At 67.2% G+C, this 56,964-nt stretch carries 55 protein-coding genes, 1 tRNA gene and 2 pseudogenes (1 of these 58 only partly in view); 18 read left to right on the top strand and 40 right to left on the bottom strand.

From position 1 onward, the window contains the following. Positions 1–222, bottom strand: partial view of a dipeptidase gene (locus ON37_RS02770; protein ID WP_040716178.1) — the 5' end (the start) only. Its footprint begins 1,149 nt before the window's first position; the window shows 222 of its 1,371 coding nt (coding positions 1–222); the start codon lies at positions 220–222; its stop codon lies off the left edge, out of view. A gap of 248 nt (positions 223–470) precedes the next feature. Here ON37_RS02770 and gad point away from each other — a divergent pair, with 248 nt between their 5' ends. Then, on the top strand, positions 471–1,889 hold the full coding sequence (gene gad, locus ON37_RS02765) for a glutamate decarboxylase (protein ID WP_051031071.1): 1,419 nt from the start codon (positions 471–473) through the stop codon (positions 1,887–1,889). Between the two features lie 50 nt (positions 1,890–1,939). Here the strand turns inward: gad and ON37_RS02760 are convergent, their stop codons facing one another. Continuing rightward, positions 1,940–2,659 (bottom strand): DUF2334 domain-containing protein, encoded by a 720-nt coding sequence (locus ON37_RS02760; protein WP_040716274.1) that lies wholly within the window; start codon positions 2,657–2,659, stop codon positions 1,940–1,942. A gap of 96 nt (positions 2,660–2,755) precedes the next feature. Here ON37_RS02760 and ON37_RS02755 point away from each other — a divergent pair, with 96 nt between their 5' ends. Next, complete coding sequence (locus ON37_RS02755; protein WP_040716175.1) at positions 2,756–3,052, top strand: hypothetical protein; 297 nt, start codon at positions 2,756–2,758, stop codon at positions 3,050–3,052. Between the two features lie 38 nt (positions 3,053–3,090). Here ON37_RS02755 and ON37_RS02750 read toward each other — a convergent pair whose 3' ends face one another. Together ON37_RS02750 and ON37_RS32665 are read right to left on the bottom strand one after the other, a co-directional pair. Further along, on the bottom strand, positions 3,091–5,265 hold the full coding sequence (locus ON37_RS02750; RefSeq protein WP_051031077.1) for a S9 family peptidase: 2,175 nt from the start codon (positions 5,263–5,265) through the stop codon (positions 3,091–3,093). A 96-nt stretch (positions 5,266–5,361) separates the two neighbouring features. Then, the gene (locus ON37_RS32665; RefSeq protein ID WP_157171332.1) at positions 5,362–5,574 is read right to left on the bottom strand and encodes a hypothetical protein; all 213 of its coding nucleotides are present in this window, start codon (positions 5,572–5,574) and stop codon (positions 5,362–5,364) included. Positions 5,575–5,874: 300 nt separating this feature from the next. Between ON37_RS32665 and ON37_RS02745 the strand changes: the two genes are divergently transcribed. Beyond that, positions 5,875–6,096, top strand: a complete 222-nt coding sequence (locus ON37_RS02745) for a DUF397 domain-containing protein (RefSeq protein WP_040716172.1) — start codon at positions 5,875–5,877, stop codon at positions 6,094–6,096. A gap of 51 nt (positions 6,097–6,147) precedes the next feature. Here the strand turns inward: ON37_RS02745 and ON37_RS02740 are convergent, their stop codons facing one another. The 5 genes and pseudogenes from ON37_RS02740 to ON37_RS02720 all read right to left on the bottom strand — a co-directional run bounded on the left by ON37_RS02740 (position 6,148) and on the right by ON37_RS02720 (position 11,449). Next, positions 6,148–7,104 carry an alpha/beta hydrolase gene (locus ON37_RS02740; RefSeq protein ID WP_040716169.1) on the bottom strand — a complete coding sequence of 319 codons (957 nt, stop codon included), beginning with the start codon at positions 7,102–7,104 and terminating at the stop codon, positions 6,148–6,150. A gap of 118 nt (positions 7,105–7,222) precedes the next feature. Next, positions 7,223–7,705, bottom strand: coding sequence for an HIT family protein (locus ON37_RS02735; protein ID WP_051031070.1), 483 nt, complete (start codon positions 7,703–7,705; stop codon positions 7,223–7,225). Between the two features lie 91 nt (positions 7,706–7,796). Beyond that, a complete protein-coding gene (purB, locus tag ON37_RS02730) occupies positions 7,797–9,230 on the bottom strand; it encodes an adenylosuccinate lyase (protein ID WP_040716166.1) in 1,434 nt (477 codons plus the stop codon). Positions 9,231–9,401: 171 nt separating this feature from the next. Continuing rightward, positions 9,402–10,010 (bottom strand): annotated as a pseudogene (locus tag ON37_RS02725) (TetR/AcrR family transcriptional regulator); the annotation flags it as partial. Between the two features lie 260 nt (positions 10,011–10,270). After that, positions 10,271–11,449 (bottom strand): pyridoxal phosphate-dependent aminotransferase, encoded by a 1,179-nt coding sequence (locus ON37_RS02720; protein ID WP_040716260.1) that lies wholly within the window; start codon positions 11,447–11,449, stop codon positions 10,271–10,273. 117 nt (positions 11,450–11,566) lie between these two features. Here ON37_RS02720 and ON37_RS02715 point away from each other — a divergent pair, with 117 nt between their 5' ends. Beyond that, a complete protein-coding gene (locus ON37_RS02715; protein WP_040716162.1) occupies positions 11,567–12,571 on the top strand; it encodes a M23 family metallopeptidase in 1,005 nt (334 codons plus the stop codon). A gap of 7 nt (positions 12,572–12,578) precedes the next feature. Here ON37_RS02715 and purD read toward each other — a convergent pair whose 3' ends face one another. Then, positions 12,579–13,865 carry a phosphoribosylamine--glycine ligase gene (gene purD, locus ON37_RS02710; RefSeq protein WP_040716159.1) on the bottom strand — a complete coding sequence of 429 codons (1,287 nt, stop codon included), beginning with the start codon at positions 13,863–13,865 and terminating at the stop codon, positions 12,579–12,581. 146 nt (positions 13,866–14,011) lie between these two features. On the opposite strand from purD, the gene ON37_RS02705 reads away from it, so the two are divergent. Beyond that, positions 14,012–14,437, top strand: coding sequence for an HIT family protein (locus tag ON37_RS02705; RefSeq protein WP_040716156.1), 426 nt, complete (start codon positions 14,012–14,014; stop codon positions 14,435–14,437). Between the two features lies 1 nt (position 14,438). Here ON37_RS02705 and ON37_RS02700 read toward each other — a convergent pair whose 3' ends face one another. The 6 genes from ON37_RS02700 to ON37_RS02675 form a co-directional block, all read right to left on the bottom strand. Then, complete coding sequence (locus ON37_RS02700) at positions 14,439–15,842, bottom strand: sensor histidine kinase (RefSeq protein WP_040716258.1); 1,404 nt, start codon at positions 15,840–15,842, stop codon at positions 14,439–14,441. A gap of 182 nt (positions 15,843–16,024) precedes the next feature. Beyond that, complete coding sequence (locus ON37_RS02695; RefSeq protein ID WP_083892681.1) at positions 16,025–16,762, bottom strand: response regulator transcription factor; 738 nt, start codon at positions 16,760–16,762, stop codon at positions 16,025–16,027. Between the two features lie 198 nt (positions 16,763–16,960). Next, positions 16,961–17,455: a hypothetical protein gene (locus tag ON37_RS02690; protein ID WP_157171331.1), complete on the bottom strand. Its 495-nt coding sequence runs from the start codon at positions 17,453–17,455 to the stop codon at positions 16,961–16,963. Between the two features lie 383 nt (positions 17,456–17,838). Then, positions 17,839–17,910, bottom strand: a tRNA-Thr gene (locus ON37_RS02685). Positions 17,911–18,064: 154 nt separating this feature from the next. Continuing rightward, entirely contained in the window at positions 18,065–18,307 is a 243-nt protein-coding gene (locus ON37_RS02680) for an MbtH family protein (protein WP_011207082.1), read from the bottom strand. Positions 18,308–18,458: 151 nt separating this feature from the next. Beyond that, positions 18,459–19,298: an alpha/beta fold hydrolase gene (locus ON37_RS02675; protein WP_040716147.1), complete on the bottom strand. Its 840-nt coding sequence runs from the start codon at positions 19,296–19,298 to the stop codon at positions 18,459–18,461. Positions 19,299–19,551: 253 nt separating this feature from the next. Here ON37_RS02675 and ON37_RS33395 point away from each other — a divergent pair, with 253 nt between their 5' ends. Together ON37_RS33395 and ON37_RS02665 are read left to right on the top strand one after the other, a co-directional pair. Then, positions 19,552–19,719, top strand: coding sequence for a hypothetical protein (locus ON37_RS33395; protein WP_168441184.1), 168 nt, complete (start codon positions 19,552–19,554; stop codon positions 19,717–19,719). Between the two features lie 163 nt (positions 19,720–19,882). Next, positions 19,883–21,424, top strand: a complete 1,542-nt coding sequence (locus tag ON37_RS02665; protein WP_051031075.1) for an alpha,alpha-trehalose-phosphate synthase (UDP-forming) — start codon at positions 19,883–19,885, stop codon at positions 21,422–21,424. Between the two features lie 344 nt (positions 21,425–21,768). Here ON37_RS02665 and ON37_RS02655 read toward each other — a convergent pair whose 3' ends face one another. The 12 genes from ON37_RS02655 to ON37_RS02600 all read right to left on the bottom strand — a co-directional run bounded on the left by ON37_RS02655 (position 21,769) and on the right by ON37_RS02600 (position 33,663). Continuing rightward, positions 21,769–22,275, bottom strand: a complete 507-nt coding sequence (locus ON37_RS02655) for an Rv1363c family protein (protein ID WP_040716140.1) — start codon at positions 22,273–22,275, stop codon at positions 21,769–21,771. Positions 22,276–22,398: 123 nt separating this feature from the next. Continuing rightward, complete coding sequence (locus ON37_RS30745; protein ID WP_051031069.1) at positions 22,399–23,283, bottom strand: Rv1363c family protein; 885 nt, start codon at positions 23,281–23,283, stop codon at positions 22,399–22,401. Between the two features lie 97 nt (positions 23,284–23,380). Then, positions 23,381–24,805 carry an MCE family protein gene (locus ON37_RS02645; protein WP_040716136.1) on the bottom strand — a complete coding sequence of 475 codons (1,425 nt, stop codon included), beginning with the start codon at positions 24,803–24,805 and terminating at the stop codon, positions 23,381–23,383. Continuing rightward, complete coding sequence (locus ON37_RS02640; RefSeq protein ID WP_040716133.1) at positions 24,802–26,046, bottom strand: MCE family protein; 1,245 nt, start codon at positions 26,044–26,046, stop codon at positions 24,802–24,804. The genes ON37_RS02645 and ON37_RS02640 overlap by 4 nt, the downstream gene beginning before the upstream one ends. Continuing rightward, positions 26,043–27,308: an MCE family protein gene (locus ON37_RS02635; RefSeq protein WP_040716132.1), complete on the bottom strand. Its 1,266-nt coding sequence runs from the start codon at positions 27,306–27,308 to the stop codon at positions 26,043–26,045. The genes ON37_RS02640 and ON37_RS02635 overlap by 4 nt, the downstream gene beginning before the upstream one ends. After that, a complete protein-coding gene (locus ON37_RS02630; protein WP_040716130.1) occupies positions 27,305–28,366 on the bottom strand; it encodes an MCE family protein in 1,062 nt (353 codons plus the stop codon). Before ON37_RS02630 ends, ON37_RS02635 begins: the two co-directional genes overlap by 4 nt. Then, a complete protein-coding gene (locus tag ON37_RS02625; protein WP_040716247.1) occupies positions 28,363–29,388 on the bottom strand; it encodes an MCE family protein in 1,026 nt (341 codons plus the stop codon). Before ON37_RS02625 ends, ON37_RS02630 begins: the two co-directional genes overlap by 4 nt. A gap of 2 nt (positions 29,389–29,390) precedes the next feature. After that, positions 29,391–30,608, bottom strand: a complete 1,218-nt coding sequence (locus tag ON37_RS02620; RefSeq protein WP_051031068.1) for an MCE family protein — start codon at positions 30,606–30,608, stop codon at positions 29,391–29,393. Positions 30,609–30,613: 5 nt separating this feature from the next. Continuing rightward, positions 30,614–31,465 carry an ABC transporter permease gene (locus ON37_RS02615; protein ID WP_030518639.1) on the bottom strand — a complete coding sequence of 284 codons (852 nt, stop codon included), beginning with the start codon at positions 31,463–31,465 and terminating at the stop codon, positions 30,614–30,616. 4 nt (positions 31,466–31,469) lie between these two features. Further along, on the bottom strand, positions 31,470–32,234 hold the full coding sequence (locus tag ON37_RS02610) for an MlaE family ABC transporter permease (RefSeq protein WP_030518640.1): 765 nt from the start codon (positions 32,232–32,234) through the stop codon (positions 31,470–31,472). A 278-nt stretch (positions 32,235–32,512) separates the two neighbouring features. Then, the gene (locus ON37_RS02605) at positions 32,513–33,430 is read right to left on the bottom strand and encodes a 3-oxoacyl-ACP reductase (RefSeq protein WP_040716125.1); all 918 of its coding nucleotides are present in this window, start codon (positions 33,428–33,430) and stop codon (positions 32,513–32,515) included. A gap of 44 nt (positions 33,431–33,474) precedes the next feature. Beyond that, complete coding sequence (locus ON37_RS02600; RefSeq protein WP_040716124.1) at positions 33,475–33,663, bottom strand: ferredoxin; 189 nt, start codon at positions 33,661–33,663, stop codon at positions 33,475–33,477. A gap of 177 nt (positions 33,664–33,840) precedes the next feature. Here ON37_RS02600 and ON37_RS02595 point away from each other — a divergent pair, with 177 nt between their 5' ends. Then, positions 33,841–35,034 carry an acyl-CoA dehydrogenase family protein gene (locus tag ON37_RS02595; RefSeq protein WP_040716123.1) on the top strand — a complete coding sequence of 398 codons (1,194 nt, stop codon included), beginning with the start codon at positions 33,841–33,843 and terminating at the stop codon, positions 35,032–35,034. A 32-nt stretch (positions 35,035–35,066) separates the two neighbouring features. Next, complete coding sequence (locus tag ON37_RS02590) at positions 35,067–36,164, top strand: acyl-CoA dehydrogenase family protein (protein WP_040716122.1); 1,098 nt, start codon at positions 35,067–35,069, stop codon at positions 36,162–36,164. Here ON37_RS02590 and ON37_RS02585 read toward each other — a convergent pair. Further along, entirely contained in the window at positions 36,161–36,763 is a 603-nt protein-coding gene (locus tag ON37_RS02585; RefSeq protein ID WP_051031073.1) for an AAA family ATPase, read from the bottom strand. The genes ON37_RS02590 and ON37_RS02585 overlap by 4 nt on opposite strands. A 155-nt stretch (positions 36,764–36,918) precedes the next feature. Here ON37_RS02585 and ON37_RS02580 point away from each other — a divergent pair, with 155 nt between their 5' ends. Then, complete coding sequence (locus tag ON37_RS02580; protein ID WP_040716121.1) at positions 36,919–37,335, top strand: VOC family protein; 417 nt, start codon at positions 36,919–36,921, stop codon at positions 37,333–37,335. 45 nt (positions 37,336–37,380) lie between these two features. Here the strand turns inward: ON37_RS02580 and ON37_RS02575 are convergent, their stop codons facing one another. Beyond that, complete coding sequence (locus ON37_RS02575; protein WP_040716120.1) at positions 37,381–38,193, bottom strand: alpha/beta fold hydrolase; 813 nt, start codon at positions 38,191–38,193, stop codon at positions 37,381–37,383. Positions 38,194–38,226: 33 nt separating this feature from the next. Then, entirely contained in the window at positions 38,227–39,012 is a 786-nt protein-coding gene (locus ON37_RS02570; RefSeq protein ID WP_040716237.1) for an alpha/beta fold hydrolase, read from the bottom strand. Positions 39,013–39,128: 116 nt separating this feature from the next. On the opposite strand from ON37_RS02570, the gene ON37_RS02565 reads away from it, so the two are divergent. Further along, a complete protein-coding gene (locus tag ON37_RS02565; RefSeq protein ID WP_040716119.1) occupies positions 39,129–40,013 on the top strand; it encodes a LysR family transcriptional regulator in 885 nt (294 codons plus the stop codon). 247 nt (positions 40,014–40,260) lie between these two features. Next, positions 40,261–40,404, top strand: coding sequence for a hypothetical protein (locus tag ON37_RS32660; RefSeq protein ID WP_157171330.1), 144 nt, complete (start codon positions 40,261–40,263; stop codon positions 40,402–40,404). 84 nt (positions 40,405–40,488) lie between these two features. Here the strand turns inward: ON37_RS32660 and ON37_RS02560 are convergent, their stop codons facing one another. The 5 genes from ON37_RS02560 to ON37_RS02540 all read right to left on the bottom strand — a co-directional run bounded on the left by ON37_RS02560 (position 40,489) and on the right by ON37_RS02540 (position 47,324). Beyond that, entirely contained in the window at positions 40,489–41,916 is a 1,428-nt protein-coding gene (locus tag ON37_RS02560) for an MFS transporter (RefSeq protein ID WP_040716234.1), read from the bottom strand. A 245-nt stretch (positions 41,917–42,161) separates the two neighbouring features. Further along, positions 42,162–43,151 carry a sigma-70 family RNA polymerase sigma factor gene (locus ON37_RS02555; protein WP_040716117.1) on the bottom strand — a complete coding sequence of 330 codons (990 nt, stop codon included), beginning with the start codon at positions 43,149–43,151 and terminating at the stop codon, positions 42,162–42,164. A 218-nt stretch (positions 43,152–43,369) separates the two neighbouring features. Next, positions 43,370–45,019 (bottom strand): acyl-CoA synthetase, encoded by a 1,650-nt coding sequence (locus ON37_RS02550; RefSeq protein WP_040716116.1) that lies wholly within the window; start codon positions 45,017–45,019, stop codon positions 43,370–43,372. Between the two features lie 168 nt (positions 45,020–45,187). Next, a complete protein-coding gene (locus tag ON37_RS02545) occupies positions 45,188–46,081 on the bottom strand; it encodes an AMP-binding protein (protein ID WP_245552960.1) in 894 nt (297 codons plus the stop codon). Between the two features lie 205 nt (positions 46,082–46,286). Next, positions 46,287–47,324 carry an LLM class F420-dependent oxidoreductase gene (locus ON37_RS02540; protein WP_040716115.1) on the bottom strand — a complete coding sequence of 346 codons (1,038 nt, stop codon included), beginning with the start codon at positions 47,322–47,324 and terminating at the stop codon, positions 46,287–46,289. A gap of 104 nt (positions 47,325–47,428) precedes the next feature. Here ON37_RS02540 and ON37_RS02535 point away from each other — a divergent pair, with 104 nt between their 5' ends. From ON37_RS02535 to ON37_RS02520, 4 genes are all read left to right on the top strand, one after another. After that, positions 47,429–48,424, top strand: coding sequence for a Zn-ribbon domain-containing OB-fold protein (locus tag ON37_RS02535; RefSeq protein ID WP_051031067.1), 996 nt, complete (start codon positions 47,429–47,431; stop codon positions 48,422–48,424). A gap of 15 nt (positions 48,425–48,439) precedes the next feature. After that, positions 48,440–49,471 carry a thiolase family protein gene (locus ON37_RS02530; RefSeq protein WP_040716113.1) on the top strand — a complete coding sequence of 344 codons (1,032 nt, stop codon included), beginning with the start codon at positions 48,440–48,442 and terminating at the stop codon, positions 49,469–49,471. 67 nt (positions 49,472–49,538) lie between these two features. Next, on the top strand, positions 49,539–50,705 hold the full coding sequence (locus ON37_RS02525) for a thiolase family protein (RefSeq protein WP_040716112.1): 1,167 nt from the start codon (positions 49,539–49,541) through the stop codon (positions 50,703–50,705). 114 nt (positions 50,706–50,819) lie between these two features. Continuing rightward, positions 50,820–51,242 carry a nuclear transport factor 2 family protein gene (locus ON37_RS02520; protein WP_040716109.1) on the top strand — a complete coding sequence of 141 codons (423 nt, stop codon included), beginning with the start codon at positions 50,820–50,822 and terminating at the stop codon, positions 51,240–51,242. A 92-nt stretch (positions 51,243–51,334) separates the two neighbouring features. On the opposite strand, the gene ON37_RS02515 is transcribed toward ON37_RS02520, so the two are convergent. Beyond that, positions 51,335–52,543 (bottom strand): cytochrome P450, encoded by a 1,209-nt coding sequence (locus ON37_RS02515; RefSeq protein WP_051031066.1) that lies wholly within the window; start codon positions 52,541–52,543, stop codon positions 51,335–51,337. Positions 52,544–52,756: 213 nt separating this feature from the next. On the opposite strand from ON37_RS02515, the gene ON37_RS02510 reads away from it, so the two are divergent. Then, positions 52,757–53,923: a steroid 3-ketoacyl-CoA thiolase gene (locus tag ON37_RS02510; protein WP_040716107.1), complete on the top strand. Its 1,167-nt coding sequence runs from the start codon at positions 52,757–52,759 to the stop codon at positions 53,921–53,923. Positions 53,924–54,281: 358 nt separating this feature from the next. After that, positions 54,282–54,698 (top strand): helix-turn-helix domain-containing protein, encoded by a 417-nt coding sequence (locus ON37_RS02505; RefSeq protein WP_014348820.1) that lies wholly within the window; start codon positions 54,282–54,284, stop codon positions 54,696–54,698. Between the two features lie 198 nt (positions 54,699–54,896). Here ON37_RS02505 and ON37_RS02500 read toward each other — a convergent pair whose 3' ends face one another. The 3 genes and pseudogenes from ON37_RS02500 to ON37_RS02490 all read right to left on the bottom strand — a co-directional run. Further along, on the bottom strand, positions 54,897–55,922 hold the full coding sequence (locus tag ON37_RS02500; protein WP_040716106.1) for a hypothetical protein: 1,026 nt from the start codon (positions 55,920–55,922) through the stop codon (positions 54,897–54,899). Positions 55,923–56,115: 193 nt separating this feature from the next. Continuing rightward, a complete protein-coding gene (locus tag ON37_RS02495; protein WP_040716105.1) occupies positions 56,116–56,628 on the bottom strand; it encodes an ImmA/IrrE family metallo-endopeptidase in 513 nt (170 codons plus the stop codon). A gap of 11 nt (positions 56,629–56,639) precedes the next feature. Further along, a pseudogene (locus ON37_RS02490) lies at positions 56,640–56,964 on the bottom strand (cell surface protein); the annotation flags it as partial.

Here is a 56,964-nt window from a genome sequence, read left to right as displayed (position 1 = left end):
CTGACTTCCGTCCGGTGTGTCGTACAGTCCGACGTCATCGAGCCCCAGGTCGGCGCAGGCATCGGCGACCCACTGCGCCGCCCGCCGGCACTCCTCCGGCGGGAACTGCCGGGGATCGGCCACCGATCGATAGGAAACCAGTTGGGCGAGATCCGTTTTCGCCTGCGGCAGCAGCGAGTTCACCTGCGCCCGCAGGGCGGCCGTACGCGCGTCGTCGGTCATTGCCCAACCCTCTCACTCGGCGGTGTGTCCGGCGACCTCCAGTGTGGCAACCCGCTCCACGCAGCCGCTCGACCGGTCCGAGATACCCTCCGAGCAAATCGCGGCTACACCGCAGTCGCCGGATATTTACCCACTTCAATTCGCTCAAGCAGAACGCATCAGGGTGCATATTCGTTCTTTCGTTAACTCTCCGCAATCACAGCGGGCATCATGGATACGACGCGCGATCGGAACCAGGAGAGGACGAGATGGCCGCATCGGAATCCGACGACCTGTTCGCCATGCCCGCGCTGGACCGTGGTGCCCCGAAACACAACTTTCCGCATCGTGAGATGCCGGGACCGGAGGCGTACCAGATCGTGCACGACGAGCTGATGCTCGACGGTGTCTCCCGCATGAACCTGGCGACCTTCTGCACCACCTGGATCGATGAGCACGCCCAGCGGCTGATGGCGCAGAGTGTCGCCAAGAACATCGTCGACAAGGACGAATATCCGCAGACCGCCGAACTGGAGCGGCGCTGCGTCCGGATGGTCGCCGATCTGTGGCATGCGCCCCGGCCCGAATCCGTGCACGGCACCTCCACCATCGGATCGAGCGAGGCCGCCATGCTCGGTGGCCTGGCGGCCAAGACGCGCTGGCGCAAACGCGGCGGCCGGGGCGTGCCGAATTTCGTCTGCGGGCCGGTTCAGGTCTGCTGGGAGAAATTCGCGCGCTACTTCGACGTGGAGATCCGGCAGGTGCCCTTGCGCGGCGACCGCTACACACTGCATCCGGACGACATTGCCGCACACTGTGATTCGAACACGATCATGGTGGTCGCAACGATGGGGCAGACCTTCACCGGCTTGTTCGAGGACATCGCCGCGTTCAGCGCGGCGCTCGACGAATTGCAGGATCGCACCGGCCTGGACATCCCCCTGCACGTGGATGCGGCCAGTGGCGGTTTCCTGGCGCCGTTCACCGCGCCGGATCTGGTGTGGGACTTCCGGTTACCGCGGGTGAAGTCGATCAACGCCTCCGGCCACAAGACGGGGTTGGCCCCGCTGGGTTGCGGCTGGGCGATCTGGCGAGAGCCGGACGATCTGCCCGAGGAGCTCATCTTCGACGTCGATTACCTGGGCGGCAGCATGGCGACCTTCAATCTGAACTTCTCCCGCCCGGGCGGGCAGGCGATCACCCAGTACTACGACTTCATCCGGCTCGGCCGGATCGGCTACACCCGGCTGCAGTCGGCGATCTACCGGGTCGCCGAACACCTGGCCCAGGGTCTGACGGCCACCGGGCTGTTCGAGATGATCCACGACGGTTCCCCCACCCGCGGCATCACCGCCGCGTCCTGGCGGTTGCCGGCCGACCCCGGCTTCAATCTCTACGACCTGTCCGAGCGGCTACGTTCACGCGGCTGGTTGATCGCCGCCTATCCGCTGCCCGCCGACCGGCAGGACGAGACGATCATGCGCGCCGTGGTCCGGCACGGCTTCACCCACGACATGGCCGACCTGTTGCTGGTCGATATCGATCGATGCGTCGACCAGCTGCGCAAGCATCCGCTGTCGAGCTCGCTCACCCGCCGGGAGGCCGGCGGCTTCACCCACGACGCCACCGCCGCGGTCTCGGACGAAACAATCGCCGCCGCACTGAATCTCCAGCGATCCGACGGCTGAGCGACACCGAAACCCTCGGGACCTCGCGCTGTCCGCCGACCCGTAAGCGCTCAGGCCGCCTTCGAGATCGGGAACGGTTCCCAGCGGTAGACGTCCGGAACGGCCTCGTGGAACAGCGCGAGGTCGATCGCGTCGAGCATGGCCTGGCGCGGGCCCGGCCGGGACAGCTGCGCCGCCGAGACGGCCAGGCGCAGGGTTCCCCCGCGGCGCGCGATCCGGGCCGCGCTCATGACCAGCGCATGGCACCACCAGGGTTCGGCGCGGAAACCCTCTCCGACGCCGTGCACCCAACAGCGTTGGACCACATCGCGTTCCAGATCGTGGATGCCGGTCAAGCCCAGCGCGAGCCGGAAACCGACCTCGGGCAGGGCGGCCAGGGCGCCGTCGGAGGTGGTCCAGCGCGGCGCCGCGAACAGCCGGGTGCGCAGCCCGATCTGCTCCATCACCCGATCGGCGGCGGTGAGCCGCAGGCGCGCTTCGTGTGTGGGCAGCGTGGCGAATTCGGCGCGGCGGCGTTTGGTCGCCGCCTGGTCGTAACCGTGCAGGACGATGGCATCGCCGGCGGTCCGGCGCGCGCGCAACCACTGCTGGGTGCGCGGATCCTCCGCCAGCCGGTACTTCCCTTTCAGCCGCGGCGCCACCAGCAGCGACAACCGCACCCCTCGACGGTCCATCTCCGCGGCGAAGGCGCTCGCCTGGTCCACTGTGGTGTCCCGAATCCCCGACACCGAGACGATCAGCTGCCCGAACCCCCGGTCGTTGCCGCTCATGCCTCCACTGTGCGCTCGGCAGATGTCGGCCCAGTGCAGCGGAAGTGACGGGCCGACGAATTCCCGGCTCACCGCCGCGGCCATAGGATCGGACCGGTGAAAGCAGCTCTCCTCACCGCACTGGCGGTACCGCTGATGTTCGCCGCTTCCGCCCCGGCCCACGCCGATCCCGGTGATCCACCGCCGATCTTCACCCCGGACGAACAATGTGCGACGGCGAAGGAATTCGTCGACACGGTGCGGCGCACGGATCCCGGCGCTCCGCCGGACCGCATCGCCGACACCTACGTCCGAATCATGGATCAGCACAACGCTTATCGCGGTGACACCGCCGCGCGCGACCGGGACCGGCAGTATCTGCTGGACACCATCGCGCGCTGCGGCGCGGCGTAGGAATCACCCATCCGGGTCGGCCCACACCCGCAGCGGCGTCAGTCGCCGCCGAGGCCGACCCGGTCGAGCACCCAGGCGTATTCGAAGGCGACTTCCTTCCACTTCTCGTAGCGACCGCTGACACCGCCGTGCCCGGCACTCATCTCGGTCTTCAACAGCAGCTGGGAGTCGCCCGTCGCGGTGGCCCGCAGCGCCGCGATCCACTTCGCCGGCTCGACATACAGCACCCGGGTGTCGTTGAGGCTGGTGATGGCCAGGATCGCCGGGTAGTCCTTCGCCTCGACGTTCTCGTACGGCGAATAGGACTTCATATAGGCGTAGACCTCGGGGTCCTCCAGCGGATTGCCCCACTCGTCCCATTCGATCACGGTCAGCGGCAGCGACGGATCCAGGATCGAGGTGAGCGGATCGACGAACGGCACATTGGCGAGGATTCCCGCGAACAACTCCGGGGCCAGATTCGCCACCGCACCGACCAGCAGACCACCCGCACTTCCACCGTCGGCCACCATCACCTCCGGCGTGGTGACCCCGGTGTCGACCAGATGCTGTGCGCAGGAGACGAAGTCGGTGAAGGTGTTCTTCTTGGTGAGTGTCTTGCCGTTCTCGTACCAGAGCCGGCCCATCTCCCCGCCACCGCGCACATGCGCGACCGCGAAGACCATGCCGCGATCCAGCAGCGACAACCGCGACACCGAGAATCCCGGATCGATACTGGCCTCGTACGAGCCGTAGCCGTAGAGCAGCAACGGTTTCGGGCCCGCGCCCTCGCTGTCGCGCCGGCGCACCACCGAGATCGGAATCCGGGTACCGTCCGCCGCCACCGCCCAATCCCGGTGCTGCACATAGTCGTCCGGGTCGTAGCCGCCCAGCACCTGCTGCTGCTTGCGCAGGATCAGCTCACCGGTGGCCGGAACGTAGTCGAAGACCTGCATCGGCGTGATGAACGAGGTCACGCCCAGCCGCAGCGTCGGCTGCGCCCATTCCGGGTTCGATCCCACACCCGCCGAGAACAGCTCCAGGCCGAATTCCAGCTCGCGCAATTCGCCGTATCCGTCGGCGGTCAACGGCCAGACCGCGACCCGCGGCAACGCCTCCCGTCGATAGGACAGCACCAGATGGTCGGCGAAGCAGTCGATATCCTCGAGCCGCACATCGTCGCGGTGGCCGATCAGAACGGACATCGCGGCCGGATCGTCCACCGGCGCCTCGGCGAGGACGAAGTTCTCGGCCTTGACGCCGTCCACCACGTCGTTGTGCAGGATCAGCAGCCGGTCCCGCCCGCCGATCACGGCATGTTCGGCGGAGTACTCGACACCCTCGCGACGCGGCAGCAGCACCCGGAATTCGCCCTCCGGATTGTCGGATTCGAGAATCCAGCCCTCGCTGGTGATCTTGGATCCGACCCACATCATCAGGTATTTCTCGGAGCGGGTCGCCCCGATACTCACCCAGTAGCGCTCGTCCGGTTCGTGGAAGACGGTGACGTCCGCACTCGGCTCGGTGCCGAGCCGGTGCCGCCACACGGTATCGGGCCGCCAGGATTCGTCGACGGTCTGATAGAACACGTGGGTACCGTCCAGCGACCAGGTGGCGCCGGGCGCGGTCCCCGGGATTTCGTCGCCGAGCAGCTCGCCGGTCCGTAAATCCTTGAACCGCAAGACATATCGCTCGTCGCCGACGGTATCGGTGGAATAGGCGAGCAGCGTGCCGTCGTGGCTGATCGAGAAGGCGCCGAGGGCGAAGAAGTCGTGCCCTTCGGCGAGCACGTTGCTGTCGAGCAGAATCTCCTCGCCCGGGATCTCCACGTCGACCTCGAGCCGAGGCGGGGTCCAGTCGTCGCGATCGGCGATGGGGCACCGGCAGTGCACGCCGTACTGTTTGCCCTCGAAGCTGCGCGAGTAGTACCAGTAGTCACCCAGCCGCGCCGGAACCGACAGATCGGTCTCCTGGGTGCGGGATTTGATCTCGTCGAAGATCCGCGCGCGCAGCGGCGCCAGGTGGGCGGTCTGCGCCTCGGTATAGGCGTTCTCCGCCTCGAGATAGGCGATGACCTCGGGATCTTCCTTGTCCCGCAGCCACTCGTAGGGATCGACGAAGGTGTCACCGTGGTGCGTGCGTTCGGCCGGCACTTTCTTCGCGACGGGCGGGGTCGCCGCCGCCGCGGGATCGCCGGCGTTCTGAATGGTTCCGGTACCACTGTCGAGAGCCATGATGACCACCGTAATCGCGGTCACCCACAGCACTGCACAGGCCCCGCGCCCGCCGCCGTCGGTGGCGAGCGCGGGTACCGGATCCGATTGGCCTGCCTATCCCAGGCCGGTTGTGCGCGGCGCGGGCCGACGCAGGTCACGCCCGTTACCGCGGGCCGAACGACGAGATTCCATCAGGAAGAACAGTGCGGCTTTACGGCGCGGGCATTGGTCGGTGGGACAGCTGCTGTGGCCGTGCAGGATGTTGTGCGCCTGCTCGACGGTGAGGTGCCGGGGCACCACCGCGCAACTGTCGAAGACGGGTGCCATGCGGTGCTCCATCCTTGTCGTCCCTTCAGTGCGGCAGCACACGCCCTCCCGATCTCTCGACCAGTCGACGCCGTATATCTGCCACAGTGTCCGGGGTTTCCGCTGAGGTTGCGGCGTAAACCAGCGGTGTTGCCGCGGCGACCGGACATGGACCACATTTCGCAGGTCGTGACATCGGTGTGATTCCGGCCATTCCGGCGCCGCGATCGGGCCGGTACGCCGGCGGAGGAGGGCCTACTGTCGTCAACGGCAGTGTCGGCCGGTCCGGCCGGCGATCGACATCGATGCAGGGAGCACGGAGTGGAAGCGAAGAATCGCGAAATCGAGCCCGGGGCGGTCTGGCAGCGCAGCGGTGACGGGGAGGGCGGTGTCGAGGTGGCATTCCTGGCCAGCGGAAATATCGGGCTGCGGAACGCGAAGGATCCGGACGGTCCGACTCTGATCTTCACGCCGGGCGAGTGGCGGGCCTTCGTGGCCGGCGCCAAGGACGGGGAATTCAACCGCCCCGGCGCCTCGGCCTGAGCCGGGGTCCGAGCGGCCGATGCGCGACGGACGCATCGCGCATCGGCCCGTTCACGCACCGATTGCCGCGCCGACCGTCGGCCACGAGGCGTGCAGGTAGTCCTGCCAGTACGACCAGGAGTGGGTGCCCACCGGATTGTGGTCCACCCGGGCCGGAATCCGCATCGCGCGCAGCCGCTGTTCGAAGGCGGTCACGCAGACGCCCACCCCGGCCTCGATCGGGCCACCGAGGAAGATGTTCTCCGGCAGCTGCGGTTTGATCTCGGCCTCGTGCGGCCCGGGAATTCCGGTGCCGGTCGACAGGTAGATGGTCTTGCCGCGCAGCTGGTTCGTCAGCAGCGCCGGATCGTGCGCGCCCCACTCCGGACTTCCGGGCGGCCCCCACATGTTGAGCGGGTTCCCGCCGCGGTTGGCGATCGAGAACATGATCGCGCCCTGTGCGAGCCCCAGATCCGGGCACGCGCTGTATCCGGCCACCGCCCGATACAACTCCGGATGCCGCACGGCCAGTACGAAGGCCGCGATCCCGCCCATCGACAGGCCGCCGATCGCGTTGACGCCGTTACCGGCGAAGGTGTCGTCGATGATCGGCGGCAGCTCACGGGTCAGGAAGGTCTCCCACCGGTACCGGCCGAAATGCGGATCGTCGCGCTCCCAGTCGGTGTAGTAGCCGGCCTGCCCGCCCATCGGCAGCACGACGTTGACGTCCTTGCCACGAAAGAACGGTTCGGCGTCGGTGGCGTTGGTCCACGTGCTCTGCTGCGCACCGGGATCGAGTCCGTCGAGCAGATAGTAGGAGGGCCGCGCGCCGCCCCCGGCCGGATGCAGGACCTGCACCTGAACGGTGCGGCCCATCGCCGGGGAATCGATGAACAGGGCGGTGCGGGTGGGGCTCATCTCGTTCAGTGCGACCACCTGGGCCGCCGCGCGGGGTGGCGGTCCGATCCAGGGGCCGAGGAGGCCCGCTCCGACCGCCAGCACAATCGCAGCAATGAATGAACGCCGCATGTCCCCACCTCCATCAGCCCACCACAAGTGCTACTTAACGTAACGCACACCCCAGCACCGCGGGGGTGTTTGAATCACCGGCGTTTCGCCGGCAAACCGAATGGTCGATACCCGGGCTTCAGCCGCCCGCACCGAAGGTGCCCGGCCCCACCGCATCCGGGCCCGACTCCTCCGGCTCCGCCCGCTGTAACGCACCACGAATCGACGCGGCCAGATAGTCGAGGTCCGCGCGCGGCGGGGTGGTCGCCCGGAACCGCAGGCCGAAGCCGTCGCCGGGCGTGCGCGGGATGACGTGCAGATGGACATGGAACACTTCCTGTCCGGCCGTAACACCGTCGGCCAGAAAGAAATTCACGCCGTCACAGTTCACCTCGGACGCGCGCAGCGCCGCCGCCAACCGCTGTCCGACCTGAAAGAGCTTGCCGCCGACCGCCGGATCCAGCTCCGCCAGGCTCCGGGCCGGCACCTTCGGAATCACCAGGAGATGTCCCGGTGTCATGGGGCGAATATCCATGAACGCCAGCACATCCGCGTCCTCGTAGACCTTGGACGCGGGCGCCCGTCCCGCCACGATATCGGCGAAGATTCGATAGGGATCCATATCGCCCAACCCTAGCCGCCGATTCCGCCTGCGCCGCCGCACCGTTCGGGCCACCCGGATCACCCGTGACAGCGGCATCGGTCGGGCTGCGCTACAGGATCGGCGCCGGGGTGTAGCGGGCGGCTTCGGGGTGCGCGTCGATCAGTTTCTGCACCTGCGCCACGACGTCGCTCACCTGGGCCTCGGCGGCGCCGACGAAGGCGGTGCGGTCGGCGAGGGCGGCGTCCAGACCGGCCCGATCCAGCGGCATCCGCTCGTCGGCGGCGAGGCGATCCAGCAGATCGGGTTCGCGGCCCTGCTCCCGCATGGCCAGCGCGACCGCCACCGCGTGCTCCTTGATCACCTCGTGCGCGCTCTCCCGCCCGACCCCGGCCCGCACGGCCGCCATCAGGATCCGGGTGGTGGCCAGGAACGGCAGGTAGCGGTTGAGTTCGCGTTCGACGACGGCGGGATAGGCGCCGAATTCGGTGAGGACGGTCAGGAAGGTCTCCATCATCCCGTCGATCGCGAAGAACGCGTCCGGCAGTGCGACCCGGCGCACCACCGAACAGAACACATCGCCTTCGTTCCATTGGGCACCGGCCAGTTCGGCGGCCATCGACCCGTAACCGCGCAGAACCACCTGTAGCCCGTTGACTCGTTCACAGGAGCGGGTGTTCATCTTGTGCGGCATGGCCGAGCTGCCGACCTGACCGGGCTGGAAGCCCTCGGTGACGAGTTCGTGGCCGGCCATCAATCGCACGGTGTGCGCGAACGACGAAGGGCCCGCGCCCAATTGGACCAGGGCCGACAGCACGTCGTGGTCCAGCGACCGCGGATACACCTGCCCGACACTGGTCAACACGGTGGAAAACCCCAGATGCCGGGCCACCTTCTGTTCGAGCTCGGCGAGTTTGGCCGCATCGCCGTCGAACAGGTCCAGCATGTCCTGGGCGGTGCCCATCGGGCCCTTGATTCCACGCAGCGGATAGCGGTCGATCAGTTCCCGCACCCGGGTCAGCGCGATGAGCACTTCGTCGGCCGCACTCGCGAAGCGTTTACCGAGGGTGGTCGCCTGCGCCGCCACATTGTGCGAACGACCGGCCATCACCAGCGACTGGTATTCGGCGGCCCGTTCGGCCAGCCGGGCGGCCACCGCCACCCCGTGTTCGTAGACGTGCTCGAGCGAGAGCCGGATCTGCAGCTGCTCGACGTTCTCGGTGAGGTCCCGGCTGGTCATCCCCTTGTGGATCTGCTCGTGGCCGGCGAGCGCGTTGAACTCCTCGATGCGCGCCTTCACATCGTGGCGGGTGATGCGCTCACGCTCGGCGATCGATGCCAGATCGACCTCACCCAGCACCCGCTCGTAGTCCTCGATGACATCGGCGGTCACCGCATCGGTGCCGGCGGCCCCCAGTTCCATCTGGGCCCGTAGTACCTCGAGCCACAACCGGCGCTCGAGCACGATCTTGTTCTCGGGCGACCACAACTGCACCAGTTGCGGGCTGGCGTATCGGGTGGCGAGGACGTTCGGGACAAGACTCACGGACAGTCAGTCTAGTGTTCGCGACCTGCCGGGTTGCTGGGGCATGGCGGGCGATGGGTGCGGCACGGTCCCGCTCGGCGGCTGCGCAGCGACGGCCGGGGACATCTGCTGCGCGGAAGCGGCCGGCACGTGCTGCCCGGCACCGGTCGGCAGCTGCGACGCGACCAGCGGCTGCGGGACCGGCGGGGCGATCACATCGATCAGTTCCAGCAGCGCCCCGCGGGCGGTGCGGCGTGGTTGCGGATCGGATTCGGCCAGTGCCGCGACCACCGCCCCGTCGACCACCGCGACCAGCCGCCGCAACTGGTCGGTGCGGACCATGCGATCGGACCGGCGCAGCACGTCGGCGAGCAGCTCCTCCAGCTGAGCGCGGAGGCGCAGCTGCACCTCGCGCAGTTCCGGGTGCCGGGCCGAGGCCACCGACCGCTCGTAGCGAGCGATCAACCGCCCCCGCGCATACTCGTCGATTCCGTCCGTGCCGACCATCAGATCGACGATCAGATCGACGGTCGCCTCGGCGCCACGCCGCCGATGGGTGACCTCACCGATGCGCCGGCGCATCTGCTCGAGTTCGGCGTTCCCGCTGAACTCCACCGCCCGCGCGATCAGATCCTCGAGCGATTCGAAGTAGTAGGTCGTGGAGGCCAGGGGCAAATCCGCGCGCGTGGCCACCGAACGGTGGCGCACGGCATCGAAGCCGCCTTCGAGTAGCAACTCTGCGGCAGCCGCAACCAACGCTTGGCGACGCCTTTCGCCTTTCGGGGTCGTCGCGGTGATCACCGTGTCATCGTGCCAGTCATCATCGGTTCATCCGTGCCAAATCGGTGCGATCTGTGCAAATCTGTGCGTCTGTGCGACCCGAGCCGAACCGTTGCTGTGGCATCGACCATCGGACCGCGCAAATTTCCGGGATCCGGCCCGAGCGGACAGCCGGGACCGGTTCGAAAACGGGGTTGAACACACAACCGAATCATTTGTACCGCATTCGCGCGGTTCGGTGGGGCGGTACGGAAAGTCTGTGCACCAGCCCGGATATCGGTTCAGCGCTCGGTGCCCAGATACCGGCCCAGCCGGACCAGCGCCTCCTCGATATCGGCGGTGGCGCCGGCGAAGGAGAAACGAACCGTGCGATGGCCGCGGCGGGTGTCGAAATCGATACCGGGAGCCAGCGCGACGCCGGTGTGCGCCAACAGATCCGCGCACCAAGCGGTCGAATCCTGGCTCAGATGACCGATATCGGCGTAGGCGTAGAAGGCGCCGTCGGCCGGGGCCAGCTCGGTGATCCCCAGCGCGGGCAGCCCTTCGAGCAGCAACGCCCGGTTGCGCGCGTAGCGGCGCACGTGCGCGTCCAATTCGGATCTGGCCTCGGGACCGAAGGCATGCGTGGCGGCGAATTGCGAGATCGCCGGCGGGCAGACCGTCATATTGGAGGCCAGGCGCTGCAGCGCCGGTCGTAGCCGCGCGGGCGCGAGCATCCACCCGAGTCGCCAGCCGGTCATCGAGAAATATTTCGACACCGAACCCACGACCACCGATTCCCGTGAGGTCTCCCAGGCCGAGCTGACGGGTTCGGTGTCGCCACCCGAACCGGCGTAGGTGATGCCGTGATAGATCTCGTCGGAGATCAGCAACGTGCCGTGCTCGTCGCACCAGCGCGCCAGCGCGGCCAGCTCATCGGGCGCGATCATGGTGCCGGTGGGATTGGCGGGGCTCGCCACGATCAGACCCGCCGGTGGTTCCGGCAACTCCTCGAGCATCGCCACCGTCGGCTGGAAGCGGGTCTGCGGCCCGCAGTCCAGCTCCACGACCCGGCACCCGAGCGCGGTCAGGGTATTGCGATACGCCGGATAGCCCGGGCGGGCCACCACCACGGTGTCGCCCACATCGAAGGCGGCCAGGAAGATCAGCGTGAAGGCGCCGGAGGATCCGGTCGTCACCACGACGTCGTCGGCATCGACCTCGACGGCGTAGGTGTCGCGATGATGGGCCGCGATCGCCGCCCGCAGCTCCGGGAGGCCGAAAGTCTCGGTGTAGCCGAGCAATTCGCTGTCGAGGGCGGCTCGGGTGGCGCGCAACACCGGCACCGGCGCCGGTGTGGAGGGCTGCCCGGCCGCGAGGACCAGGACATCGCCGTGGGTGCGGGCGCGTTCGGCCGCGGCCTTCCAGACATCCATGACGTAGAAGGTCGGAACGGTGGAACGACGGGATTCACTGCGCACCCGACGACGGTAGAACACCGCACCGCGCGGCTCGCCGCCCACCGGGTTCCTGGGACGAAGCTGTGCATCGCCGCGCCCGCCCGCATATCCGGACAACCCCCTGTTATCGTCGGCAGAATGCCTGACCAGGCACGCCGCGCGAAGTCGTACCAGGGGGGCTGGACCGTGATCCGCCCCGACTGGCGCACAGCGCTGCGACGGGAACGACCCTCGGCCGCCGATCGGGTCCGGACGGCGGCGCGGCGGGCGGCCGCGATGCGCGCGGTCGCGGCGGCCGAATGGCGGGTGCGAGCACAGCGCGTGCGGTCGGCGCTGCGGAATCGGGACTGGCGTGAGGAATTCGACGCCCTGTGGCCGCGCCTGCGCGGGTGGCTGAGCGAACATCGGGTGCTGGTGCTCGGAATGGTCGTGGTGGGCCTGTTCGCCGCCGCCGACACCGTCGCGCCGCACCCGGTCGACAGCACACCACAACCCGGTGTGGCACAACGGATCGCGGTCGCCTACCCGCTACAGGTTCAGGCCACGCCGGAAACCAGTAAGCGCTATCTGAAGGCCATCGACAACGGCGAACGCATCCGGGAATCGCAGGTGGTGGCCGCCGCCTCCCGCGCCACCCTGGAACGGGCGAAGGCCGAGGCCGCCGCGGCGGTCGCGGGCACCCCGCAACCATGGCTGCCCGGACCCGCGGAAACGATTCCCGGCGGTGCCCTGCCCGGCGGTATCGTGCCCGGAATCGGCGGTTTCGCCCTCCCGGCCCGGGGCGTGTTCACCTCCGGCTACGGCGGCCGGTGGGGCACCTTCCACTACGGCATCGATATCGCCGCGCCCATCGGTTCCCCGATCTACGCCGTCGCCGACGGCACCGTGATCGACGCCGGGCCCGCGCAGGGATTCGGTCTCTGGGTCCGGATCCGCCACGACGACGGCACCATCTCCGTCTACGGCCACATGTACGACTTCTCGGTGTCGGTCGGTGAGCGGGTGCGGGCCGGCCAGCAGATCGCCCGCATCGGCAACCGCGGCGATTCCACCGGCCCGCATCTGCACTTCGAAATCCTGATCGGCGGTCAGCACGTCGATCCGCAGCCGTGGTTGGCGATGCACGGCATCCCGATCGGCTGACCGGGGGTCAGACTCGGGTGGGCACCGAAATGCGATCCTCGACGGCGGCGAGCCCGATATCGGTGCGGAAGTGGCTGCCCGGCAGCTTGATTCCCGCGATCCGGGCATAGGCGTTGGCCCGGGCCTCGGCCAGATCACCACCCGTGGCAACGACATTCAGCACCCGGCCACCGGCGGACAGCAGCGCGCCGTCGGCCCGAAGCGACGTACCCGCATGCAGCACTTCGGTATTCGCGGCGCCGTCGGCGGGAGTCTCGGTTCCGGAGATGACGTCCCCGGTGCGGGGACGACCCGGATAGTTCTCCGCGGCCAGCACCACCGTGACGGCGGCGCCGTCCTTCCAGCGCGGCGGCTCCACCTCCGCCAGCGTGCCGGTGGCGGTGGCGTGCAGCAGGGTGCCGAGCGGGCTGTCGAGCAGGGCGAGCACCGCCTGGGTCTCGGGATCGCCGAAGCGGCAATTGAATTCGACCACCGCCGGTCCGGCCTGCCCGATCGCCAGTCCCGCGTACAGCAGACCGGAGAACGGCACCCCGCGGCGAACCATCTCGGCGGCAACGGGTTTCACGACCTCGTCGACGATTTCGGTGACCGTTTCCGGCGGCAGCCACGGCAGTGGTGTGTAGGCGCCCATCCCGCCGGTATTCGGGCCGGTGTCGCCGTCGCCGACGCGCTTGTGATCCTGCGCGGGCAGCAGCGGCACCACGGTCTCGCCGTCGACGAGGCAGAACAGCGAAACCTCGGGCCCGTCGAGGAAGGATTCCAACAGCACCGGATGGCCCTGTTCGAGCAGTTCGGCGCCGTGATCGCGGGCCGCGGAACGATCGGCGGTGACGACCACGCCCTTCCCGGCGGCCAGCCCGTCGTCCTTGACGACCCAGGTCGGGCCGAAACGGTCCAGGGCCGCGTCCAGTTCACCGGGATGATCGACGATCTCGCTGTGCGCGGTCCGGACTCCGGCCGCGGCCATCACATCCTTGGCGAAGGCCTTGGAGCCCTCGATCCGCGCCGCGGCCGCCGACGGACCGAAGCAGGCGATGCCCGCCGCCCGCACCGCATCGGCGATACCGAGCACCAGCGGCACCTCGGGCCCGATCACCACCAGATCGGCACGGAAGTCCCGGGCCGCCCCGACAACGGCCTCCGCACTGGCCGGATCGACCGCGCGCACCTCGGCGACCTGAGCGATTCCGGGATTACCCGGCGCCGCCGCGATGGCGGTCACCCCGGGATCCCGGCGCAGGGCCGCTACGAGGGCGTGTTCACGAGCTCCGGAACCGATGACGAGTACGCGCACGCAGCACAGCTTAGGTGACGCAGATGAACGCACGGTGCGGGTACCGAGCGGACAGCGAGCTGCCCGCATCCCGCCCGGACGATGCCACCGGACACCCCGAGGGGCCGCGAACCCACCGGCGCGAAGCGGAGGCAAAATGTCACAGCATGCCTTCTGTTTTCAGTGCGATCATCGCCGGTCAGCTGCCGGGACGATTCGTGTGGGAGGACGACGAGTTCGTCGCCTTCCTCACCATCGCCCCGGTCACTCAGGGTCATACGCTCGTGGTTCCGCGCCAGGAACTCGATCAGTGGCAGGATCTCGATCCCGCGGTGTTCGCGCGGATCAACGGGGTCGCGCAGAAGATCGGTCAGGCGGTGCGGAAGGCGTGGGACGCACCGCGCGCCGGGCTGCTGATCGCGGGGCTGGAGGTCCCGCATCTGCATGTGCACGTCTTCCCGGCGTTCGAGTTGAGCGATTTCGACATTTCCGGCGCGGACGCGAATCCGAGCCCGGAGTCGCTGGACGAGGCGCAGGACAAGATCAAGCAGGCCCTGCGCGACCTCGGCTACGGCGCGAACGTGCCCGACTGAGTCACTCCCGCGTCCGGGGCAGGCGCACCGCGAAGGTGGTGCCCTGCCCCACCGCGCTGTGCACCGAGACGGTGCCGCCATGGGCGGCGACCAACGCCTGCACGATGGACAGTCCGAGTCCGGTGCCACCGCTGTCGCGGCTGCGCGAGGTGTCGGTGCGGTAGAACCGCTCGAAGACGCGATCGGCCTCCTCCGGCGGCAGTCCCGGTCCGGTATCGGCGACTTCGATGACCACCTCGTCCGCGGCCGGGGTGAGTGCGACGGTCACCGCCGCATCCGCTGGAGTGTGGATGAGGGCATTGTTGACCAGATTGCCGAGGACCTGACGCAGCCGCGCCTCGTCGCCGTGGACCTCCAATGTTCCGGTACCGGGCCGGATTTCGAGATCGATCGGCCGCCGGGGCTCGTCCGGGCGCTGGGCCGCGTCGACGGCCCGGGCATTGTGCACCGCGTCGCTGGCCAGGGCCAGCAGATCGACCGGCCGCCGTTCCACCGGCCGCTGCGCGTCGAGCCGGGCCAGCATCAGCAGATCTTCCACCAGCAGGCTCATCCGATTGGATTCACGTTCGATGCGATCCATGAACAGCGCCGGATCGGCCAGCGCGCCTTGCCGATACAGTTCGGCGAATCCCTTGATGGTGGTCAGCGGGGTGCGCAGTTCGTGGCTGGCGTCCGCGACGAAGCGCCGCATTCGCGCCTCGGAACGGCGCGCGGATTCCTCGGAGGCCTCGGTGGCGGCGAAGGCGCTCTGAATCTGGGTGAGCATCCCGTTGAGCGACTGCGACAGCCGATCGACCTCGGTATTGCTGCCGCGCACCGGAACTCGGCGGTGCAGGTCGCCGCCGGCGATCGCGGCCGCGGTCTTCTCGACCTCGCCCAGGGGCCGCAGGCTGCGCCGGATCACCAACTGCGCCACGACGGCGAGCACGGCGAGCACGATCGCGCCGACGGCGACCTGCAACCCGATCAGGCGGTCGATGATGTTCTCGGTTTCGGTGAGCCGCAGCGCGACCACACTGGACCCCTGCGGGGTGACGACTTTGATTGCGCGCCAATGTTCGTCGGGATCGCCCACCGAGCCGACGGTTTCGGGATGTTTGGACAGGTCGGCGGGAGTGGCCGGTACCGTCGGGCCGGAGCTGAGCAGCAGCCGCGGGTTGCCGGTCGGCCCGGTCACCTGCACATAGAACAGCGCGGGCGGCCGCTCCCGTCCCGGCGGTAGCGGTAGGTGCTGTGGCGGCGGCGCATCCGGTCCGGCCCAACTGTGGGCGGCGTCGAACAATTGCCGGTCCACCTTGTCGATCAACACATTGCGCATCGCGGAGGTCACCGCGACACCGGAGACGAGCAGCCCCAGTCCGGCGAGGCATACCAGAGCCAATACCAGCGTGACACGCAGCGGCACGGCCGCCAGGCGACGAGAGATCCGGTGGCGGATACCGGTTTTCGGCGCAGCGGCCGGTTCGCCGGTGACGCCCTCGGAATCGTCGCCACCTCCGGATTCGGCGGCCCGGGCGGCGGGAGCCACCGCCGATTCGGTCGCGGCCGCGTCGTCGTGCGCGCGCTCCCGGACCGCTCGCGGCTCGCTCATTTCGCGCTCGACCGGCTACGGCTCGGAGCACGCATGACATAGCCGACGCCGCGCAGCGTGTGGATCAGCCGATCCGGTCCGGTGTCGACCTTCTTGCGCAAGTAGGAGACATAGGTTTCCACCACGCCGACCTCCCCGCCGAAGTCGTAGCGCCAGACGTGGTCGAGAATGCGGGGTTTGCTCAGCACGGTGCCGGCATTGACCATGAAATAGCGCAGCAGCGTGAATTCGGTGGGCGACAGGGCGACCGGCTCCCCCGCCTTCCAGACCTCGTGGGTGTCGTCGTCGAGTTCGATGTCCTCGAATCGGATTCGCGAGGATTTCGTTTCCTCCACCGCGTGTCCGGATCGGCGCAGAATCACCCGCAGCCGCGCGACCACCTCCTCGAGCGAGAAGGGTTTGGTGACGTAGTCGTCGGCCCCGAGGGTGAGGCCGGTGATCTTGTCCTCGACCTCGTCGCGGGCGGTCAGGAACAGGACCGGCGCATCGATGCCGTCCGCGCGCAACCGGCGCAGCAGACCGAAGCCGTCCATTCCGGGCATCATGACGTCCACGATGAGAGCATCGGGCCGGAACTGCTTGGCGCGGTCCAGCCCTTCGGCGCCGTTGGCGGCCGTGGCCACCTCGAAGCCCTGATAGCGCAGGCTCACCGACAGCAGTTCGACGATCATCGGCTCGTCGTCGACCACCAGCACCCGAGCCTCGGGCGTCCGATCGCCAGCCACAGCATTCATGTCGGCCATCGTCTCTCGCCCAGCCCGGAATGCACTGAACGTTGCCTGGGAGTTTCCTGCGAGCCGCCTGCGCGGCAGGTCGGAGAACGGGCCGGCCCGCCGATCCGGGCGGCGCCTCCCGGATCGACGGGTCGTGGTCGAGGCCGCGCTCACGAGCCGGTGGCTGCCGTACTCGGGCGACTGCTCACGGTGCGATTCCTAGGCCGCGGCCTTCAGATCCGCGCTGAGCTTCTTCGCGTCGGCCTTGATCGTCTTCAACGTGTCGGCGGCGGAGCTGCCGTCGAGGCTGTTCTTCACCTCGGCCTGCTGCAGTTCCTGGCGGAACTTGTTGAACTCCTCCTTCACCTTGGCCGGGACGGCCGGCTCGCTGTGGGTGAGGGTGTCGATGTCCTTGTCGAGCGACTTCTCCAGATCCTCGGGCTTGTCGGTGTCCTGAATCTTGGTCAGGACCTTCTGGATCGCGTCGACGGAGGGCGCGGCCGGCTGATCGTCATCGCCGTCCTTGTGCTGGCCGGCGCCGAACGCCGAACCCGTGGACAGCTTCGGCGCCGAGGGCGCGCTGCTGGTGCTCGGCGCACTGGAGGGAGCCGAGGTGGTGTCAGCCGAGGCGACGGAGGCGGTGGCGCCGGCCATCGAGACCGTGAGGGCGGCGAAGGCGGTTGTTGCCAGGATCCGGCGAGTGGCTGCGGTCATATCGAGGGTCATCTCCCAACTTCGGTGTTTTTTTCATCAGGCGTTGCCCGGAATCTGCTCGGATTCGAGGTACTTGCCGAACCGAGCGGCGGCAACGGGGCCCGACGCTAGGGGGATGATTCGGACCGGTGCAATCGAACAAAAAGGAAACCGCCAGGTCGGCTTCCGAGGTTTAGCAGGGGATTTGCTGTCGACTTTTCGGGCGTTCATCGCCGGGTGACGAGTCGTTCACTTTCATCACGACAGGACGGCCCGGATGTCCGCGCTGCGGCTGTCCCGGCCGGAGAAATGCGTCGAGGCCCTGCCTTCACATCGAAGACAAGGCCTCTCGCACCAGGTCAGCGGGCCGAATACCGGCGTTCACCGCCGGCCGGACCGGCCAGAGCCCCCTGTCGGGATTGAACCGACGACCTTCGCTTTACAAGAGCGGTGCTCTACCACTGAGCTAAGGAGGCGGAAAAGCGGTGCAATCATAACCGGGTCGCGGCCGTCCGGAAAAAATTCACCGCGGGGAACACGCGAGCACGAGCGCCGCGGCTGTACGGTGCCCGGAAGGGCAGCGCACAGCCGCCGACACCGTCGCGTCGCGCAGTATCGTCGACCGCGAAATCAGGACTGGGCGCCCTGCCGGGCCGCATCGTCGGCGGCCATCGCGTCACGCAGGCTCTTGGGACGCATGTCGGTCCAGTTCTTCTCCACGTATTCGACGCAGGCAGCGCGGCTGTCCTCGCCGAACACCACTCGCCATCCGGCCGGCACCTCGGCGAAAGCCGGCCACAGGGAATGCTGCTCCTCGTCGTTGACCAGAACGAAGAAGCGGCCGTCCTCGTCGTCGAAGGGGTTGGTGCTCATTTCACCTCACTGGATACTGGCGCTTGTGTACGGGAACGCGCTGTGTACGGACTCTCGCGGGGCGCGGGCTCGGCCGGAACCGATGCCGACCGGAGCCGAAGCCCCCGAGCGATGTGTCGACACTAGCAAGACCGACGTTACGCGTTGGTGGTTACCTCGAGCCCGCGAAGAAATCGAGAAGTATCTTGTTGACCGCCTCCGGGCGCTCCAGATAGCCGTAATGCCCGGCGTCGGGGATCTCCTGGTAGCGCGCGTCGGGAATCACCTCGGCCAGCTCCCGGGTCAGATATGCGGGAATCATGCGGTCGTCGGCGAATCCGATGGACAGGCACGGCACCTTGATCCCGCGATAGGCCTGCAGCCGGTCGAAATCGTGGTCCATCCGGCGCTGCGCCCGGATTCCCGGGGTGACCGGTCCGCCGGTGAATTCGAACAGATCCAGCCAATCGCGGGCCGAATTCGGGTCGGCCATCGTCGCGGGAGAAAGATTCATCACCGCGGTCACGGCGGCCTCGTATTTGGCCGGCAACTGGACACCGGAGGCGTCGAGTTCGTGTTCGCCGAGCGAGAGCGTCTTCTGGAATTGATCGAGCCGCGCGTGCCCGGCCATGAATACCGCCTTGCGCACCAGATCGGGCCGGGCCAGGGCGAGTTCCTGCGCCACCCGCGCGCCCATCGAGGTGCCCGCCACCAATGCCGGACCCTCGTCCAGATATTCGATCAGCGCCGCGGTGTCGGCGACCAGTTCGTCGATGGTCATCCCGTCGGCGGCCTCGTAGGAGGGCGCGATCCCGCGGTTGTCGAAGGTGCAGACCCGATAACCGGCCGCGACCAGCGCCGGAACCTGATGCAATTCCCACACCCGGCCCGGACTCCCGGTTCCCATGATCAGCACGACCAGCGGGGCAGCTCCCTTGGTGTCGGTGCCTTTGGCCTTGTCTCCCTTCACCTGGTAGTTCAGCGAGATTCCATTCACCGTGGCCAACGGCATATGCTGCGACCCTTTCGACTCGATTCGTGCGGCGGGCGAAATTCGCCTCCCTATCAACGGTATAGGTTCACGGCGCCCGGATGTTTCGCCGGTGTGACCGGCCTCGCCGACTCCCGTTGCGGTTGGGCACCGGTCGAGACCAAGCCGACAAGCCGTCTCGACGCGCCCGATACCATTGACAGCGCACGGCGCCGACACCACGACGGTCGAAACCAACCGCCGTGCCACGACCCCGAGCCGAGAGGACACGATGATGGCCGCGAAGAGCGCCAACGACATCGCGGACGACGACCTGGAACCGCTCGCCGACGAGACCGCGCGGCAGGCACAGCGCGTCGTGGCCGCCTACGCCAACGACGCCGACGAATGCCGGATGCTGCTGTCGATGCTCGGCATCGGCCCCAGCAACCGAGCCGAATAGGGCGAATCGCCGCTTCGGCCTGCCCCCACAACTAAAATCCCGAGCCTGATGCGTCAGGGCCCGGAAGCGGCAGCGGATGCACAACCACGCAGGACCGCACCTGGCTCCGACCAGTCAGCCTAGCTCCGCCTTTCGGCGACCGGAGGATCCAGCAGTGGACCAGATGAGCGAAAATCGCACCGCCCGACCTCGAGACGCTCTGCCGGAAACCGAATCCGCACCAGCGGATCGTCCCGGCGGTGCCGGGTCCGGATTCGTCGTCGTCGCCAACCGGCTTCCGGTGGATCTCGAACGCCTGCCCGACGGCACCACCCGCTGGAAGCGGAGTCCCGGCGGCCTGGTCACCGCGCTCGAGCCGGTACTGCGCAACAACAACGGCGCCTGGGTGGGCTGGGCGGGTGTCCCCGATGTGGACGTCGACCCGATCATCGAGGACGGCCTGGAGCTGTATCCGGTGCCGCTGACCGCCGACGAGGTGGCCGACTACTACGAGGGATTCTCCAACGGCACGCTGTGGCCGCTCTATCACGACGTGATCGTGCGGCCCGAGTACCACCGCGACTGGTGGACCGCCTACGTCGATGTGAACCGGCGCTTCGCCGAGTACACCGCGAAGGTGGCCGCGGAAGGTGCGACGGTCTGGGTGCAGGACTACCAGTTGCAGCTGGTTCCGAAGATGCTGCGGATGTTGCGCCCGGATCTGACCATCGGCTTCTTCCTGCACATCCCGTTCCCGCCGGTCGAGCTGTTCATGCAGCTGCCGTGGCGGACCGAGATCGTGGAGGGCCTGCTGGGCGCCGATCTGATCGGCTTCCACCTGCCCGGCGGCGCGCAGAACTTCCTGTATCTGGCGAGAAGGCTTGCCGGACAGCCCACTTCGCGCGGCACCGTCGGCGTGCGCTCGAAACTCGGTGTGGTGCAGGTGGGTTTCCGAACCGTGCGGGTCGGCGCCTTCCCCATCTCGATCGCCTCCGCCGAGCTCGACGAGCTGTCGCGGCGCCGCTCCGTCCGTGAGCGGGCCGCCCGGATCCGGATGGAACTGGGCAATCCGAAGCACATCCTGCTGGGTGTGGACCGGCTCGACTACACCAAGGGCATCGACATCCGCCTGGCCGCGCTGCAGGAACTGCTGCACCACGGGCGGCTCGACCCCGCCGAGACGGTGATGGTGCAGCTGGCCACCCCGAGCCGCGAGCGGGTGGAGAGCTATATCCAGATGCGCGGCGACATCGAACGCCAAGTCGGCCGGATCAACGGCGAATTCTCCCGTGTCGGTTACCCTTTCGTGCACTATCTGCACCGGCCGATCCCCCGCGACGAGCTGATCGCCTTCTTCGTCGCCGCCGACGTCATGCTCGTGACGCCGCTGCGGGACGGCATGAATCTGGTCGCCAAGGAGTACGTGGCCTCCCACAGCGGGCTCAACGGTGCGCTGGTCCTCAGCGAATTCACCGGCGCCGCAGCCGAATTGCGCCAGGCCTACCTGTGCAACCCGCACGATCTGGACAGCGTCGAGAACGCGATCATGTCCGCGATCGAGGACGATCCGGAAACGAAGCGCCGCCGGATGCGTTCGCTGCGCCGCCAGGTCCTGGCCCACGACGTCGACCGCTGGGCTCGCTCGTTCCTCGATGCCCTGGCCCAGGACCGGGTGGCCGGTAGTGCGCTGCTCACCGATGCGGATGTGGATCCGGGCGGTCGCTGACTCTCATTCGATCGCACAGCGATCGGCCTCATTCGATCGCACAGCGATCCGAGGCGGGGTACACCCTTCGAACCGACCGTCCGGCTGCCGGATCCGGCGCCCATGCCCGAACTCGGTCCTGGCCTCCGCCGGGGCCGGCTCGCCGCGTATCGCCGCCCCCGGATTCCGCCGCACCCGCCGGATCAGCGCACGGTCGCGCTCGTGCGGCACAGGCGCGCTTCACCGGCGGGAGATCCGAGCCATCACCGAAGTCGGTGTCGACCACCGATCCCGCCTCGGAATCGCTGTGCCACCGACGGTATGGATGAACCCTTAACGGGGATAACGGGTTTCGCTTAACGGACTCAGATCGGGGTGATGGAGTCGACCAGCCAGTGACTGCCGTCCTTGTCCAGTGCGACGCGGACCCGGCTGGGCGTCACCGTGCCCTTCGGTGAATCCTTGCCGGTGGTCACCTGATTCAGGTACAGCAGCACGACCGCATGCGAACGCTCCGCGGAGACCACGCCGGCCGCCGAGGTGGTGGCCTGGACGGTGAGTTGCTTCTCCTTGGCGCCGGGCGCGATCGCCTGCTGGATCAGCTTCAGGTAGTCGCTGCGGAACGACGGGGTGAGATTGTCGGCGGATTTCGGCAGTTCGGTGTCCACGGTCTTGAAGTCGTAGGTGAATACGGACTCCACCGCATGCCGGGCCGCCGCCACCGAATCGGTGCGAGCGTGTTCGACCTGACGATCGGACCAGTATCTGTACCCGGTGAACGAGGCCATCGCCACGGCCGCGACGAACAGCACGGCCGCGGCCGCGAACAGCGCGGGGCGCACCACGTCGCTCGGACGATTGTCATCAGGCATATTCCGGCCCTCCGTGGTTACGCGAGCTGCCGCCTCCGGGCCTTGTCCGCTCATGCGGTGTTCCTCAGGCATGATCGGGGCCCTCCGTGGTTACGCGAGCTGCCGCCTCCGGGCCTTGTCCGCTCATGCCACGAACTCCACCTGCGAGGCGGTGATAGTGCCGCTGTCGTCGCGGTTCACCGTCACCCGGAAGCGGTAGTACCGCTCCTGGGGGTCCTTGGAACCCGCGTTGGTCAGTGTCTGCTTCGCCGCCACCAGCACCTTCGCGGTGTGGTCGTCCTGGCTTTCGACGGCGGTTTCGATGATCTCCCCGCTGGCCTTCACCTTGGCCTGCTGCACCACCTGCGCGTAGGCGTCCTTGCGCTCGGAGTACTCCTGTTTGAGCTGGCCCGAGGCGACCGACAGCACCCGGTCGATGTCCTGCTTCGCGGTGTCGTCCTTGATATTCGTCAGGTTGAGGACGGCCTGTTTGGCGGTCTGCACATACTCCGCGCGCTGATCGTCCTGGGCGTGCACCTCGTGCTGGTGATATACGAAGAATCCGCTCGAACCCACCAGCAGGATCAGCGACAGCACCGCTACCACGGCAGCGGCCCAGCCCAGCGCTCCGAGCTTGCGCTTCCCGGCCGCACCCGCGGCGCCTTCCGGATCGCCGATGGCCGCCGGGTTCTCGGGGTTCTCGGTGGTCTCGGGCTTCTTCGCGTCCTCCCGCTGCTCAGCCGTTTCGAGTCGCACCGTGGCATCCGTCTCGGCCGACGCGGCATCGGCACCAGCTGCCGGGCTCGCTTTCTCCGCGGCGGTCGCGAGTTTCCCGTCGGCGTCGACGCCGGAATCGACACCTTTCGCGGACGCGACGCGGGTCGGCGCGACGGTGCCGAGCTGCACGGTGGCATCCGCGACCGGCGTGCGCTCGGTCCGTTCGACCGCGATTCCGTCGGTCGGGGCGCCTGCCTGCCGGCTGGCCCGCCGCCGGACCCGACCGGTGGGTGTGGAATTGGATTCGCTCATGTCCCGCCTCCGGTCGCATCGCACATGCCGGGTTCTCGCCGATTCGGCTCCGCCCTGCCCGACGCGCTGTCGTGGGTGATTCGCTCGCTGCGCTTGCTCACTTCTGTTGCTCCTCGAGCATCGCCTGCCAACTGGACGGTACCGTGCCCGATCCGTCCGGGCCCACATCACCCTGCCGGTAGGTCCGGCCGTCGGGTCCGGTGAAGGTGTGGTTCTTCAGGTCGTAGCTGCGCAGTGCGGCGGCCGGTTGCGGCAGCGCGGCCGGGGCGTCACCCGGGTTCGCGGCCGGTTCGCCGGACGGGGTCACCGGATGCGGATCACCGAACGGCGGGTTGTCGCCCTCGGGCACATAACCCTGCGGGTCGTGGCACAGCTCGGGGCTGGGCGCGCGCTTACCCGGGACGTCCGCGCACGGGGTGTTGCGGATACCGCGGACCGCTTCCTTCGCGTTCTGCGCCACCTTGCAGTACAGATTCGGCGGGGTGTCCGGGGTGTCCTTCAGGGCCGGTGAGCGGCGCTGATCCGCCGGCAGGAAGCCGGTGGTGCAGCCGGGCGGATCGTTGAGCCCGAGCATGAAGTCGACCATGGCGCCGTACTGCGTGGGTCCGCGGATGACGGTCAGCAGCGCGGAAACGAGCTGTGGATAGATCACCAGGATCTGTTCCATCCCGGCGTGGTAGGTGACCCCGACCTGGCCGACACTGGTCAGATTCGACAGCAGCAGCGGCAGTGTCGGTTGCAGATCCTGGAAGGTCTGCGAGACCTTCTGCGCGGCCGCGGGGGTGCGGTCGAGTAGTTGCCCCAGCGACGGGTCGTGCTGCCGTAGCTGGTCGGTGACGGTCGCCAAATCCTTTGTCCACGAACGGATCGCGGCGTCGGATTGGTTCTGGGTGTCCAGCAGCGGACCGATCTTGTCGAGCAGGTCCTTGGTCTCGTTGGTGTTCTTCTTCGCCTCCTGCACCAGCAGCGAGGCGGAGTCGATGAACCTCTGCAGATCCGGGCCGGCGCCGTTGAATGCGGTGAACGCGTCGTCGATGACCTGCCGCAGCTTGGTGTCGGCGACGCTGCTGAGCAGCCGGTCGGCCTGATCGAGCATATCGCCGACGTCCTGCGGAAGTTTGGTGCGCTGCACCGGGATCACCGAGCCGTCGTGCAGATTCCCGCCGCGCGGATTCTGCACCGGCACCAGATCCACATACTGCTCACCGATCGCCGAGACGCTTTTGATGTAGGCGTCGACATCGCTGGGGATCTTGTAGTCGCTGTTGATCGAGAGCTTGGCGTCGACCCCGTCCGGGGTCAGCTTCACATCCTGCACCTTGCCGACATTGGTGCCGCGATAGGCCACGTTCGCCGTCGGGTACAGCCCGCCGGTGGCCTCGAGTTTCACCGTGACCTCGTATCGGCCGATGCCGACCATCGCCGGTAGGTGGACGTACACCCCGGCCATCACGACCAGACCGATCACGGTCAGGATCGAGAAGATCACCAGCTGGGTCCGGACGAATTTGCTGAGCTTCATCGGCCCGCACCCCCTTGTTGCGGCGCGGGCACCGTCAGCCCGGGTATGGCGGGCAGGTTCGGAATCGGCGGCAGGCCGGGAATGCTCGGAGTCGGCGCCGCATCGGGGGCGGGCGGTGGTGGCGGCTGCATCGGTCCGGTCACCGGGTCACCCTTACCCATCGCGGTATCGGGCGCGATGGTGCCGAGTGCGCCCTCGACGCCGCCGAAGCGGCCGCCCAGTGGCGTCCCGGTCAGGAAGTTGGAATCCAGCCGGGCGCCGGTGAGGTCGACGGTCATCAGCAGGTTGAGGTAGTCGCCTTTGAGCGCCTTGTTCAGATTGCGCATCGGGAACGGGAAGGTGAGCAGGATCTGCAGGGCGTCGGCCAGTTTCGTACCGGTGTTGGCCAGCGATTCCAGCGCCGGATGGACATTGGCCAGGTCCGCCTTCAAATTGTCGCCGCTCTCGGCGATGACCCGGCTCACCACATCACTCAGATCACCCAGGGCGGTAATGGTTTTGGTGATGTTTTCGCGGCGATCGGCCAGCACGGTCAGGGCCGGGTGCAAGTCCGTGACCGCGCGGGTCAGCTGATCCTTCTGATTGTTCAGCTGCCCGGCGAAGCGGTCCAGCCCGCCCATCGCGTCGATGATGTCCTTGGTCTGGCCGTCCAGGGTGCTGGTCAGCTGGGCCAGCTGCGGCAGCAGATCACGAATGGCGTCCGAGCGGCCGGAGAAGGTCGCGTTCAGCTCGTGCGTGATCGTCTCGAGTTGCGAGATACCGCCACCGTTGAGCACCACCGACAGCGACGACAGGGTCTGCTCGGTGGTGGGGTAGACCCCGGCCCGGGCCAGTGGAATCACATCACCCGGCTTCAGTTGTCCTTCCGGCGCAACATCTTTCGGCGCCGACAACTCCACGTGATTACTGCCGAGCAGACTGGTCTGACCGATCTCGGCCACCGCGTTGGCGGGCAGGCGCACGCCCTTGTCGAGGCTGACCGTAACCAGCGCATGCCAGTCCTCGACCTGGATGTTCTTGACCGTGCCGACCGTCACGTCGTCCACCTGCACCGGCGAATTGCGGGTCAGCGTGGTGACATTCGGCATCTGGATCTTGATCTGCCAGGCGCCCTCACCGGTTCCGGCCGCACCGGGCATCGGCAGCGTGTTCAGGCCGTCCCATTCACATCCGGTGGCGCCCAACAGGATCACCAGACCGACGGCGGCGCCGGCGAGCCGCACTCGTCCGCGACGCATCATCGCCCTCCTCCCGGAATCGCCAGACCGACCAGACCGCTCGGCACCTCGGACGGGGCTTGGCCGGGCGCCGGATATTCGACGCGGTCGGCCAGATCCGGAGTCGAGAAGGTCAGCTGGCTGGGGAATGCCTGCTGGCCGGAGGCCGGATTCACCAGCAGCGGCGGATAATTCATCATCAGCGAATTGATCACCGGCGCCACCTGCTGTTTGCACAGGTCCGCGGTCCGCTGCGAACCGTTGTCCTCCAGCGCCTCGACGGCACCGCACAGGAAGGCGAACGGATTGCGGAAGTTCGGCAGCACCACCGCACCGGTCAGGGTGCCCTGTGCGGGCTTGTAGATCTGGTAGAAGTTCGACAGCGCGACCGGACCGGAATGCAGGACCTGCTCGATCTGCGGGCGCTTGTCGGCCAGGATCTGCGTCACCTGGGCCAGATGCTGCACACTCTCGGTGAGCTGTCCGCCCCGCTCGTCGAGGAAGCGTTTGACGTCGGCCACCGCGGAATCGAGATTGTCCAGACCTGCCCCCAGATCGTCGGAGACGCCGGACAGGACCGAGGACACCGAGGCCAGCCGCCCGCCGAATTGCACGATCTGCTCGTTGCTCTTGGACAGCACGTCGACGAACTGCTGCAGATTGCGGACGGTGCCGAACAGGTCGGTGCGGCCGTCGGAGAGGGTGTTCAGCGTGCTGGACAGTTCGTGCAGGGTATCGCGCAGCGCCTGGGCGTTGCCGCCGGCGAGATTGTCCGAAGCGGTATCGATGAACCGGCCGAACGAGCCCTGTTGATCCTCGCCGATGGGCCCGAGCGCCTTGGACAGTTTGGTCAGCTCGGCCTTGATGTCGTCCCACTCGACCGGCACCGCGGTGTGCTCGACCGGAATCACGCCGTCGTCGTGCATCTTCGGGCCGCCGGTGTACACCGGCGCCAACTGGATGAAGCGGGCGGACACCAGATTCGGTGACACCGTGACGGCCTTGGCGTCGGCCGGGATGTCGATGCCGCGGTCGACGGTCATCACCACCTTGGTCGTGTCCCGGCCCGGCTCGATCGAATTGATCCTGCCGACCTTGACGCCCAGCACCCGCACGTCGTCACCCGGATACAACCCGGTGGTGGACGGGAAGTAGGCGGTGATGTGCGTCTTGCCGATATTGGTCACCGCGCCGTAGACGATCCAGCCCGCCAGCGCCACCACCAATACGGCGGCCACGACGCGGGCCCATTTCGGCACCTTGGTGATTCTGCGAATCGCGTTCATCGCGGCGGCTCCTGGATCGCGGGCCCGATCGAGGGCGGCGGGGTGGTGAGGTACTTCCAGAACGATTCGGGCACGTGCTGCGGCCACACCAGCGCGTCGACGAGCGGCTGCAGCGTCATACTCGTGGCGTTGGAGACGTAGGCCTGGAAGTACGGACCGGAGCCGACCTCCTCACCCAGCGCCGCCTCGAACGGACCGAGCGCGTCCAAGGCCTTGCCGAGGTTGTCCTTGTTCCGCTCCAGCAGTTGCAGCACCGAATTCAGCTTGTCCAGCGTGGGTTTCAGGCTCTGCTCGTTGTCGTTGACGAATCCGGTCAACTGCTGCGCCAGCCCGTTGACGTAGACGATCAACTGGCTCAGCGCGGTGCGGCGGGCGTCGAGCTCGCCGAGCAGATTGTTGCCGTCCAGCAGCAGGGCATTGATCTGATTCGACCGATCCGAGAGCACCTTGGTGACGTTCTGCGCATGCGACAGGAGTTCGGTCAGCGCCTTGTCGCGCTTGTTCAGGCTGCGCGAGAGCTGAGTGACCCCGTCCAGGGCGGACCGCAGCGGCGCCGGGGTATCGGCGAAGGCGCCCGACAGCGCGTCCAGGGTTTGGTTGACCTGATCGGTGTCCAGGCCCTTGACCGTGTTGGACAGGTCACCGAGGGCGTCGTTCAGCGAATACGGAGAGGTGGTGCGGTCCAACGGGATCGGCTGGTCGCCGCGCAGCGCGCCCGGACCCTGCGGGTCGACCTCCAGGGATTTGCGGCCGAGGACGGTATTGGTCTTGATCGCCGCGGTCGTCTTCTCGCCCAGCACGATCGATTCGTCGAGGCTGAAGCGCACCTTCACCTTGGGACCGTCCAGACTGACATCCTCGACCTGACCGGACCGGACGCCGGCAACCTGCACCTGATCGCCGGTCATCAGCCCACCGGCATCGGCGAAATAGGCGGTGAATTCCGCACCGCTGCGGATGAACGGCAATCGGTCGAACTGCAAGGCGGACAACGCGATCGCGACCGCCAGGACGACGCCGACGACGCCGTGTTTGATGAGCGGGGACGTTTCGTTCACTTGGTCGAACACCTTCCGGTCGTCTGCAGACCGGGCAGATTCACATGCATCGGCTTACCGTCCGGGCCGTCCACGAGGAAATTCGTTCCGCACACGTACATGTTCAGGAACGATCCGTACGAACCGAGCCGCACCAACTGCTTGTAGGTGTCGGGCAGATGCTGGAGCACCCACTCGACGTCCTCGGACTTCTCGTCGAGATTGCCCGACAGGCGGCCGAGTTGGTCGAAGGTGGCCTTCAGATCCGGTCGCGCGGTCTTCAGCAGTTCGGTGAGGTCGCCGGTCGCCCCGGCCAGCCGGGGCAGCGCCGCGCCGATCGGATCGCGGTCTGCCGCAAGGCCGCTCACCAAGCGCTGTAATTCGGTCAGGGTGGTATCGAATTCCTTGTTGTGGTCGTCGATGGTCGCCAGCACCGATTTCAGGTTCTCGATCACGCTGCCGATCAACGCGTCTCGATCGGCCAGGGTTTTGGCGAACGAGCCGGAGCTGTTCAACAGCGCCACCAGGGTCCCGCCCTGGCCCTGGAAGACCTGCAGCAGCGCCTCGGTCAGGGAGTTGACCTGCTGTGGATCGAGGCCGCGCAGCAGCGGCTTGAAACCGCCCAGCAGCATGTCCAGATCGAGGGCCGGCTTGGTCTTGTCCACCCCGATGGTGCCACCGGCCTTCAGCACCTTCGCCGTGCCGGGAGCATCCATCAGTTCCAGATAGCGGTCACCCACCAGATTCTCGTACCGGATGGCGGCGTGCGTGCTGATGTAGAGCTTGTACTGGCGATCGACGTCGAAATCGACATGCGCCAGATGGTCCTTTCCGACCTTGACACTCTTCACCGAGCCGACCGGCACACCCGCGATCCGCACCTTGGAGCCGGGCAGCATGCCCGACGAACTGGTGAACACCGCGTGGTAGCCGTGTTCCCGGGCGAATCGCATCTGCGAGAAGATGACGACCAGCATGCCCAGCACGAGCACCATGACCAGCGTGAAGATACCGAGTTTGACGCTCGTCGCGTGCGGTTTCAGCCTCACGGCGTACCCACCCCCGGCAGACCCGCGAACAGCAGCTGGAAGACCCGGGGCCCGTTCAGATGGGTGGACAGTTCGGGCGTGTAGACACGTCCCTCGCTGGTGTCGGTGACCAGGTAGTTGGAATGACTACCGGGCTTGCGGTCGAGGATGCCCTCACAGTGCGGGCCGCCGGTCGCATTCACCTTGGGCAGATCCTTCGGATAGGTGTAGGGGGTGCCGCCCGGCATGAAGCTGGCGTTCAACGTCACCCACGGCCCGGTCCCGCCGAAGATCTCGTTGGCCTCCGGGATGGCATTCGCGACGCCCTCGACCAGGCAGTACAGCGCCGGGTTGTATTCGTTCAGCAGTTCGGTGGTGGGGCGCAACAGATCCAGGGCCGTCGACAGGCCGTTCTCGTTCTCCTTCAAGACCGCGCCGGTGGTGTCGGCGAGGCCGATCAGATTCAGCAGCACGGCATCCAGGCTGTCGGTGTGGTCGACGATGGTCTTACTCGTCACCGCGGCATTGTCGGTCGTGCGCAACAGATTCGGCGCGGTATCGGCGTACAGATTCGTGACGCCGACGGAGGTCTGCAGATCGCGTTGCAGATCCGGCAGACTCGGATTGATATCGCGCAGATAGGCATCGCTGTCGGCCAGCAGTTGACCGAGTTTGTCACCGCGGCCCTGCAACGCGGTACCGAGCGCGGTCAGGGTGGCATTCAATTTCTCCGGCGCGATCTTGCCGAGCACATCGGTCAGATGCTGGAAAAGGGTGTTGAATTCGACGGTCACCGACTGCGCCGACAGCGTCGCCCCCGGCTGCAGATGTTGCGCGGACGCTTCCTGCGGTTCGATGAAGTTGACGTACTTCGCGCCGAAGACGGTGGTGGATCGGATGTCCACGGTCGCGTTCGCCGGTACCAGCTTCAGCTGATCGGGGCTGATCGCCAGGGTCAGCCGCGCGTGGTCGCCGGTGTAGGAGATATCGGAGACATGGCCGATCTGCACGCCGCGGATCTTGACCTTCGCATCCTTGTCCATCACCAGGCCGGCCCGCGGTGCGTCGAGATAGACCGGTTTCGAGGTGGTGAATCCGCCCACGAACATCGTCAACGCGACGGCGACGATGGCGGCCAGAAACAGGACCAGACCGATCCCCGAGAGTTTGACCCCCCAGCCGGCACCGAAAACCTTTCCGGCGCCTTCCCTTTCGACGAGTTTATTTGCCGCCATGCCGCCTACCCGGAGAGATGGAAGTTGCCGGAGGTGCCGTAGATCGCCAGCGACATCAGCAGGGTTACCGAAACCACTGCCACCAGCGAGGCGCGCACCGCGTTACCGACCGCGATTCCGACACCGACCGGGCCACCGGTCGCGTTGTAGCCGTAATAGGTGTGAATCATCATGACGGCCAAGGCCATGAGGATCGCCTGTACGAACGACCACAGAATGTCACTGGGAATCAGGAATGTGGAGAAGTAGTGGTCGTACACACCGGCCGACTGACCGTAGATGACGACCGTGGCGAAGCGACTCGCGACGAACGACGCGATGACCGCCAGCGCGTAGAGCGGAACGATCGCGATCATGCCCGCCAGCACCCGGGTGCCGACCAGGAAGGGCATCGGCCGGATCGCCATCGATTCCAGGGCGTCGATCTCCTCGGCCACGCGCATGGCGCCCAGCTGGGCGGTCGCACCGGCCCCGATGGTGGCCGCGAGGCCGATACCCGAGATCACCGGTGCCGCGATGCGCACGTTGAGAAATGCGGCGAAGAATCCGGTCAGCGCCTCGACACCGATATTGCCCAGCGAACTGTAACCCTGCACCGCGATGGTGCCGCCGGTGAACAGGGTGAGGAAGCCGACGATCACGACCGTGCCGCCGATCACCGCCAATGCCCCTGTACCCATGCTGATTTCGGCGATCAGGCGGATGGTTTCGGTGCGATAGTGCGAGAACGCCTTCGGCACCGAGGCCAGTGACTTCGCATAGAACTGGGCGTGATGCCCGATTCCGTCCATCGAACTCGAAACCCGCCGCACACGTCGAACAGTACGGGGGAAGCGGGACTGGATTACGAACGCCATCGGATCACCGCACCGTGAACTTGATGCCGACGGCGGTGACCACGACGTTCACCACGAACAGAGCCATGAAGGAGAACACCACCGTCTGGTTGACCGCGTCACCCACACTCTTGGGACCGCCCTTGACGTTGAGACCGAGGTAGCAGGCCATCAGTCCGGCGATCAGACCGAACAGCGCGGCCTTGACCTCCGAGATCACCAGCTCCGGGGTATGGGTGAGCAGGGTGAGCCCGTTGACGAAGGCGCCGGGGTTGACTCCCTGCAGCAGCACCGAGAACAGGAAGCCGCCGGCGATGCCGATCGTCGAGACCAGGCCGTTGAGCAGCGCCGCGACGAACATCGAGGCGAGCACGCGGGGCACCACCAAGCGGTGAATGGGGTCGATACCGAGCACCTTCATGGCGTCGATCTCTTCGCGGATGGTGCGAGCGCCCAGGTCCGCGCAGATGGCGGTGGCGCCCGCACCGGCGACGATCAGCACGGTCACGATCGGACCGACCTGCGTCACGGTTCCGAATGCGGCGCCGGCGCCCGAAAGGTCGGCCGCGCCGATTTCGCGCAACAGAATGTTCAGCGTGAAGCTCACCAGAACGGTGAACGGGATCGCGACCAGGATGGTCGGGATGATCGACACCCGGGCCACGAACCACGACTGGTCGACGAATTCTCGTCGCTGAAACGGCGGACGTATCAAGGCCCGCGCCACAGCGGCCACGAGTTCGAAGAACCCGCCGACCGCACGCAACGGCACGGCAAGAACCTCGTTCATTCCGCGATTCCTCCTTGCCGACCCGTGCACGCATCATCGCGCTCGCGAGCCTCCACACTCAACCGTTCCGAAGATTAGAACACGTTCACTACGTCACGGAAGAGAATTTGCCATTTTTGAACTGCTCTTTTCATCCGGAAGTCATCCCGGAAGCTAGAACAGGTTCATACGGTGTACAGAACGCCTTTGTGAGGCACCCCACAACCGTCGACCCCCATGTCTACCAAGTGCGGGACCGCCGATCAACCGGAGTTGGACGGATGACCTGCACCCGATAATCAGCCGAGGTCGTGCAGCGAACTCGCAGAAAACGTACGCCCGGCGGGGCGCTCGGCGAAGTAGGCGCCGAGTGTGTCGGCCAGCGCGTCCGCGGTCCATTCCGCACCCGCGGCGTCGAAGCGCGCCTCGACCTCCGGCGCGGCCATCAGCGCGACCATCGGGCCGTAGACGACGAAGACCTGACCGCTGATGGCGTCGGCGCCGGGTGCGGCCAGGTAGGCGACCAGACGGGCGACATGATCGGGCGAGAGGGGGTCCACTCCACCCTCGGGCGCCGCCGAGAACACCGATTCCGTCATGGCGGTCCGCGCCCGCGGGCAGATGGCGTTGGCGCGCACACCGTAGCGCGACAAGCCACGCGCTGCCGACAGTGTCAGTGCGGTGATCCCGGCTTTCGCTGCCGCATAATTCGGCTGCCCCTCCGGCCCCAGCAAACCCGCCTCGGAAGAAGTGTTGATCAGGCGCCCGTAAATTGGAGCACCCGCTTCCTTCGATTTACCGCGCCAGTAGGCCGCGGCATTGCGCGACAACAGGAAATGGCCGCGCAGATGGACGGCGATGACCGCGTCCCAGTCCTCGTCGGAGAGATTGAAAAGCATGCGGTCGCGGACAATTCCCGCATTGTTCACGACGATGTCCACGCCGCCGAAAGTCTCGTCCGCGGTGCGAATCAGGGCATCGGCGGTGGCGCGCTCGGCGACGCTGCCGGCCACGAATTCCGCTTTCGCGCCGAGCGCGCGAATATCGGCGAGGGTGGCGGCCACCGCATCGCTTTCGGCCAGATCGTTGACCACCACCGAGGCGCCGGCCCCGGCCAGCGCCAATGCCTCGGCCCGCCCGAGGCCCGCACCGGCTCCGGTCACGATCGCTACCTTGCCGGACAGATCCGTCCCCGACTGATTCGACGATTCACTCACGCCGTGACTCTAGAACGTGTTCCAGTTATCGGCAAGCATCCGATTCACTGCAACCGCAGAGCAGCCTTCGGGCACTGCGCGACCGCCGTCTCCACATCCGCGAGCCGATCCTCCGGGACCTCCGCGGTGACGATGTGGAGCTGGTCCTCGTCATCGAGTTCGAAGACGTCGGGGGCGATTCCGACACAGATTCCGTTGGCCTCGCACTGGTCGAAATCCACACTGACCTTCATTGATAACTCCTTCACCAGCAGGTATCGCCGAGCCTACTCACCCGGCTCGGCCGCCGCGGCCGAAGCGGCCGGATTCGGTATCCATACTGGAACATGTTTCAGTAGATATGCAATGATCGACACCGAGGCGGTGCCGTCGCATCCGCCGTCACAATCACCGAGTACGAGGTAACCGCCATGCGGATTGCTTACACCGAGCAACAGGAGCAGCTGCGCGCCGAGCTCCGCGAATATTTCGCCAAGCTGATCACGCCGGAGCGGCGCGAGGCTCTGTCGTCCCAGACCGGTGAATACGGCCACGGCAACGTCTACCGCGAGGTGGTCCAGGAGATGGGCCGGGACGGCTGGCTCGCCCTCGGCTGGCCCAAGGAGTACGGCGGGCAGGACCGCTCGACGATGGATCAGCTGATCTTCACCGACGAGGCCGCGATCGCGGGTGCCCCGGTGCCGTTCCTGACCATCAACTCGGTGGCGCCGACGATCATGCACTACGGCAGCGAGGAACAGAAGAAGTTCTTCCTGCCCAAGATCGCCGCCGGCGAATTGCACTTCTCCATCGGCTATTCCGAACCGGGCGCCGGCACCGACCTGGCCTCGCTGCGGACCTCGGCCGTGCGCGACGGGGACGACTGGGTGATCAACGGTCAGAAGATGTGGACCAGCCTCATCCAGTACGCCGACTACGTCTGGCTGGCCGCCCGCACCGATCCGAATGCCAAGAAGCACAAGGGCATCAGCATGTTCATCGTGCCGACCTCGGCCGAGGGCTTCTCCTGGACCCCGGTGCACACCATGGCGGGGCCGGACACCAGCGCCACCTACTACCAGGACGTGCGCGTTCCGCACAGTTCGATGGTCGGCCCCGAGAACGGCGGCTGGGCGCTGGTCACTAATCAGCTCAACCACGAGCGGGTAGCGCTGACCTCGGCCGCGCCGCTGGCCCTGGCTGTCGCCCAGACAACGGAATGGGCGCGCGAAACCAAGGACTCCACCGGCGCCCGGGTGATCGACAACGAGTGGGTGCGGCTGAACCTGGCGCGGGTGCACGCCAAGGTGGAATACCTGAAGCTGCTCAACTGGGAGATCGCCTCCGGCGCGGATGCCGGCGGCGACGCCGCTCCGCGGCCGTGGGATGCCTCCACCTGCAAGGTGCTCGGCACCGAACTCGCGACCGAGGCCTACCGGCTGCTGATGGAGATTCTCGGGCCGCAGGCATATCTGCGCCAGGACTCCCCCGGCGCCCAGCTGCGGGGCCGGCTCGAGCGCATGCACCGCGCCTGCCTGATCCTGACCTTCGGCGGCGGCACCAACGAGGTGCAGCGCGACATCATCGCCATGACCGCCCTCAAACAGCCCGCCGCCGCCCGCTGAGCCGCGCACCAGCCGAAAGCTAGGTATCACCAATGGATTTCACACTTACCGAAGGGCAGCAGGATCTCGCGCGGCTGACCGGCGAGGTCTGCGCGAAACTGGTCACCGCCGACCGCCTGCGGGAACTGGACAAGGCCGAGGTCCGCTTCGACGAACAGCTGTGGCGTTCGCTGGCCGAGACCGGGGTACTCGCGGCGGCACTACCGGAATCGGTGGGCGGCAGCGGACTCGGGGTGCTGGAACAGACCGCGATCCTGCGGGAGCTCGGCAAGTCCGCCGCCCCGGTGCCGTACCTGTGGTCGGTCGCGCTCGGCGCCGGTGCGCTGGCCCGCTGGGGCAGCCCGGCACAGCGCGAGCTCGCGGCGAAAGCCGGTGCGGGCGAGATCGTTCTGACGGTCGCGCTGTCGGAGGAGCGGAACTGGGAGCCGACCAAGCCCACCACGACGGCGACCGAGGACGGCGGCTGGAAACTGGTCGGCGCCAAGACGGTGGTTCCCTTCGCCGACCGGTCCGCGCGAATCCTGGTGCCCGCCGGCGTCGCCGGGAAGGCCGCGGTATTCCTGGTCGACCCGGCGGACGCCCGCGTCACACCCCAGCAGGTGGTCGACCGCAGCCCGCAGGCCGAGATCGAATTCGATGCCACCCCGGCCGAATTGATCGGCACCGTGGACGACGGCGCGGAAATCCTCACGTGGCTGCTGAACCGCGGCTGGCTCGGCCTGGCCGCACAGCAGCTGGGAACCCTGGAGCGCGCGGTCGAACTCGTCGCCGAATACGGCCGTGAGCGTGAGCAGTTCAATCGCAAGATCGGCAGCTTCCAGGCGGTCGCGCAGCGGCTGGCCGACGGCTACATCGACCTGCAGGGGCTGCGGCTGGCCGTGACCCAGGCCGCGTGGCGGGTCGACGAGGGACTGGCGGCCGACGCCGAGATCCACACCGCCAAATTCTGGGCCGCCGAGGCCGGCCACCGCATCGCGCACACCGCCGTCCACGTGCACGGTGGTGTCGGCATCGACCGGGACCATATCGTCCAGTGCTATTTCACCGCCGCCAAGCACAACGAATTCGCGCTCGGCGGCGCCACCGACCACCTGCGTGCGCTGGGCACCCTCCTGGCCGAGGCCCACTAACGCAGGCGCTCGCCCGGGTCGAACCGCCGCTCCACCGGTTCGGCCCGGGCGAGTATTTCGTCCACCGTCGCATCGACCGTGAGATCGGTTGTGTCCAGCCATAATCCGAGGCGCGGGGTTTCGGCGCGCAGAATCGTGTCGAGCTGGTGCACCGTGAAGGTGCCGTAGGCCTTCTTGTCCCGGCCGGCCTCTCGCCGAGCCACCGCGGCCGGGCTCGGCGTCAGCACGACCACGTACAACGGATCGGTGCAGATCTGCTCGACCATCCACGGCAGCAGATCGCCCAGTACCACGTCCTGGACCACCGCGGTGAATCCCGCGGCCGCGTAGGCGTCGGCCGTGGCGGCCGCCAGCCGATGGCGCAATCGCAACTGCCGCAACGCTTCCGAACTCGGGGCATCCGACATCTCGGCACGCCCGCCGACGACGAAGCGACGGAACACGTCACCGCGGACATGTGCGGAACGCGGGAGCCGCTCGGCCAGCGCCTGCCCGACCGTCGACTTTCCGGCCGCCTGAATACCGGTGACGAGATAGACGGCCCCGGTCGTGCCATCCGCCGCGAACCGGCCGTCGGAACTGTCCGCACCATTCGACACGATCGGACAGTATCGGCCGGGATCGCTCGGCCGCGACCTGTTTTCCGGCACGGCAGTGGCGCGGCTCGCCACCACTCCAGCGGTGATCCGATGAGTTTGCCGGGCCCGCGGCGTCGCAACTGATGACACATACCGATGCCGCGAGAGGACCGAGCATGGCCAGCAAGATGATCTTCATCAATCTCCCCGTCGAGGATCTGGAGCGGTCCGAATCGTTCTACGAGGCGCTGGGCTGGAAGGTGAATCCGGACTTCACCGACGAGAACGCCGCCTGCGTCGTCGTCGACGACAACATCTGCCTGATGCTGCTGGCCCGGCCGTTCTTCGAGACCTTCACCAACCGCCCGATCGCCGACACCCGCGCCGCGACCGGGTCGATCTATGCCCTGTCACTGAGCAGTGCGGCCGAGGTCGAGTCGTTGCTCGCCGCCGCGGTGGCGGCCGGGGCCACCGAAGAGGTCAGCGAGGACAAGCGCGCCCAAGAGGAAGCGGTGGGTATGTTCAGCCGCGCCTTCGTCGATCCGGACGGTCACCAGTGGGAGGCGTTCTGGATGGACCATCCCGGAAACTGAGGCGCCGCCGGGTGAGCGGCAGACGGACCGCGCACCCGGCGGCGGTCACGCCGACTGCTCGTCCAGGAAGCCGACGATCTTGGCGTGGAATCCGGCCGGATCCTCACCGGGCGCCCCGTGCCCGGCGTCGATCTCGGCATAGCGGGCATCGGCGATCGCGGCGAGCAGCCGTTGCTGCTGGGTGGCCGGGACGACACGGTCGTGGGCGCTGGCGAGCACCAGCGTCGGTGCGATGATCCGGCCGAGCAGATCGGTCAGATCGACGTTTCGGTCCACCTCGGTCTGCCGGGCGGCACCCCGGGCGATCGCGCCCGCCAGTTGCTCGACCAGTGCCTCGTTGTCTTCGGCGGTGGCCCGCTCCCAATAGCGCGGGCCGAACGCCAGCAGCGGCAGCGCCCGCGCGAACAGTGTGGTGCCGTGCGCGGCGTCGGCGCGCAACAGGTCGATCCAATGCCGGAACTCGGCATCCATCCGGGTGTCGGTGCGCACCCAGCCCGCGTGCATCAGCAGCGAGTGGACCCGATCGGGCGCCGTCCCCGCGAGGTGGGCGGCGACCACCGCGCCGAGGGAATGCCCGACGAGATGGAATTCGTCGAGACCGGCGTGGTCGGCGGCGGCGCGCACCTCGGCGGCCAGATCGGCGACGGTCAGCGGCCCGCCGTGGTCGACGGTGTCGCCGGAGCCCGAATAGTCGAGCGCCAGCACGGTGTAGCGATCGGCGATTTCGGCGGTGAGAGCCGCCCACTGGTCCCGCCCGGCCGCGGTGCCGTGAATCAGGACGACCGCTGGCCCGGATCCGGTGAGATCGTAGGCGACCTCGGCATCGCCGCCGGTGAGTCGGGCTGTTGCGAAATGCATCGAATAATCCTCGGATGTCGTGTTCGTCGAATGTCAGGCGGCGGCCGTCCCGGCGAAGCCGGCAATGGCCCGGCGCAGTGCGGCGGTGAATTCGGCCGCGCGCTCCTGCTGCGGCATATGCCCGGCGCCCGCGATCACACTCACGCCCGCGCCGGGAGTGAGCGCAGCGCAGACCCGTGCCACCGCGACCGGAATCTCGGCGTCCAGTTCGCCGTGCAGATAGTGAATCGGCGTCCGCAACAGCGGAAGTCGCGGCCGTGGGTCGTAGCTGGCGAAGGCCCGGAACAGTTCGTCGATATGAACGCCGGAATCCAGGATCTGGCGCACGGTCCAATCGATCAGCGCGCTCGCGGTACCCGGCGCATACCAGTTCGGCACCCAGTTCGCGACAAATTCCGCTCTGCGATATCGCATCCCGTCGATGATCTCGGCCAGCGGCATACCCTGTCCGGGCCAGTACGCGGGGCCGTCGACCGCGACCACACCACCGAGCAGGTCCGGATGGGCCAGGGCCAGTTCGGTGGCGAAGGTCGCGCCGACCGAGGAGCCGACCACGATCGGATGCTCCAGCCCCAACCGCGCGATCAACTCGACCAGGTCGGCCACGACCCCCGGCAGGGTGTTCCCGGTGACCGGCCGGTCCGAACGTCCGCAGCCGCGCCAGTCCACGGTGACCACCCGGAATTCGTTCACCAGCTCGGCTTGCTGCGCGCCCCAAACCCGGCCGCTGGTGCCCCAGCCGTGCACGAACAGCAGCGGTCGTCCGGCGCCCTGATCCTCGTAGTAGAGCCGGACGTCGTCGACGGTGAGGTATGGCATGGCGATCACTTCCCGTTGAGCTCGGCATTGACGTGTCCAGGAAACCGCGATCGGCGCAGCGGAAAAATGGGCGAACCGAGCCGGCACTGTTCACCAGAACTGATTAATATCCGGCCGTGAAGCTCCGGCAGTTGCAGTACTTCCTGATCGTGGCCGAGGAATTACATTTCGGGCGCGCGGCGCGGCGACTGCACATCGTCCAGTCGGCGGTCAGTCAGCAGATCACCCGGCTGGAACGGGAGCTGGGGGTCGCCCTGTTCGAGCGGACCACCCGCACCGTCCGCCTCACCGAAGCCGGCCGGCGCCTGCTGCCACACGCCGAGCAGGTGCTCACCGCGGTCGCGCAGGCCCGCACCGCCATCGACGATCTGCGCGCCGAACGCACCGGCACGGTCCGGCTGGGCACCAGCACGGGACTGGGCGCGCGCCTGGAGAGCATCCTCGTCGCCTTCGGCCGCTACGCCCCCGCGGCTCGGGTCGAGCTGGTCGATGCCGACACCGCTGATCGGATGAAACGGGTTCGGTCGGGCGAGCTCGATGCGGCGATCGTGCGCGGGTACCGGGACGAGCCCGGCCTCGAACTGCTGCCGCTGTGGTCCGACCGTCTGGTGGCCGCGATTCCCGCCCGGCACGACCTCGCGGTGCTGCGCGAGGTCGAACTCGCCCGGCTGGCCGAGCTACCGCTGCGGCTGGTGCGGCGCGCCCGCAATCCCGCCCTGTTCGACCTGGTGGTCGAGTCCTGCCGGGAGGCCGGCTTCGAACCGGCCTTCGGCCCGGAGTTCACCACCGAACAGGACACGCTGGCCGCGATCGGCTTCGGCGCACCGAGCTGGACCGTGTACTACGCCGCCCAAGCGGCGCAATTGTCGTTCCCGGGTGTGGTCTGGCGTCCACTGCGCAATCCGGAACCGACGATGCCCAGCTATCTGGTGGTGCGACCCGATCCTCCACGCGCCGAGCTGCGCTCGCTCATCGAGGCCTGCCACGCCGTCACCGACTGACCACGACGGCGGTACCGGGCCACCGTGGAAAAACCTCCGCCCCAACCGGATTCATCGGCGCGGGGCTAACGGCGCCACGGCCCGCCGGTCACTGCGGCGGGCCCGCGAGCAAACCGGGCGAATGATCGACATCGTGACGGGCGCGAACACTCGGCAATGCGATACCGCTCGATATGTCCTAATGGACTGTGGCACAAACTCTTTCACGTCTCGTATGCTTGAATCCCCGAACGGTGGGGGTATACCCGTGAAGCGTCTGCTGATCTTCGTCATGGCGGTTATCGCCGCGCTCTCGAGCTACGACTACGCCCGCTCCCCCGACCACCTCGGCATGGCGGTGGCGGCCGGCGTGGTGGTCACCATCTGGCTGACCGCCAAGGCGATCGACTAGTAAGGCTGGGGCACAACCTGTTTCGCTTCACCCCCGCGGACGTGCGGCCCCCGGCCACGCCGGAGGCCGCACGCCGATCGATGCTCACACACTCGCCGGAACTCGGTCCCGCCGAGCCGGCGCGCGGAAGGTCACCCAGGCGAGCACCGCCGCCACAACCGCGATCGCGGCAGCGGCGCCGAAGGCCGCGGAGAACCCATCGGTGAGGGCGTCGGCATCACCGACCCGGTCGGCACCGGCGGCCGAGGCGATCGCGGTGACTACCGCCAAACCCAGCGCCGATCCGATCTGATAGCCGGTGTTCACCAATCCGGAGGCCAATCCGCCCTGCTCGGGCGCTGCCGCCGAAATGGCGGTCTGCAGCGACGGCACGAACGCGAGCGACATGCCCAGCGCGGCCAGCAGCGAGCCGGGCAGCACGTCGATCCAGAAGATGCCGTCGGCCCGAATGAACGAAAGCCAGATCAGCCCGACGGCCAGCACCAGCAGGCCCGTGACGATCATGGCGCGGGCGCCGAACCGCGCGAACAGCTTCGGCGACAGCGCGATCATGCCCACCATGATCAGCGCCGTCATCGGCAGCAGCGCCGCACCGGACGGGAAGGCCGAATAGCCGAGGACCTGCTGCAGATACAGGTTCAGGAAGAACCACATCGGCACCCAGGCCGCCCCCAGCAGCACTTGGGCCAGATTCGCCGCGCCGAGGTCGGGTGCGCGGAAGATCGACAGCGGCATCAACGGGGCGCGACGGCGCGCCTGCGACACCACGAAACCCGCCAGCAGGGCGACCGCGACGATCAGCCCGGCCCAGGTCGACCCCGAACCCCACCCGGCCTCGGGTGCCCGCACGACGGCGAAGACGGCCGCCCCCAGCCCCAGGGTCGCGGTGAGGGCGCCCAGCACATCGACCGAACCGCCGGATTCGGCGGTACCGCCCGGAACCAACACCGCGGCAGCCACCACAGCCAGCACGGCGATCGGGATGTTGATATGGAAAACCCAAGGCCACGACGCATATTCGGTGATCAGACCGCCGAGGAACACCCCTGCGGTGCCGCCGGCGGGAGCGGCGGCGCCGTAGAACGCGAAGGCCGTCGTCAACTCCTTCGGATCGGCGCCGAACACCATCATCAGCAGCGTCAGCGCGGACGGCGCGATCAATGCGGCACCGGCGCCCTGCACACCACGACCGATCAACTCGACGACCGGCGTGCCCGCCAGCCCCGCGACCAGCGATCCGATGCCGAGCACGATCCAGCCCGCCTGGAAGACGCGGCGAGCACCCGCGATATCGGAAAGCCGGCCACCGAGCAGGAGCAATCCGCCGAAGACGATGACGTAGGCGTTGAAGACCCGCGACAGCCCCTCCTGCGAAAAGCCCAGCGAGCTCTGCATTTCCGGTAGGGCGACCCCGATGATCGAGGTGTCCATGATGACCATGAACTGAGCCATTGCGATCAGCGCCAATGCGAACCAGCGCCGCGACGGCGGCGCGGATACCCGAGTGGACATCGACATCCTCACTCCTTGGGCGTGGGCGCATCGGTTGCGCCCGTACGATTTCGAACCACTTCTGTATACCCCCATGGGGTATACGTCCGATACGGGTTCACCCTGTGAGACATGTCATACCCCCAGGGGTATTGACCTGACTCGCCGCACTTCGCCCCGCCCTGTTTGCGGCCGAACGGCCCGCCGCCCGAAAACGAGTAGGGCCCGCCGGTCGTGACGACCGGCGGGCCCTGCGCCGAAAGCGATCAGTCCCGCAGTTCCGGCGGCAATCCGAACAGCGGGAACAGTCGGTCGGTATCGAGGAAGAAGTTCAGCCCACTGATCGCCGGACCGTCGAACTCCAGGACCGTGATCGACCAGGGCGAGAACACCCCCGGTTCCGCGGTCGGCTTGTACTGGCCGAAGGCGGGAAGTCCGTTGGCACCCTCCAGCGGAACCAGGCGCGAACCCCGGCAGGCCGAAGGGCCGGGCGACTGCATGAACCGCGCGACGTTCTCCGGGCCGGAGACCCACAGCTCGATGGGCGGCATGGACAGTGCGACATCCTGTTTCAGGAGCGAGGTCAGCGCGTCCATATCGTAGGCCTCGAAGGCGCGAACGAAACCGTCGACGAGTTTGCGCTGCTGATCGTCGGATTCGTCGTAACCACCCGACGGCGACGGCTGGACCTTCGACATCGTCGCCCGGGCTCGTTGCAGCGCGCTGTTGACCGAGGCGGGCGACATCGTCAACATCTCGGCCGTCTCGTTGGCGGAGAATCGCAACACCTCACGCATGATGAGAATCGCACGCTGGGTGGCCGGCAGATGCTGGCAGGCGGCGACGAATGCGAGTCGCAGCGAGTCCTTGGTGCTGGCATGTTCGGCCGGGTCGGCGCCGAAGGCCAAGGCGTTCGGAATCGGTTCGACCCAGACGTAATCCGGCTGCGGCGGCGGCAGCGGACTGTCCGGGCTCGACGGCCCCGACAGATCCATCGGGCGGGCCCGGCGTTGCGGACCGTCCAACATGTCCAGGCAGACGTTGGTCGTGATCTTGTACAGCCACGAACGCAGACTGGACCGGCCTTCGAAGGAGTCGTAGGCCTTCCAGGCCCGGGTGAACGTCTCCTGTACGGCGTCCTCGGCTTCGAACGAGGATCCGAGCATCCGGTAGGCGTAAGCACACAGCTCCCGCCGATAGCCCTCGAATTGCTGCAGCACGTCGTCGACGGTGCCGGCGGAAGCATTTTCGCTCATGCGGATCACTGTGGCACAGGGCACCGACAGAAAACACCCCGAAATCGGGGGCATCGATCGCATCCGCCAGGCTGAGCAGGCAGCACCGCTGCGATGGCGAATTACGCCATGCGCGGCCCCCGTGCGACGGGGCGGCGACGAAATGAAATCGCCGCGCTCGGAACCCGAGGCCCGAACGCGGCGAGAGCGATTGCCCGTTATTTACTTCGGCGAGCTATCTATTTCGACGGAACCTGCGACTCCTCGTCGGCGGGCCGCGACTGCGCGTGTTCGTTGGCCCAGCGGTAATCCGGCTTACCGGCCGGCGAGCGCTTGATCTCGTCGACGAACCACAGGCTGCGCGGCAATTTGTAGGACGAGATCTCCTTGGTCAGGATCGGGCGCAGCTCCTCGAGGGTCGGGCGGTTGGCACCCCGGCACTGGACGACCGCCGCGACGCGCTGCCCCCACCGCTCGTCGGGCACGCCGATCACCAACGCGTCGAAGATCTCCGGATGACACTTCAGCGCGCCCTCGACCTCTTCGGGGTAGATCTTCTCGCCGCCGCTGTTGATGCTGACCGAACCGCGACCGAGCATGGTCACGGTGCCGTCCTCCTCGACGCGGGCGAAATCACCCGGGATCGAGTAGCGGATCCCGTTGAACTCCTTGAACGTCGCCGCGGTCTTCACCGGGTCGTTGTAGTAGCCGAGCGGGATATTGCCGGTCCGGGCGAGTACGCCGACCTGCCCGGAACCGGGCGCGACGGGATTGCCCTGTTCGTCGAGCACCGCGGTGGACGCATCGATCTTGACCCGCGGGCCGCCGGTGTGGGTGGCGCCCTTCGCCGCGACCGACAGTCCGCCGAACCCGGTTTCCGACGAACCGATGGAGTCGGTGATCACCGTATTGGGGAGCAGCTCGATGAACTCGTCCTTCAAGGCCGGCGAGAACAGCGCCGCGCTGCTCGCCATCGCCCACAGGTTCGAATGCTGGTATGGCGCACCGGTTTCCGGGTTACCCTCCTTGAGCGCGTCGAGCATCGGCCGCGCCATCGCGTCACCGGTGATGAAGATCAGATTCACGCCGTGGCGATCGATCGCCTGCCAGACGCCGTGCGCGCTGAATTCCGGCAGCATGATCGTCTTCCCGCCGTCGAACAGGCCGTGGAAGGTCGCCGACTGGGAGCCGCCGTGAATCATCGGCGGAATCGGATAGCGCACCATCTGCGGCCCGGCGGCGCCGGCCTTGGCCTGCTGCCATTCGTCCTCGATGGCCTCCCCGGTCACGAAGTTGATGCCACCGCCGAGCACCCGCCACCAGTCCTCGTGCCGCCACATCACGCCCTTGGGCATGCCAGTGGTGCCGCCGGTGTAGATCATGAAGATGTCGTCGTTGGAGCGATCACCGAAGTCCCGCTCACCCGACGAGGCCGCCAGTGCCGCTTCGTATTCCACCGAATCCGACGGCAACGGCACCTCGGCTTCGGTACCGTCGTTCACTACGACGACCGTCTTCAGCTTCGGCGTGTTCGGCCGCACGGCCGACACCTTGTCGCTGTAACGACGCTCGTGAATCAGCGCGACCATATCGGAATTGTCGAAAATGTATTGCAACTCGTTCTCGACGTACCGGAAGTTCACGTTGATCATTACTGCCCGCGCCTTGAAGATCGCGACCATGGCCTCCACGGCCTCGATCGTGTTGCGCGAGTAGATGCCGACCTTGTCACCCGGTTGCACACCCTGTTCTTGCAGGTAGTGCGCAAGTCGGTTGGCTCGATCCTCCAGCTCGGCATAGGTCACCGAGCGGACGTCGTCGGCCAGCGCGACACGGTCCGGCACGAGGTCGATGGTGTGTTCGACAAGGTCCGCTATGTTGTAGCTCACAGGACCAAAATAGAACGTGTTCTCTCTGCTGACAAGACCTAATTAACGCAGTTTACTAATTCGGTGGAAGCGCCGAGGAGTTTTCCCGGAAGGCGTATTCTGCCGACGACGTCGAGCCCGCCCGGCTCGTTCCGGGCGGGCTCGTGGGCAGTGTTGCCTCCGCTGTGGCTACGCGGAGGCGTACCGCTCGCGCAGTCTGCGTTTGGACAACTTGCCGTTCGGATCGCGCGGCAGTTCGGGCAGGTAGTCGATGCTCTTCGGCAGTTTGTATTCGGCCAGGCGGCCCGCGGCGAACGCCATCGGTTCGCCGGTGAGCGCCTCGTCGCCGACCACGCCCTCGGCCGGTTGGACGACCGCCTTGACCTCCTGACCCCAATCCGGATGCGGCACACCGAACACCGCCACATCGGCGACCTTCGGATGCGTGATCAACTCACCCTCGTTCTCGGCCGGATAGATGTTCACACCCCCGGACAGGATCAGGTCGGACCGCCGGTCGTGCAGGAACAGATATCCGTCCTTGTCCAGGTGCCCGATGTCGCCGACGGTGAACAGATCACCGACGCGCGCGTCCTCGGTCTTGGCCCGATCCCGGTGGTACTCGAAGCTGGATCCGCCCATCTTCAGATACACCTGGCCGACCACACCGGCCGGTACCTCCGCGCCGGTCGACTCCGGTCCGATCAGATCGGGATCCTCGCCGGTCAACGGACGCCGAACTCCCTTGGGCCGTCCGGTCGTTCCCGAGGTGTACAACATCGGCGCCCCGGTGGTGTGCACGTCGGGCCGGCCGGACTCGCCCCGGCCGAGTTCGGCCAGCGGCTGGAAGCCTTCGATGGAGCCGACCGAATACCGGTCGCGCGCAGCGATATTCGCCTCGTCCGCGGCGATCGTCGCGGCCGCGGCGAAGCGCTCGTCGGCCACGAACATCCGAGCCTCGCTGTCGCCGAGGATGTAGGCGACCTCGGAACCGGTCAGATGCCGGTTCACCGCGACGATGTACAGCCCGGCCTGGTAGGCCGCGCAGTACACCGCCAGCGCCTCGGTGCTGTTGGGCACCATCGACACAGCACATCGCCGGGCCGCAAACCCTTGGCCTGCAGACCGCGCGCGATGCGGTCGGCCTGCTCGGCCAACTCCCGATACGGACCTCCCGCCCCGAGGGATCCACGATGGCGATTCGGTCGGGGGTGTCGGCCGCGATGTTCCACAGGCCCAGCCGGGGCGTCGGCGCCATCGAAGTCATCCCTCGAATTTAGAACGCGTTCTACTGCTGAACAAGGGGCGCCAACCGCTGCAGCTGACCGACGTCACGGACCGTCACCAGTAGCATCCCGACCCCGGCCGCCTCCCAGACCTTCAGCTGGGAACGCACATGATCCTCGTCGCCGATGATCGCCGTATCGAGGATCAACTGGTCCGGGATGACAGCGGCGGCCTCGTCCTTGCGGCCGGACCGGAACAGCCGGGTGATCTCGTCGACCTCCGCGCCGTAGCCCATCCGGCGGTAGACCTGGGCGTGGAAGTTCAGCTCCTCGGCCCCCATGCCCCCGATGTAGAGCGCCATCACCGGTTTGATCCGGTCGATTTCGGCGCGGGCGTCGTCGGTGATGATCACCTGGCAGCTCGCGGCGATCTCGAAATCCTCTCGCGAACGCCGAGCACCCGGCCGGGAGAAGCCCTCGTCCAGCCACTCGTCGTACATCCCGGCCAATCGCGGGGTGTAGTAGATCGCGAGCCACCCGTCGGCGATCTCGGCGGTCAGGGCCACATTCTTGGGCCCTTCGGCACCAAGCCAGATCGGCAGATCCGCACGTAGCGGATGGGTGATCGGCTTGAGCGGCTTACCCAGCCCGGTCGAACCCGGCCCGGCGTAGGGCAACCGGTAGTGCACACCGTCGTTGATCACCGGCGCCTCGCGAGCGAGCACCTGCCGGATGATGCCGACGTACTCCCGGGTCCGCTGCAACGGCTTGGCGAACGGCTGGCCGTACCAGCCCTCCACCACCTGCGGCCCGGACACGCCGAGGCCCAGGATATGGCGGCCACCGCTGAGGTGGTCGAGGGTCAGGGCGGCCATCGCAGTGGCGGTGGGTGTGCGCGCGGACAGCTGGACCACCGAGGTGCCCAGCCGGACCCGGTGCGTGGACGAACCCCACCACGCCAGCGGCGTGAAGGCATCCGAACCCCACGACTCGGCGGCGAAGACGGCGTCGAAGCCGGCCGCCTCGGCCGCCACGACCAACTCCCCGGCGTTGGGCGGCGGCCCCGCGCCCCAATATCCGAGCTGCAATCCGAACCGCATCGTCGACTCCTTCCACCGAGCCCGTAGCCGGACACCTTTCCAGGTAGCTCTTGCCACCAGAATAAGAACCTGTTCTACTCGATATCGTGACCAATGGGAACACCATGACCGGCGCAATCGCGAAAGGCAGCGGTCCGGAAGCGGAACCCGCACCCGAGGTACTCAGCGCCGAACTACGAATGAAGTTCGACTACACCCGCTCGGTCGGACCGACCATCGGGCGGTTCCTGACCGGGTTGCGCGAAGGCCGGATCGTCGGCGTCCGCGGCAGCGACGGCCGGGTGATCGTGCCACCGGCGGAATTCGATCCGGTGACCGCGCAGGCGTTGACCGACTTCGTCGACGTCTCCGATGTCGGCACGGTGCAGAGCTGGAGCTGGGTCGCCGATCCGCTGCCCGGCCAGCCGTTCGACCGGCCGTTCGCCTGGGCGCTGGTGAAGTTCGACGGGGCCGACACCGCACTACTGCACGCTCTCGACGTGGCCTCGCCCGAGGAGGTCCACACGGGTATGCGGGTGCGGGTGCGCTGGGCCACCGAACGCACCGGCACCATCCACGACATCGCCTGCGTCGAGCCCGGTGACACCTCCGCGGCGCCGTCGGATTCCGTTGCGGGTGAACCCGTTACCGGCATCATCACCCCGATCGACCTGCGCTACAAGCACACCGCCTCGCCGACCGAGACCAAGTATCTGAAGGCACTCGCCGAGGGCCGGCTGCTGGGCGGGCGCGCCGACTCCGACAGCAAGGTCTACTTCCCCGCACGCGGTGCCGATCCGATCGACGGCCGGCCGACCGACGAGATGGTCGAGGTATCCGATACCGGCACCATCACCACCTTCTGCATCGTCAACGTGCCGTTCATGGGTCAGAAGATCAAGCCGCCGTTCGTGGCGGCCTACGTTCTGCTCGACGGATCCGACATCCCGGTGCTGCACCGGGTGCTCGGCTGCGATGCCGCCGACGTGCGCATGGGCATGCGGGTCAAGGCCGTGTGGAAGCCGCGCGAGGAGTGGGGTTACACGTTGGAGAACGTGGACCACTTCGAGCCCAACGGCGAGCCGGACGCGGACTACGAGACCTACCGGCACCATCTCTAGAAGAGGCGAAACACCTTGAGCGACAACGCAACAGATATCGCGGTGGTGGGGTTCGCCCACGCGCCGCACGTCCGCGAAACCTACGGCACCACCAACGGTGTCGAAATGCTGGTGCCGTGCTTCCAGCAGCTGTACGAGAAGTTGGGCATCGGCGTCTCCGATATCGGCTTCTGGTGCTCCGGATCCTCCGATTACCTTGCCGGTCGCGCCTTTTCGTTCATCTCCGCGATCGACTCCATCGGCGCGGTGCCGCCGATCAACGAATCGCATGTCGAGATGGACGCCGCCTGGGCCCTGTACGAGGCGTGGGTGAAACTCCGCTCCGGGCAGGTGGATACGGCCCTGGTCTACGGTTTCGGCAAGCCCTCCGCGGGCACCCTGCGGCAGGTGCTGACCCTGCAGATGGATCCGTATCTGGTCGCCCCGCTGTGGCCGGACGCGGTGTCGGTGGCCGGTCTGCAGGCCCGCGCCGGACTCGATGCCGGGGTGTGGACCGAACGCGATATGGCCGCCGTTTCCGCGGCCGACGAGGCCGAGATCGAAAAGCGGCTCGCCGCACCGTATGTCGCGGCTCCGCTGCGCGAACACGATATCGCGCCGATCACCGACGGTGCGGCCGCGATCGTGCTGGCCCGCGGCGACAAGGCCCGCGAACTGTGCGAGCGACCCGCTTGGCTCACCGGGATGGCGCATCGCATCGACACGCCGATGTTCGGCGCGCGCGATCTGACGACTTCGCCCTCGACCGCGGCGGCGGCCCGGGCCGTCACCGGTGGTGACACCGGCGGTTTCGACATCGCCGAACTGCACGCGACCTTCAGCCACGAGCAGCTGATCCTGAAACAGGCCATCGGCCTCGGCGAGGCCACCCGCATCAACCCCTCGGGTGGTGCGCTGGCCGGTAATCCGATGTTCGCCGCCGGGCTGGAACGCATCGGCTTCGCGGCCGACGAAATCATGAACGGCAACGCCGACCGAGCCCTGGCCCACGCGACCAGCGGCCCGGCGCTGCAGCAGAACCTTGTGGCCACCCTGGAGGCACGATGAACGACAATGCGCAGCCCGGTTATCGGGCCGACCGGGTGCGGGTGTCCCGCAAAGCACAGGAGGCACGATGAGTAACCACGCCGCTGTACTCGGCACGGGACAAACCCATCACGTGACGAAACGGACCGATGTCTCGATGGCCGGAATGTGCCGCGAGGCAATCGATCGCGCCCTCGAAGATGCCGACCTGACCATGGCCGATATCGACGCGGTCATCGTCGGTAAGGCGCCGGACCTGTTCGAGGGCTCGATGATGCCGGAGCTGTTCATGGCGGATGCCCTGGGCGCCACCGGAAAACCGCTGCTTCGCGTACATACCGCCGGTTCGGTCGGCGGATCGACCGGCGTGGTTGCCGCCAATCACGTGCAGGCCGGCGTCTTCCGCCGGGTGCTGGCGATCTGCTGGGAGAAGCAGTCCGAATCCAACGCCATGTGGGCGCTGTCGAACCCTGTGCCGTTCACGATGCCCGTCGGCGCGGGCGCGGGTGGCTACTTCGCGCCGCACGTGCGTGCCTACATCCGGCGAGCGAACGCGCCCCTGCACATCGGCGCGATGGTGGCGGTGAAGGATCGCCGCAACGGCGCGAAGAACCCCTTCGCCCATCTGCGGCAGCCCGATATCACCATGGAATCGGTGCTCGCCTCCCAAATGCTCTGGGACCCGGTGCGTTTCGACGAAACCTGCCCCTCCTCGGACGGCGCGTGCGCGATCGTGATAGGGGACGAGCAGTCGGCGAGGGCCGCCGAGGCATCCGGCAAGAAGGTCGCCTGGGTGCACGGTACGGCCATGCGCACCGAACCGCTGGCCTACTCCGGCCGTGACCAGGTCAACCCGCAGGCCGGTCGCGATGCCGCGGCCGCGCTCTGGCAGCAGGCCGGAATCACCAATCCGCTGGAGGAGATCGACGCGGCCGAGATCTACGTACCGTTCTCCTGGTTCGAGCCGATGTGGCTGGAGAATCTGGGCTTCACCCCCGAGGGCGAGGGCTGGAAGCTGGTCGACGCCCGCGAGACCGAGATCGGCGGAAAGCTGCCGGTCAACCCCTCGGGCGGGGTGCTGAGCTCCAACCCGATCGGCGCCTCCGGGTTGATCCGGTTCGCCGAAGCGGCCAAGCAGGTAATGGGCCGGGCCGGCGATTACCAAGTCGAAGGCGCTCGAAAAGCATTCGGCCACGCCTATGGTGGCGGTTCACAGTACTTCTCCATGTGGGTGGTGGGTTCGGAACCGCGGTGAACGCGTATTCCGGACGGTATTTCCGGACCGCCGGAAAGCCACCGGAACGCTACGGAAAGCACATTTGCAATTCCATCAGCAAATTCACCGATACCGCCGAGCCGGGAGTTCGAGATGACCACTACCACAACCACCGAGCATCCGGCGCGCACCGCCGGGCGCGCGTCGCAGGCCGCGGTGCGCGCCCGGGACAAGGCCGCGTGGCTGGCGCTGTTCGCCGAGGACGGCATCGTCGAGGACCCGATCGGGCCTTCGGTGTTCGATCCCGAGGGTGTCGGCCATCGTGGCCACGAGGCGATCGCCGCGTTCTGGGACAAGGCGATCGCCCCGACCGAATCGATCGACTTCGTCTTCGGGGATTCCTTTGCCTGCGGTAACGAGGTCGCGTTCACCGGCCTGATCCGCACCCACCTGGGCGGACACGTCATCGACGCCGAGGGCGTATTCACCTACAAGGTCGACGACGCCGGGAAGATCGTGGCACTGCGCGCGTTCTGGGAAACCGATCGCGCGATGGAAACCATGCGGAAGGAATAGCGCCGGACCGGACGCGGAAAGGGCGGGCACCGTGGGTGCCCGCCCTTTCCGTGTCCAGGTCCATCAGCCCGACGACCAGGCCGACCACCGTCTCACGACACGCTGGAGTCCCGGAGAGGCGGCACTGTCTTGTAATCGACCTGGAACTCCTTGATGCCGTTGAGCCAGCCGGAGGTCAGGCGCTGCGGATCACCGAGTTTGGTGATGTCGGGCAGATGGTCGGCGATCGCGTTGAAGATCAGATCGATCTCCAGTCGCGCCAGGTTGGCGCCGATGCAGAAGTGAGCGCCGGTTCCACCGAAGGACAGATGCGGGTTGGGGTCCCGGGTGATGTCGAAGGTGTAGGGATTCTCGAACACCTCCTCGTCGAAATTGGCCGAGCGGTACATCAGCAGCACGCGCTGGCCCTTCTTGATCTGCACCCCGGACAGTTCGGTATCCACCAGCGCGGTCCGCTGGAAGGAGCTGACCGGAGTTGCCCAGCGGATGATCTCGTCGGCCGCGGTGGCCGGCCGTTCCCGCTTGTAGAGCTCCCACTGATCCGGATTCTCCAGGAATGCGATCATGCCGTGGGTGATGGCGTTGCGGGTGGTCTCGTTACCCGCGACCGCCAGCAGGATGACGAAGAACCCGAATTCCTCGGAGGTCAGCGCCTCCCCGTCGATATCGGCGTTGACCAGCGTGGTGACGATGTCGTTGGCGGGCTCGGCCTTGCGCGCCTCGGCCATCTGCCAGGCGTAACCGAGGATCTCCATCGACGACGCGGCCGGATCGGCGTCGCTGTCCGGGTCGTCGTATCCGGTCATCTCGTTCGACCACTTGAAGACCTTCATCCGGTCCTCCTGCGGCACTCCGATCAGCTCGGCGATCGCCTGCAGCGGCAGCTCACAAGCCACCTGGGTGACGAAATCGCCGGCGCCCTGGGCCGCGGCAGCCTCGACGATCGATTTGGCACGGGCCGAGAGTTCGGCGCGCAACCCGTTGATGGCACGCGGCGTGAAACCCTTGGAGATCAGTTTGCGCAGCTTGGTGTGCTCGGGCGCGTCCTTGTTGATCAGGATGTGCCGCTGCAGCTCGATGGCCTCGCGCGGGATGTCGTCGTTGAAGCGGGGAATCGCGGTGTTCTCGTAGGTGGAGAAGTCGTCGCGCCGCGACACCTCCTTGACATCGGCGTGCTTGGTGACGACCCAGAAGCCGTCGTCGTGGAAGCCACCGACTTCCGGCGACTGCGGATTCCACCAGATCGGCGCGGTCCGGCGTAGTTCCGCGAACTCTTCGACCGGGACCCCACGGGCCCACATGTCGGGATCTGTCGCGTCGAACCCTTCGGGAAGGTTCGGAGCTACTTGGGCGTCAACCACCAGTTGTCTCCTTCGGCTAACTGAAACACGTTCTACCTTCATTGCAGCATAGGTGGTATCAGTAGTAAAGAAGCCATAGTCCGCCCTCAGTACATCCACAGAACTTGTTCCAGTTTCCGGGCTGATTCAGTCTCTGTTCGAAAGGTTGAAGTTATGGGCACCCCCGTCATCGTCGAGGCCGCACGCACCCCGATCGGCAAACGCAACGGCTGGCTCGCCGGCTTGCACGCCGCCGAGGTCCTCGGCGCCGCCCAGCGCGGCGTACTGGAACGCGCGCACCTCGACCCGGCCTTGGTCGAACAGGTCATCGGCGGCTGCGTCATGCAGGTCGGTGAACAGGGCAACAACGTCACCCGCACGGCCTGGCTGCACGCCGGACTCCCCTGGCAGGTCGGCGCCACCACGATCGACTGCCAGTGCGGATCGGCGCAGCAAGCCAACCACCTGATCGCCGGCCAGATCGCCCAGGGCGCGATCGAGATCGGCGTCGCCTGCGGCGTCGAATCGATGAGTCACGTGCCCCTCGGCGCCAACGTGGGCGAGAACGCCGGACCCCGGCGGCCCGCGAGCTGGGACATCGATATGCCCAACCAGTTCGAAGCCGCCGAACGAATCGCCAAGCGGCGCGGCATCACCCGCGACGACGTCGACGAATTCGGCGTGCGCTCACAGCGTTTGGCCGCCCAGGCCTGGGCGGAAGGCCGGTTCGACCGCGAGGTACTGACCATCACCGGCGCACCGCAGGTCGACAAGGAGGGCGTCCTCACCGGCGAGAAGCTCGACGTAGTCCGCGATCAGGGGCTTCGCGAAACCAGCCGGGAGAGCCTGGCGAAGCTGAAGCCGGTGCTGGAGGGCGGAATTCACACCGCCGGCACCTCCTCGCAGATCTCCGACGGTGCGGCCGCGGTACTTCTGATGGACGAACAGGCCGCCGCCCGAGCCGGGCTGAAGCCCCGCGCCCGGATCGTCACCCAGTGCCTCGTGGGCGCGGAACCGGAATTCCATCTCGACGGCCCGGTACAGGCGACGACCCGGCTGCTGGAGAAGTCGGGCATGAGCATCGCCGATATCGACCTGTTCGAGATCAACGAGGCCTTCGCCTCGGTGCCGCTGTCGTGGGCTTCGGTGCACAAGCCGGATATGGATCGGGTCAATGTCAACGGCGGCGCGATTGCGATCGGACATCCGGTCGGTAGCACCGGATCCCGGTTGATCACCACCGCCCTGCACGAGCTGGAACGATCCGACAAGTCGGTCGCGATGGTCCTCATGTGCGCCGGTGGCGCACTTGCGACCGGGACAATCATCGAGCGGTTGTAATACCGCACAGATTTCAACCGAGGTTGAACGTTCATCCTCACAGCGCGTGGACGTGTCGTACGCCACACAAACTGCGATACAGACAAAAGGATGAGACGTCAGCTATCTTTCGGTTATCGATGGCCCATTGAGCGAGACTCGCCCGACGGGCCAGAACCGGAGCGTACTGCCTCATGGCAAGTGAGGCGACGGCACCCCGCAAACGTCCCGATGCTGAACAGTTCCCGGACGGCCGACCTGGAAGCTTCAAGGAAATCCTGAATCAGGCGTAGGTTTTCAGTTACTCAGCCGCTAATATCAATGATACGTATCCGAGATAACGACTGTTAGTACAGCGAAGGGAATTGGGCGGCTCACAATGGCTGATTTCGCGGCGCGGCTGAACAAGCTGTTCGAAACCGTGCATCCCCCGGGGCGTAAGCCGCACACCAATGCGGAGGTGGCGGCAGCGCTCACCGCCTCCGGACATCCGATCTCGAAACCGTATCTCTCGCAGCTGCGGTCGGGGCAGCGGACCAACCCCTCAGATGAGACGGTTGCCGCACTGGCAAAGTTCTTCAAGGTCAAACCGGACTACTTCTTCAACGACATCTACGCCGCCAAGATCGACCATGATCTGGAGCTGCTGTCCCAGCTGCAGGGCTATGGACTGCGACGACTGTCGAGCAGGGCGTTCGATCTCTCCGAAGAGTCGCAGAACCTTCTGACCTCGATGGCCGAAAAGCTCCGGGCGAGTGAGGGTCTGCCCGAGGTTCCACCGGACGGCACGGAATAGCACGTTCCACAGGACAACACAGTGCGGTACTCGGAACCGCACTGTGTTTGTTTTGTGAATCGACCGAAGCGGCGACGCTTCGGTCTCTGTCGTGCGCTCGAACCATCGAACCTCCGCCATCAGTAGGCCGCACCATCATCGGCGCCGCCCGCCGCGTATCGGTCCCGATGCGGACGGCCCACTGATTCGGACGAACGGTCAATCAGTCTGTGCCGCAGCCGAGTTGCGCTCGGTGGCCGTGTGCTCGAACGCGCGCGCGATCGCCTGCACCCAGCCGCGTGGGCTCAACCCCTCCGGCGGGGCGATCCAGCGGGCGTCGACGATCTCGTCGCCGAGCGGATTGCGCGCCCACCGCGCCACCCGTTCGGCACGTTCGGTGACCGAGCGCGCGGGCACCCCGGCCGCGGCCAGCTCCAGTCCACCGCCGGTCTGCAGATACAGCGCGTCCATGATCTGCGCTACCTGATCGGAGGCCTTCAGCTGCGTGGCCGACACGGTCTGCTCATGGGCGACCACCTCGGGGAAGCGCTTGATCATCGTCCGATGCAGGGCCCGGATCTGCCGCAGCAACAGCCGCGCCCGCACCCACAACTCGATCACGATCCACACGGCGCCGACCGCGATCAGCAGACTCGCCAGCTGCCAGGCCGGCCAGAACCAGCCCGGATCGCCCGGGCGCACCGGAACCTCACCGATCGCCAGCCGCCGAACCGACAGGGCGGCAAGGATTCCCGCCACCGCGGTGCCCGTGGTGTAGAGCGCGATCCCGCGGCCCAGCGCCGTCCAGTCCAGATTGCGCAGGCCGGTCACCGCGATGAAGACACAGCCGATCAAGGTCATGATCCAGCCGAACAGAATCGACCAGGCGATGGTGGCGGCGATCACGACGGCCCCGAATCCGTAGACCAGCCAGGCGATTTGACGCAGATTACGGCGCGAGACCACCGGCCAGGCGGCCGCCGCCACCACGGAGGTGGCGACCGCGAACAGCAGCCAGGTCGCGACCACCAGGCGGTCGGCCAGCGCCTGCCCGCGAATCCCCTGCGGCAGTAGATGATCCACCGCCACCGCGATCTCCGGAATACCCAGCGTGGCGGCCGCGGCGACCGCGGCGACGGCGACGACGATCGCCACCCGGGCCGTGGTCGCCGGCTTCACCAGGACGCGGCCGATCCGCGCGCCGGCGGCCATCCAGACCAGCAGGGCCGTCAACCAGAACGTCATAGTTCCAATCCTGTGTCCGTCGTAACTGCCGAACCCGACCCGATGAGCCGGGCGGGCCCCGGATGACCGAGGGGGCCTCCGTGGTGACGCACGCTGCCGCCTCCGGCCCCTGACTCGCTCATCGGAGCCCTTCGCGGATGACCGAGGGGGCCTCCGTGGTGACGCACGCTGCCGCCTCCGGCCCCTGACCCGGTCATCCGAGGGCCTCGTCGAAGCGGAGCACCGAGACGCCGGCGCCGCGGTTGTTGAACACCCGGAGCCGGGTCATCAGCATGCTCGCGAAGGTCTCGGCCTCCCATTCGTACTGCTCGTCCTGACCGTCGTCGACGATCTGCTGGTGGGCGCGCTGGGAGAGCATGTAGGCGATCAGATCGTCGCTGGCCTCCAGGGTCACTTCGGCGGCCGGTTCACCCGGATGGTCGAAGACCACATGCCCCAGTTCGTGCGCCAGGGTGTGATCGCGGCTGGGCAGCGCGGCCGCCAGCACGATCACGTCCTTGTCGGGATAGCTGCGGCGCTGACCACAGACGCCCGGGCCGAGCTGCGCATCGGCGATCTCGATGAGGCGCCCGCGTTCGGCGGAGACCGCGAGCACCACCTCGTCCAGTGTGGTGGCGTCGAAATCGGCGGCCACCGCGCAGACCGCGTCCACGGCCGCGGCGACCCGACGGTAGGAGCGGCCCGTCTGAATCCGGCTCTCGGTCATCTCGCGGCCCCTCATGCCCTCGGTCCGAAGAACTCCGCGCGCGCGGCGTCGACCCGCGCCTGCGCGGCGGAAGCGCTCTGGAAGCTCACGGCGCCCGAACCGGCCGCGGCCAGCGCCATGGCCACCACACCACCGAGCACCGCCAACGTTTCGACCTCGGGCAGACCACTACTGCTGGCGGTCGGGCGTACCGCCGGATTCGGCTGGGCCAGTGCGGGCGCCGGTGCCGCGGGGGCGGCCGGGGACGCGGGCGGAGCGGCCGGTGGAGCGGCGGCGGGTGCGGGCGGAGCGGCGACCACAATCGGGGCGCCCGGGATACCCGACACCGCGGGAACC

Origin of the sequence: Nocardia veterana NBRC 100344, assembly GCF_000308855.1 — a bacterium.
Taxonomy (GTDB): domain Bacteria; phylum Actinomycetota; class Actinomycetes; order Mycobacteriales; family Mycobacteriaceae; genus Nocardia; species Nocardia veterana.
The sequence above is the reverse complement of the archived record's forward strand: the minus strand, read 5'-3'. Positions and strand labels throughout refer to the sequence as shown.

Bases quoted from the DNA above. Each gene is read 5' to 3' on its own strand.
- ON37_RS02515 (WP_051031066.1), bottom strand. From the start codon at position 52,543: ATGTGGGCCCGTGGGGTCCCGGTCGAAGAGTTCGCGGAACTACGCCGG.
- ON37_RS02500 (WP_040716106.1), bottom strand. From the start codon at position 55,922: ATGACGTTCTGGTTGACGGCCCTGCTGGTCTGGATGGCCGCCGGCGCG.
- ON37_RS02600 (WP_040716124.1), bottom strand. From the start codon at position 33,663: ATGAAGGTCAGTGTGGATTTCGACCAGTGCGAGGCCAACGGAATCTGT.
- ON37_RS02495 (WP_040716105.1), bottom strand. From the start codon at position 56,628: ATGACCGAGAGCCGGATTCAGACGGGCCGCTCCTACCGTCGGGTCGCC.
- ON37_RS02740 (WP_040716169.1), bottom strand. From the start codon at position 7,104: ATGCGGCGTTCATTCATTGCTGCGATTGTGCTGGCGGTCGGAGCGGGC.
- ON37_RS02635 (WP_040716132.1), bottom strand. From the start codon at position 27,308: ATGAACGCGATTCGCAGAATCACCAAGGTGCCGAAATGGGCCCGCGTC.
- ON37_RS02595 (WP_040716123.1), top strand. From the start codon at position 33,841: ATGCGGATTGCTTACACCGAGCAACAGGAGCAGCTGCGCGCCGAGCTC.
- ON37_RS02690 (WP_157171331.1), bottom strand. From the start codon at position 17,455: ATGACCGCAGCCACTCGCCGGATCCTGGCAACAACCGCCTTCGCCGCC.
- ON37_RS02760 (WP_040716274.1), bottom strand. From the start codon at position 2,659: ATGAGCGGCAACGACCGGGGGTTCGGGCAGCTGATCGTCTCGGTGTCG.
- ON37_RS02525 (WP_040716112.1), top strand. From the start codon at position 49,539: ATGAGTAACCACGCCGCTGTACTCGGCACGGGACAAACCCATCACGTG.
- ON37_RS33395 (WP_168441184.1), top strand. From the start codon at position 19,552: ATGGCCGCGAAGAGCGCCAACGACATCGCGGACGACGACCTGGAACCG.
- ON37_RS02655 (WP_040716140.1), bottom strand. From the start codon at position 22,275: ATGCCTGATGACAATCGTCCGAGCGACGTGGTGCGCCCCGCGCTGTTC.
- ON37_RS30745 (WP_051031069.1), bottom strand. From the start codon at position 23,283: ATGAGCGAATCCAATTCCACACCCACCGGTCGGGTCCGGCGGCGGGCC.
- ON37_RS02615 (WP_030518639.1), bottom strand. From the start codon at position 31,465: ATGGCGTTCGTAATCCAGTCCCGCTTCCCCCGTACTGTTCGACGTGTG.
- ON37_RS02560 (WP_040716234.1), bottom strand. From the start codon at position 41,916: ATGTCCACTCGGGTATCCGCGCCGCCGTCGCGGCGCTGGTTCGCATTG.
- ON37_RS02750 (WP_051031077.1), bottom strand. From the start codon at position 5,265: ATGGCTCTCGACAGTGGTACCGGAACCATTCAGAACGCCGGCGATCCC.
- ON37_RS02735 (WP_051031070.1), bottom strand. From the start codon at position 7,705: ATGGATCCCTATCGAATCTTCGCCGATATCGTGGCGGGACGGGCGCCC.
- ON37_RS02520 (WP_040716109.1), top strand. From the start codon at position 50,820: ATGACCACTACCACAACCACCGAGCATCCGGCGCGCACCGCCGGGCGC.
- ON37_RS02505 (WP_014348820.1), top strand. From the start codon at position 54,282: ATGGCTGATTTCGCGGCGCGGCTGAACAAGCTGTTCGAAACCGTGCAT.
- ON37_RS02695 (WP_083892681.1), bottom strand. From the start codon at position 16,762: ATGAATGCTGTGGCTGGCGATCGGACGCCCGAGGCTCGGGTGCTGGTG.
- ON37_RS32665 (WP_157171332.1), bottom strand. From the start codon at position 5,574: ATGGCACCCGTCTTCGACAGTTGCGCGGTGGTGCCCCGGCACCTCACC.
- ON37_RS02510 (WP_040716107.1), top strand. From the start codon at position 52,757: ATGGGCACCCCCGTCATCGTCGAGGCCGCACGCACCCCGATCGGCAAA.
- ON37_RS02555 (WP_040716117.1), bottom strand. From the start codon at position 43,151: ATGAGCGAAAATGCTTCCGCCGGCACCGTCGACGACGTGCTGCAGCAA.
- ON37_RS02620 (WP_051031068.1), bottom strand. From the start codon at position 30,608: ATGGCGGCAAATAAACTCGTCGAAAGGGAAGGCGCCGGAAAGGTTTTC.
- ON37_RS02610 (WP_030518640.1), bottom strand. From the start codon at position 32,234: ATGAACGAGGTTCTTGCCGTGCCGTTGCGTGCGGTCGGCGGGTTCTTC.
- ON37_RS02580 (WP_040716121.1), top strand. From the start codon at position 36,919: ATGGCCAGCAAGATGATCTTCATCAATCTCCCCGTCGAGGATCTGGAG.
- ON37_RS02590 (WP_040716122.1), top strand. From the start codon at position 35,067: ATGGATTTCACACTTACCGAAGGGCAGCAGGATCTCGCGCGGCTGACC.
- ON37_RS02535 (WP_051031067.1), top strand. From the start codon at position 47,429: ATGACCGGCGCAATCGCGAAAGGCAGCGGTCCGGAAGCGGAACCCGCA.
- ON37_RS02680 (WP_011207082.1), bottom strand. From the start codon at position 18,307: ATGAGCACCAACCCCTTCGACGACGAGGACGGCCGCTTCTTCGTTCTG.
- ON37_RS02645 (WP_040716136.1), bottom strand. From the start codon at position 24,805: ATGAAGCTCAGCAAATTCGTCCGGACCCAGCTGGTGATCTTCTCGATC.
- ON37_RS02675 (WP_040716147.1), bottom strand. From the start codon at position 19,298: ATGCCGTTGGCCACGGTGAATGGAATCTCGCTGAACTACCAGGTGAAG.
- ON37_RS02540 (WP_040716115.1), bottom strand. From the start codon at position 47,324: ATGCGGTTCGGATTGCAGCTCGGATATTGGGGCGCGGGGCCGCCGCCC.
- ON37_RS02705 (WP_040716156.1), top strand. From the start codon at position 14,012: ATGCCTTCTGTTTTCAGTGCGATCATCGCCGGTCAGCTGCCGGGACGA.
- ON37_RS02665 (WP_051031075.1), top strand. From the start codon at position 19,883: ATGAGCGAAAATCGCACCGCCCGACCTCGAGACGCTCTGCCGGAAACC.
- ON37_RS02715 (WP_040716162.1), top strand. From the start codon at position 11,567: ATGCCTGACCAGGCACGCCGCGCGAAGTCGTACCAGGGGGGCTGGACC.
- ON37_RS02545 (WP_245552960.1), bottom strand. From the start codon at position 46,081: ATGGTGCCCAACAGCACCGAGGCGCTGGCGGTGTACTGCGCGGCCTAC.
- ON37_RS02575 (WP_040716120.1), bottom strand. From the start codon at position 38,193: ATGCATTTCGCAACAGCCCGACTCACCGGCGGCGATGCCGAGGTCGCC.
- gad (WP_051031071.1), top strand. From the start codon at position 471: ATGGCCGCATCGGAATCCGACGACCTGTTCGCCATGCCCGCGCTGGAC.
- ON37_RS02570 (WP_040716237.1), bottom strand. From the start codon at position 39,012: ATGCCATACCTCACCGTCGACGACGTCCGGCTCTACTACGAGGATCAG.
- ON37_RS02640 (WP_040716133.1), bottom strand. From the start codon at position 26,046: ATGATGCGTCGCGGACGAGTGCGGCTCGCCGGCGCCGCCGTCGGTCTG.